Here is a 57,671-nt window from a genome sequence, read left to right as displayed (position 1 = left end):
AAGCCCTTTTCGGACGATTGTATTAATATCTTCAGCTCCACCAAAGGTATTATTCGGGTCATCGAGATATTTTAAATCAAACGAAGAGAACATCCAATGGGGTGACCATCCTGTTACAACAATTGGTTCTTTATTTTCATAGGCTTTCTTCAATTCAGCAACCATCGCTGCCGATGAACCTTCAACAAGTGTCCAATCAGTTAACTTGTAATCTTTTAAGGCGTTATTAGCCTGCTTCATGAGTCCTGCTCCAGGTTCAATCCCAATAACTTCATAATCTATTTGGGCCCCAATCCCAGTAGCATTCTCTTTTACTGTATTTTCTTTTGCAAACACTAAAACTAGTGCAGAAACGACTATAAGCGCAGCTGCAATCGAAAGGATAATCTTTCGGCTAATAAGATGCTCATACGCTGGCTTACGTATATTTTGCGTAATACGGTCAAGAATGATGGCGATGAAGACAATCGATAATCCAGCTTCAAAGCCTTGTCCCACGTTAATTTGACTGACAGCTCGGTAAACATCTGCTCCAAGTCCTGGTGCGCCAACTAATGAAGCCGTAACAACCATAGAAAGAGCAAGCATGATGCTTTGGTTTATCCCTGCCAAAATCGTTGGAGTGGCCAATGGTAATTGGACTTTGAATAATTTTTGGCTAGCCGTTGAACCGAATGCGTCTGACGCTTCAATGAGTTCTTTAGGCACTTCTTGAATTCCAAGATTAGTCATACGAATTGTTGGCGCAATCGCGAAAATAAACGAAGCAACAATCCCAGGTACGACACCAATTCCAAAAAATAAAATGGAGGGAATTAAATAAACAAATGCGGGCATTGTTTGCATAAAATCTAAAATGGGGGTAACGATTTTTTGTACGGTTTTGCTTTGAGCACACCAAATCCCAATTGGAATCCCGATTAGTATCGTGAAAAATCCTGATACTAAAACAATGGCAAGCGTTTGAATGGTTGATTCCCAATAACCAAGATTATCAATCAATAGTAAACTAAGCAATGTAAAAAAACCTAATGGCCATCTACTAGTATAGGTAACTAACAGAGCTAAAACAATGATTAGTAGAATAGGAGGTCCTATACTCAATACTTCAACAATAAAATTTAATAGCCCGTCGATTCCATTTGTAAAAAATGAAAATAATCCAGTAAATGCAACGGTAATCCAGTCAACGAAAGAATCTACCCAATTTCCTAATGGAATTTTTGACATATTCATTTAATCACTCACTCTCCAAATCGTTTAAAGAATCTTTATTCCCTGCTAAAGCACCAATTACGGCTCCGCGAATAACAATTCCTTTGATTCTGTTCTCTTCATCTATAACCGATATTGGCAGATTTGAGGTTGCGATAGCATCCATAAGATCGACAAGTAGCGCGTCCTCTGCGACAGTTGGGATATCGGTTGTCATCACTTCAGAAATCGATTGGTTTTGATCAATGGCCAGACGTGCTTGTTCAGCTGTCAGTGCCCCTAATAGTTTTTGCTTACGGTCCACCACAAATATACTGGAATATCCTTGTTTCCGCATAATTTCGAGCGCAACCCTTGGACCGCGGTCTGCACCGATTTTCTCTGGTCGTTTCATTACGTGTGATGCCGTTAATATTTTAGATAAATCGACATCTTCAACGAATTTCTCAACAAACTCGTTTGCGGGCTTCATCATAATTTGTTCCGGTGTTCCAAGTTGAATAATACTGCCATCCTTCATCAAAGCAATTCGGTCACCAATGCGCAGTGCCTCATCTAAATCATGGGTGATGAAAATAATTGTTTTCTTGAAATTTTCCTGAATTTCTAGTAATTCATCTTGCATATCTTTACGAATCAGTGGATCAAGTGCACTAAACGCTTCGTCCATTAATAGGATATCCGTGTCGCTAGCAAGTGCACGGGCGAGTCCTACCCTTTGCTGCATACCACCACTTAATTGGGAAGGCAATTGATTCTCATAACCTTTTAGACCAACGACAGCTAGTGCGCTCATTGCCTTTTCACGCCGTTCTTCAACAGAGGTTTTTTGGATTTCAAGTCCAAATTCGGTATTTTCTAAAATCGTTTTGTGGGGGAAAAGGCCAAAGTTTTGAAACACCATACTTATTTTCTTTCGCCTTACTTCTCTTAGGCGAGCGGGACTCATCTTTACAATATCTTCATTGTCAATCAAAATTTCGCCAACTGTAGGGGCGATTAGTCTGTTAAACATCCGAATTAATGTTGATTTACCGCTCCCAGACAACCCCATAATTACGAAGATTTCTCCAGGGTAGATGTTGAAGTCAACTTTATTGACACCAACTGTTTGTCCTGTTTCTTTTAAAATTTCTTTCTTAGAACGACCTTGTTCTAAAAGCTCCAGTGCCGCTTTGGGAGACTTACCAAAAATTTTTGATACGTTTCTTACTTCTACAAATGGATTCATTTAAACACCTCGTTCTTAAATTTTCTTCTGAAAAGCTGGTATAGTAGAGCAAACATTTTCAGGAATATAAGCTTCCTCAAAATGGTAAAGTGAATATTGTTCAATCATTCACTTGCTCTTTAGGTTCTTATCCCACTTACTTTAATTCTGAATGTCATAAGAAATTGGGAATTAAAAGTGAGATGTTTGCTTGTTTGACTTTGATTCTTTTATGAAGAGGATGTAGCCAAAAAGGGGAAAAACAACATCAAATATAGGGTTTTTAAAGGGCTAAATCGTGTGTTTACTTTTTAACTATATCGTTTTCTAGTATTCATATCAAATGACGTACAAGCAGAATGAATGAAATTTTAGTAGAGTTTTGACTATAATTATCGCTTTTTTAATTTGCTGAAAATGTTGATATAGCAGGGAGTTGGCAGTTTTTTTAGATTGGAATGAGTGAGTGGAATTATCGTAGATTATTTTTTTGAAAATGATTCTTTTATCCTATTGAAATTATTCGAGAAAATCAATTTAAAAAAGAGGGATGTAAAGAGAAATCAACGTGGTTGAATTCAAATTAGAAGTTGAAAATTATTTGAATTACTAAGTTAAATTTATCCTTTTTTGGATAATGTTTAACAACCATTTATGAAGGGTAAGATGTGATTCTTCTGAAGGTGAAAATTCAAATTAGAGTATGGATGAAAGTGTCAGTAGTTTTCCGTACTTTCCAATCATCCAAGAACTATATTTCAGATTTTCACAGTTTCGATTGTTATCTTTGTTTTTTTATACTATGATGATACGTAATATCATATACAGATTGTTCCAAAGGAGAAAGAGCAGTGGATTATCGGGATTGGGTCATGTTACAAGTGTTAAATGAATATAAAAACATCACAAAAACGGCGGAGAAGCTATTTATTTCCCAACCAGCTTTATCGAATCGTCTCAAACAAATAGAAAAAGAGTTTGGTACTAAGATTGTTGTTAGGGGAAGAAATGGGATTCAATTCACACCTGAAGGTGAATATTTGGCTAAAAATGCGGATAAAGTAATATCTTTGCATAAACATATCAAAGAAAACATTATGAATATGAACCAAAATGTAACGGGTACTTTAAGAATAGCTAGCTCTAATGTTTTTACAAGATACAAACTGCCTGCTGTTCTGAAGCGTTTTCAAAAAATATTTCCTAATATTGAATTTCAGATTACTACAGGATTGAGCAGGGATATCTTTCAATTAATTTATAATCATGAGGTACATATCGGCTTTGTTCGAGGGGATTATAATTGGAGTGATGAAAAGGATTTATTATTTCAAGAAACATTATGTGTAGCCTCCAAAGAAGCGTTTACACTTAAAGATCTACCGGTTCTGCCAAGAGTGGATTATACAACAGATATTCTTTTAAAAATCGCCATTGATAATTGGTGGAGAAATACATTTCATAAGCCGCCTTTAATAAAAATGGAAGTAGATCAAGTGGATATAGCGAAGGATATGGTAATAAGCGGGTTAGGTTATGCCGTGTTACCTTCCATGATTTTAAACGGAATAGATAATCTTCATAAGGCGAATATAACCGATGAGAATGGATTGCCTATTATAAGGGAAACATGGATGTATTATAGCGCGGAATCTTTAGAGTTAAATACGGTTAAAGCATTTGTGGAATTTGTAAGAGAGTTTGATTTTGAAGAAAATAATGCATAAAAGTAGGATCGCGATATATCACGATCCTGCTTTTTATGTAGAGGTAAAATGAATTTGAAAAAATAAAGAACGGTGCTTTTCTACTCTTATCACTGGATATATAAGGGATATTCAAATTATTTATATCTAGCGATTCATTTTATGTATTTTTCTTTTGATGAACTTAATCTTACAATCAATTCCATAGGTAAGCTTAATAAACTATATTTTTTAGTATTTTCTTAGTAGAAAAGGGTTCCGCTAAGAAGTGAAATATTGAAACGTGATGTAAATATGGTAGTACCAGAACTTATTTTTAGGGAGATGTCCTCATGTCAACGAAATATTGTAAGGAATCAAGAGTAATTAGAACAAGTCGTATCTTTCCGAATGATGTAAATAATCACAACACGCTGTTTGGCGGTCGAATGATGAGTGATATAGACCAAGTGGCCTCTATTTCTGCCGCACGTCATAGCCGTAGGGAATGTGTCACAGCTTCAACAGATTCTGTCGACTTCTTGCATCCTGTTCGACCAACCGATTCAGTAAGCTTCGAGTCGTATGTATCATGGACAGGTGTATCTTCTATGGAAATTTTTGTTAAAGTTATTGCGGAAGATTTAAAAAGCGGGGAGTGTAGAATAGCGGCAACGGCCCTATTAACATTCGTTGCCCTTGATAAGTTTCAACGTCCTACCGCTGTTCCGAAAGTAATTCCTGAAACAGAAGAAGAAAGGAAATTACATGAAACAGGCGAAGCACGCGCAAGAATGCGACGTGAAAGAAAGCAACAAAGTAAAGAATTGGCTGCTTATTTAACAACAAAAACAGTTATTGCCGTGTGTTAAATATTACGTTATAGGTATTAACGTACATAACTGTGTCTGAGAGGTCGATTATGGTCGGCCTCTTTTTATTTTAGGTAAAGAATTACTACAGTAACAAAATAAGAAAGACCCTTGATAAAGGGTACTTTTATAATCTGTTTCTTAAAATTTCCAATTTAGCATGACCTTTAGTAAATGATATGATAGGGAGAAACGGAGAATAAAGATGTAGTTGTCTTATTTCAGTGAATTTTTCTTTGAAAGTAGGTGTGAAAGGATTTGTTATGAGTAAAATTCATCATTCTATCAAAAGTATAATAAATAGTAATATTCCTTTTATGATTGGAAGATTTAAACAGAATTCTCCCATTGATATCTACCTTAAATATTATGGATTAGAAATTGGTGCCATTGATTATAGATACGGTTTTGTGAATTGTTGTGAAGAGAAAATCTTTGTTCAATCATTTAAACCTACAAACCCTCGTGCGATTGTTTTAGTTCTTCATGGTTATTTGGATCATACAGGTTCGATGAGTAATTTAATTAATTTTCTAGTGAAAAATAATTACCATGTGATTAGTTATGATTTGCAGGGACACGGGCTATCTAGTGGAAAAAGGGCATTTATTGAAAGTTTTGATCAGTATGCGGATGTCTTTATGGAAGTCTGTGAAACTTATATTAAACCATATGCTGCACTTCCAAAGTACTTAATTGCTCATAGTACAGGTGCAGCAATTTCAGTTGAATATTTGCGGCGGGCTTCTTCAACTTTTCATCATGTCATTTTGTTAGCTCCACTTATTCGTTCCTATGCATGGAATCTATCAAAAATTGGTTTAAATATTATGTCTCCATTTGTTAAGGAGTTACGGAGAGTATTTAAAGTAAACTCATCCAATTCAGAATATTTAAGATTTGTTAGAAGTGATCCCTTACAGCATAATAAAATTTCAATAAAATGGATAAAGGCCTTGTCTGCATGGGATAAAAAAATAATAAATTATCCAAAATTAGAAGACAGTCTTTTGGTCATTCAAGGTGATCGAGATAAAACGGTAGATTGGAAATATAATCTTAATTTTATAAGACATAAGTTCCCGAAAAGCCAAATTCGTATCATTAAACATGGTAATCATCAATTAATAAATGAAAACAATAGGTTAGTAGTTAGTGTATTGGACTGTATTTCAGAACAATTTCAACAGATAGATCATGTTCAGTCTTAGGACTGAGCTATTGTGTCGACATACTGTTTTAGGAAGTATTGTTCTTGCAATTTTGTGTAAAAAACCTCGATAATTTTTAGTTATCGAGGTTTTGATTATGCCTATTATTTTTTTGCAGCAAACTGAATGTCATGTAACGCTTGTTGCAAATCTGATCTTGTTTTGAGTTCACTGTCAATTTCAATACCGAGTTCAATCATTGTGTCAGCAATTTCCGGGCTGATTCCTGTTAAGATGGTAGAGCATCCTAATAATTTAATACCTTTGACAATTTTAAATAAATGGTTAACAACGGCTGTATCGACAAATGGAACACCTGAAATATCAATAATTAATTGTTCTGCTTTTAGCTCTTTCACACGAACGAGTGTTTTTTCACGGATTTTCCGTGCCCGGAATGTATCGACATTCCCAACAATTGGGAGTATACATACTTTATCAGCAATTGGAATAATCGGAACGGATAATTCATCAACCGTTTCGCGATGGCTTTTTAGTAATTCTTCTTTATAGCTGACGAAATATGCTGTATAAGAATCGATATATAAATCAATAATATCGTTTACACGGCGCTCTAAAGCAAAAAATTGGTCCATATCAAGCGTCTTTTCAGATTCATTATAAAAAGCTCGGATAGAGTTCCAGATGATGCCGCGAGATGATTGGAAAAGCTCCCAAGCTAAGTGCATTGGAAATTCAGTTTTAGCACTGCGGACGCCTCTTTCTTTAGCAACATCCATAATTTGTTCTGTTTTTAATTCGCTAATATTTTGAGCAACGAGCAGCATAATTGGATTACCGAATTTTTTGTAGTTTTCCGTCTCTCCATTTTCATTTAAAAGAGATATTAAATAGCTTTTAGTTGCTTGTAAGTATTGCATCCATTCACTTGTGTAAAAGTGGATATTGTTACTTAGGAATTCTGCTAAACTATGTTTTGTGTCAATGGTTTGTACCATAGAATCTCCTCCTGTAAATGGAACTGAATGTTTAAGTGTTTTTTTGAATGATAGAAAGAAAGTAGTTCCTTGTCCTTCTTCGCTTGTTACCCGTATTTTGGCATGATTATTTTGAATCGCATTAAAAACTTGTGCAAGCCCCATTCCTTTTCCATCTTGTTTCATTGTAAAGAACGGAGTACCGAGTAAACGTAATTTATCTTTTGGAATACCAACACCAGAATCTGAGATGCTAAGATGAATATTTTCATAGTCCTCAGTTTGTTCAATAACAAGTGTTCCACCTTTAGGCATTGCTTCAATAGCGTTTTTAATTAAATTGAACAAAGCCTTTTTGAGTTGATCTTTTTGGCCAATAATTCTGATATTTTCATTATCAAACTGTTTAATAACATTGATTGAATATAGTTGGTTTTGAAATAAAAGCAAAATAGATTCTATTTCAGTGCATATATTAAAATCTATTAATTCCTCTTGTGTAAATTCAGGCTTAGAGACGCTCATTAAATCATTTAAAATATGAATCGCTCGTTCTAACTCACTTAAAGCAATTTGCGAATATTCACTTTGATCCGTTTGACTAATTAATTGAAGAAATCCTTTTACGGCTGTTAAAGGATTGCGAACTTCGTGGGCAATTCCTGCTGCCATTTCCCCAATTGAGGATAATAAATGATTATTCAAATTTGTATGATCATGGTGATGTTGCAAATAGTGAAGATTAAATATATAGAGATAAATATTCTGTCCCTTTTGATCTTCCTGCGTTTTATGGAATAAAAAAAAGTAAGGTTGTGAATCGATTGTTGCCATAAATTCATTATGTTTACCCATGAAACATTCATGAAGTTTTGTTTTCACTTCTTTGTTTTTAATTTGATGAAACAAATAGTTTGTGTCACTTTCATCTGATAATAACAGCCTCTTTGCTTCATCATTAACACTTTGAATTGTACCATCAGGGTGAAGTTCAATTAGACCATATGAAATTTCATGAGCGGCGAGTGATGTGGTCAAAGTATCTAACCGTCCTTTCATTTAGCCATTTTACGGCCCTCACTTTCGTACCTACATTGACTGTGCTAGTAATATCAAATTCATCCATTAAGCGTTTCACTCCTGACAAGCCTAAGCCTAATCCTTTTTTTGAAGGAACTACATTATTTAAAGCATCATCAATATTCGCTATTCCGGGACCTCGATCAATAGCAATAATTTCAATTTCATAAGGCGGCATCGGATTAATAAAGATTTCTCCTTTATCAGCATAAAAAACAATATTGCGAGCTAATTCCATAATAGATACAACTAATTTGGTTTGATCGCTTTTATTTAGTCCGCAATTCTCTGCAACTCTTTTCCCAATTGTACTAGCCATGTACACATCATCTTCTCGATCAATAATGATTTTATACAAACTTCTATCAAATCCTTTTCTGTAATAAAAACAGGTAGATTTAGTTTAACAATATTTTAGCATATTTAGATAAGTCTTGGATAACGCTTTCGATAATACTGAAAAAAATTATGTATATCCTACATGAATGATTGGTAAATTACGAAAAGTTATATCTGCTTATTGGCGTTTTAAAAAGTCGTCTGCAAAAAATGGTTTCATGATACAATTATCAGGATGGTACATACAAATATTTTGATATAAGGGAGAGTTAGTAGTGAATTTATTATTTCCGTTGTTAGCTTTGCTTGGCGGAGCAGCTGTAGCAATTCAGAGTCAGATTAACGGAGGATTAGGGAAAAAAGTAGGTGTGTTAGAAGCTTCATTAATCTCTTTTGGAGTGGGAACAATCGCTTTATTATTTATTGTTTTATTCTGGGGGAAGGGAAATCTATTGTCTGTTACAGATGTTCCGAAGTGGCAATTAATTGGCGGCTTACTTGGAGCATTCTTTGTTGTTGTAACCGTTTTGGTTGTCCCCAAAATAGGTGTGGCTCCTGCTCTTATTGGAATTGTTGCCGGGCAAATCATTATTGGAGCAATTGTCGATCATTTTGGTCTATTTGGCGGGCAGCGTATCCCAATTAATATACAAAAAGTGGCTGCGATTGCTTTGTTGTTTGCTTCATTATACTTGTTTAATCATAAGTAGGTGTGTTCTAAATAGGTCCCTCTTTTAAATTCTTTTGAAGTCGGCACAATTCTTGCATATATAATCAATGACACAAAAGCTGAATATATATCAGTAAGTAGTGTTGTTAAATGAAGAAAGAATGGTTGCGACATGTGATTTGAAAGAATGAAAAAGAGAGAGGAGAAACATATGAGAGAAGTAGTTATTGTTGGAGCTGCAAGAACACCGATTGGTACGTTTGGAGGTAGTCTAGCCGGAGTATCAGCAGTCGAATTAGGAGTTGTGGCTGCGAAGGAAGCTATTAAACGTGCGAATATACAAGCTGATATGGTTGATGAAGTCTTGATAGGTAATATTTTATCAGCTGGTTTAGGACAAAATGTAGCACGCCAGGTGGCGATTCATGCTGGAATTCCGGAAACGACTCCTGCTTTAACTGTTAACAAACTATGCGGTTCAGGCCTTCGAACCGTGATTATGGGGGCGCAGTTTATTTCACTCGGTGATGCAGATGTGATTCTTGCGGGGGGAATCGAGAGTATGAGCAATGCCCCGTATCTTCTTCCTAATTATCGCTGGGGTCAGAGAGCAGGACATGCAGAAGCAGTTGATTCTATGATTTACGATGGCTTAACAGACGCTTTTAATCAATATCATATGGGGATAACAGCCGAGAATATTGCTGAAAAGTGGGAAATTAGCCGTGAAAGACAGGATGAATTTGCTTTACTTAGTCAACAAAAAGCGGAAAAGGCCCAGCTTGCTGGTCGATTTGATGCTGAAATTGCTGCTGTTGAAATCAAAAAGAAGGGCAAAACTATTGTGGTTAACCAAGATGAATATCCACGACATGGTTCGACAATAGAGCAGCTTGCTAAATTGCGCCCAGCTTTTAAAGAAAATGGAACTGTTACAGCAGGGAATGCATCTGGTATTAATGATGGCGGGGCGATGCTTGTGCTGATGGCAAAAGAAAAAGCTGAGCAGCTAGGGCTTAATATTTTAGCAACCATTACATCTTATGCGAATGCGGCTCTTGATCCGGCTATTATGGGGTATGCACCAGTACCGGCAGTGAAAAAAGCATTAACAAAAGCAGGATTAACAGTGAACGATATTGATGTAGTTGAATTGAATGAAGCATTTGCTGCCCAATCGCTTGCTGTACTTCAAGATCTGGAGTTAGATCCGCGTAAAGTAAATGTTAATGGTGGGGCTATTGCTTTAGGTCATCCAATCGGTGCATCTGGCGCTCGAATTTTAGTTACATTGCTGTATGAAATGAAGCGCAGTCAAGCAAAAAGAGGGCTTGCATCTTTATGTATTGGCGGCGGGCAAGGATCAGCTCTAGTGATAGAACGACATTAATTGTCTAATATGGTCAAATTTTCTTATTCCGTGTTATAATTTGTAAGGTGACATGGGGTAAGGAGAGTGAAGATGACTATTATTAAAAATCAGAAAGTTTCGGAAATTGAGTGGGAAGATATTTTAGAGTACGCCTACGACGGCTTCGTCATAGTCGATTCAGAGGGATATGTTCAAATACTAACTCAAGCGTATGCTGATTTTCTTGGTGTCAATCGGGAAAGTGCAGTAGGAAAGCATGTAACAGAAGTCATTGAAAATACCCGAATGCACATAGTGGCTAAAACAGGGAAGCCAGAGACAGCGGCGTTACAAAGAATTAAAGAAAATTATATTATTGCAACTAGATTACCAATATTGAAGAAAGGAAAAAGTGTAGGGGCTGTCGGGAAAATTTTATTTAAAAATGTAGGAGAATTCACAGCCTTGTCCAAACGAATCCAATCTCTTGAAAAGGAACTGAAAAAGTATAAAGGAGCGTTTCGTGAAGGCAATACAGCTTCTTATACATTTGATGGATTGATTGGTGAAAGCGAGGTGTTTTTGGAAGTAAAACAGCAGGCGAAACGAGTAGCAAAAAGTGATTCCAATGTATTGCTCCTAGGGGAAAGCGGTACAGGAAAGGAGCTGTTTGCCCACTCTATTCATAATGAAAGCCGGCGTTCTATGGGGGTTTTTGTGAAAGTGAATTGTGCTGCTATCCCGACAGAGCTTATAGAATCAGAGCTGTTTGGCTATGAAGACGGTTCATTTTCCGGTGCTAAAAAAGGTGGGAAAGCAGGGAAATTTGAAGCTGCAGATGGTGGGACTATTTTTCTTGATGAAATCGGTGAATTACCGATGCATATGCAGGTGAAATTATTACGGGTTTTACAAGAAAAGGAGATTGAGCGTATTGGATCTCCAAGGAGTATCTCGGTTGATGTAAGGGTCATTGCTGCGACTAATCGAAATTTAGCCGAAATGGTTGAAAAAGGTGAATTTCGACTTGATTTGTATTATCGGCTAAAGGTAATGGAACTGACCATACCTTCGTTAAAAGAGCGAAAAGAGGATATTAATATTTTAGTAAGATATTTTGTTGAAAAATATCAATGTATCATGAACAAATCTATTCAAGGTATAGATGATGAAACGCTGCGCTTCCTTTCTTCCTATTATTGGCCAGGAAACATACGGGAGTTAGAAAACGTGATTGAACGTGCGTTAAATATTGTAGAAGAGGGAGAAATGATTACAGCTGAACATTTACCCGAAGAAATAACAGGGGTTCAAGAGACCATTACGGTTCATCCGCTGGCTCAAGTGATGGAAGAAACAGAGCGAATGACGATTATAGCCTGTTTACGACTTACACAAGGAAATAAATCGGAAGCAGCCAAACAATTGGGGATTAGCCGCACAACACTGTATGAAAAAATGAATAAATATGGCTTACTACCTTAGAAAAGGTTTCCTCTTGAGTAAGAGGGAACTTTTTTATTGGTTATTTATCAAGAGAATATCACCGGTAAGGCATAGTTTATAAGTGAAAAGACAGATGTGTTAGATATTTCGTACAATGGAAGTAAAATAGCGTATTTTGTGTAGGGAAATCTGTACAGTATGGAAGAAATTTAGAGAATATTGTCTTAAAAATGAACAACTTTAGAAAATTTTTCAAGTAAACAACTAGAATTATTTGACAAAAATAGTATAAATTTTGCATAATTATATATAAGATGAAGAATATGGTAGGTTTTTGTAAAAAAATCTGTAAAAAGGCAGATAAACATATGTGTTTTTCAGAATATGCAAAAACCTCGTATAAGTTTAGAAGTTTTACATACAATTGCTTCGATGGTGTATGGCCATATCATTTTGGTTGCTGTTAGAGATTTGCTATATACACACTATTTTTAGTTTCAATTGATCCAAAGATTAATAGTATAAGAGGAGATGGAAAAATGGGGAAAGTTATATCATCATTAGACGATGCAATTAAACAGATTCAGGATGGAGCAACGATTGTTGTTGGCGGTTTTGGGTTATGTGGAATTCCGGAAAAGCTGATTCTTAGTTTACGTGATCAAGGGGTTAAAGACTTGACAATCGTTAGTAATAACTGTGGGATTGACGATTGCGGTTTAGGTTTATTATTAGAAAATAAACAAATTAAAAAAATGATGGCTTCGTATGTGGGAGAAAACAAATTGTTTGAACAGCAATTTTTAAGTGGTGAACTTGAGGTGGAGTTAATTCCCCAAGGTACACTGGCGGAGCGTTTAAGAGCAGGGGGAGCAGGGATTCCGGCTTTTTATACAGCAACAGGGGTTGGGACTGAGGTAGCAAAGGGAAAAGAGCATAAGGAGTTTGATGGAAAGACCTATATCATGGAACAAGGAATCGTAGGTGATTTCGCATTTGTTAAAGCATGGAAGGCAGATCCTTTTGGCAATCTTGTCTTTCGAAAAACAGCACGAAATTTTAATCCAGTCGTAGCGACAGCTGGAAAGATTACAATTGCTGAAGTAGAAGAGTTAGTTGAAATAGGTGAACTTGATCCAGATGAAATTCATACACCAGGCGTGTATGTTCAAAAAGTTTTTGTAGGGGAAAATTATGAAAAACGAATCGAAAAGCTTACGACAGCTAATGCATAAAGGAGAGAAGCGATAATGACAAATCGAAATGCAATTTTAAAACGTGCGGTTAAAGAAATACAAGATGGAATGTGCGTTAACCTAGGAATTGGTATGCCAACTTTAATTGCTAATATGATACCGGATGATTTCAATGTTATGCTTCAATCGGAAAATGGATTACTTGGTATCGGTGCATATCCGAAGGAGTCGGAAGTTGATCCAGATTTAATTAATGCAGGGAAAGAAACCGTAACAGCGAGATTAGGTGCTTCATTTTTTGATAGTGCTGAATCCTTTGCGATGATTCGAGGCGGACATATTGATTTAGCCATTCTTGGTGGAATGGAAGTTTCACAAAATGGTGATTTAGCAAACTGGATGATTCCAGGGAAGTTAGTAAAAGGAATGGGGGGCGCGATGGATTTAGTGCAAGGAGCTAAACGAATCGTTGTCATTATGGACCATGTTAATAAACACGGTGAATCTAAGGTTAAGAAAACGTGTACGCTTCCTTTAACAGGTCAAGGTGTTGTGCAATGTTTAATTACGGAACTTGCTGTGTTCCAATTTACTAACGGTAAAATGGAATTAGTGGAATTACAAGAAGGTGTTACGTTAGAAGAAGTACAAGAAAAAACGGAAGCTGATTTTATTGTAAGTGAGTCATTGAAGATTAACAGTTAATTTTCATTATTATAAAAGGGGAAGCCGCGGTATGTGGCTTCTCTTTTTTGTTCTTGTTAAACGAATAATAGCTACATATAAGAAACAAACTATGGATATTTGTAAATAGTAAAGTGGCGGTGATGTTTTTTGAAGCAAGTGGATTGTGTGATAATCGGTGGTGGAATTGCAGGTTTGCAGGCGGCGATTCAGTTAGGAAGGTATAAACATGATGTCCTAGTGATTGATTCGAATCAAGGCAGATCAACAATATGCAGGTGTTACCATAATATTTTAGGTTGGCCGGACGGTGTAAGTGGACAAGAAATCAGGAAGCTAGGCAAGTTGCATGCAGAGAAATATGGAGTTCAGTTTTTACATGATGTAGTAACCACGTTAAAAAAAGAAAGCGATCATTTTTATTTAGAAACAGAGCAGCATGCCACATTCGAAGCAAAAACGATTTTTTTGGCAACAGGTCTTGTCGACCACTTTCCTAAATTGGAGAATTTAGTAACCTGCCTTGGTACTGATATATATGTATGTCCCGATTGCGATGGGTATGAAGTTTCAGGTAAAAAAACGGTAGTATTAGGTGCTGGGAATACAGGAGCTGATATGGCGGTTACATTGGCTTACTGGTCAAATGATATTATTTATATTAATCATAATCAGTCGGCGATTGACATAACTAAGCTTGATGAGTTAGAAAAGCATCGTATTAAAATTATTCATGAACAAATTGAAAAAATTATATTGGATGAAAAACAGCATTTTGCTGGGGTCTTGCTAAAGAACGGTGAAGTTGTGGAGGCGGAACGTGGTTTTATCGGGTTTGGTGGAAATAAAATTAACTATGAACTGGCCGAAGCCGTAGGTATTGAGTTGACCGAAAATAAACATGTATTACTTAACCCACGTACAAAAGAAACGAATATAAAGGGTGTGTGGGCAGGCGGCGATTTAGCAGCACACTCTGAGCAAGTAACCATTGCAATGGGCGATGGCTCTCAAGCAGCAATTTGGATTCATAAAAGATTACTGGAACAGTAATGCAAGAAAAAAATCCCTAGGATGTACTTCCTTAGGGACTTTTTTCTTATCATGAATTGATTAGTATAATAAATGACTCTACTTATATTTTAAATTTATTAACGATTTCTTGTAATTCTACAGCAAGCTTAGATAAAGAATTAGCAGAATGCGTAACTTCTTGCATAGCGGCCAACTGTTCTTCCGTCGTTGCAGCTACTTGCTGAGATTGGTAAGATGCTTCTTTCATTGTATGGGTATTATTTGTAACAGTAGCTGAAACTTCTTGGGCACCAGCCGACATTTGCTGTACGGTTGCAGCCATATCGGTTAATTGCTGTTTCATCTGTTCCATCGCAGTGACAATTTCTTGGAAGCTTACTTCTGTTTTGCTGACGATTTCCAGTCCGTCTTGAACTTCAACTTTTACTTGGTTCATCGATTCTGTTGAACGAGCCATATTCAGTTGAATATCCTTAATTAGATCAGAAATTTGATGTGAAGAATTTTGCGATTGTTCAGCGAGTTTACGTACTTCCTCTGCGACAACAGCAAACCCTTTTCCGTGTTCGCCAGCACGTGCAGCTTCGATAGCAGCATTTAATGCTAATAGATTTGTTTGATCAGCAATATCAGTAATGACTTTAGAAATTTCACCGATTTCATTTGAACTTGAATCGAGCAATTGCAGCACTTGGCCGCTTTCGTTTACTTTGTTGTTAATCGAGTTGATTTGTTTTACCGTTTGTTCAACATAGACATTTCCTTGCTGTGCTTTCTCAGCAATCATTGTTCCTGCTTCCGAAATAGTCGCAGAGTTTTCAGCTAAATTTTGAATACCAATCGTTACTTCATCTAAAGATTGTGAGCTTTCTTGTAAGCTATTCGTGCTATCTTCCGCACCCGTTGCAATCAATTGAATTGCATGTGTAATTTCTTCTGTTGCTTTGCTTGTTTCTTCTGCACTCGCAGACAATTGTTCTGAAGAGGCCGCAACGTGCTCGGTAGAATTGTTAACATGGGCTAGTAGTACTTTTGTGTTCGCTCTCATTTTATTAAAATCTTCTGTTAAGGAGCCAATTTCATCTTTTGTCGTTACTTTTATATCTTCACCTGAAAAATCACCTTCAGCTGCACGATTTAATTCACCGCTAATTTGAATAATAGGTTTTGTAAAACGTACAGAGAAATAGTAAGCGACAATACTACCGAGAACAATTGCGATCGCGGCCACAATTAAGACAATGTTAGCAATTTCAGAAGCGCTGCTATTGAATTCTGAAAGATAGGCGGTTGAAGCAATCGTCCATCCCCAGTAAGGGTCGCGTTCTACATAAGAGACTTTGTCTTCCGTTTTATTTTTCGATTCGTTTAACCATTTATAGTAAAGAAAACCGCCTTCTTTCCCTATAGCAACGGTTTCTTGACCTACCATGACGCCATCTTCTGATTTCGAATCATAAATGTTTTGACCTTCTGTAAATGGGTGCATGACAAGTGTAGCTTCGTCATCGGATGCATAGATATAGCCTTCTTTTCCGAAGGTGTATTCTTCTTTCAATGTGCGTGTATTATCGGCGCCTTTTTCACCGTATAATTCCACACGAAGTTTTTCTTGCGCTTCTTCTAATGTCATATTTTTAGCCTGAACTTCTTGGTTTAATAGGCTAATCATTCCAAGGACCATTTCGGTGCTTCGCTTTAGTTGATCTTGTCCAGCTTCATTTAGCTGTTTTTTTGAACTGACATAAGTACTTATACCTAGAATGGTCGTCGGAACAATCAAAATGATTACGCATAACATAATTAATTTTGTCCGAATAGATGTGGGTTTTTTCCTCATAATACGTGCTCCTTCGTGAAGTTTTAAATAAAAAAGTTCTTTATTTAATATCGGCACTTTTGAACTATTGTTAATGGGTAATTTCGGAATTTGCCAAAAAATATTAAATAAATGTTGGTTTTGTTATGGGGCGTTTTTGATTTTTTATGTGAGGCCCTAGTCTCGCACACCTTTTAGCGAAGCCTAAATGTTAAATATGTACAGGTGATTTGGGTTCTGCTGCTTTCTTGCTAAATGCAGATTAAGGATCTCTCTAAGTAGAGTTTTGCTTTATTTTGCATGCTGGATAGCATAGGAGTGTTCGTTAATAATAAATATAAATATTAATGAAGAAAGGTGACATCATGATTTATATTTATGATGATTTTGCGGGAACACATAGTACGGCTCTAGCGGCAGCTTATCATTTGAAAAAGTTGCCTACCGACCGAAAGCTTACGAAAGAAGAGATTTTGCAGGTGGATTACTTTAATCAATTAACACCTGCTGATATGGGAAGGCTTATTTTTCATGGAATAGATGATGAGGGACATTCTGTTTATACAATAGGAAGAAAAAATTCAAAGCTTGTTGTTCCAGCTTTAAAAAATTTAAGTATAATGTTGCAAAATCATTTTCGGGAGGAAGAAAAAGTTATTTTCTCAAATACTTCTCCGACTGTTCCATTCGCTATGACAATGGGAGGGCTATTCTCTAGACGGTTAAAAATTGATTTCATTGGTGTTCCTTTATTAGTACTAGGGGCTAAACAATGCTGTCATGATATCCTTCGTCTAGTCCAATATACAAAAGAAGTAGGAGCATCTACACATACAGAGGTGACAGTATTAGAGAATAAAAGCTTTACATAGAATATCTTTTTATGAAGTGAATTGGATTCATTGTTGTATAATTTTTCATAAGGGGGAGAGAAGAATGGAGCAGTATATTCTTTCAATAGATCAAGGAACAACGAGTTCGCGAGCGCTTTTGTTTAATCGTGCTGGTGATATTGTTCATATGTCCCAAAGGGAGTTTACGCAGTATTTCCCAAAGCCAGGCTGGGTGGAACATAATGCTAGTGAAATTTTGGGGAGTGTATTAGCTGTTATTGCAAGCGCTTTAGCGGAGTCTGGCATTACCCCCGCGCAAATTGCTGGAATCGGAATTACGAACCAGCGTGAAACGACGGTCGTTTGGGATAAACAGACAGGAACGCCTATTTATCATGCGATTGTTTGGCAGTCGCGGCAAACGCAGGATATTTGTCAACAATTAAAAGATCAGGGATATGAGAAGGTCATTCGGGATAAAACAGGTTTGCTGATTGATGCGTATTTTTCCGGAACGAAAGTGAAGTGGATTTTGGATCATGTGGAGGGGGCTAGGGAAAAAGCGGAGAAGGGTGAGCTATTATTTGGAACAATTGATACATGGCTCATTTGGAAGCTATCTGGCGGGAAAGCTCATGTAACCGATTATTCAAATGCATCACGAACATTGATGTACAATATTTATGATTTGAACTGGGACGATGAATTGCTTAAGATTTTAACCATTCCGGCTTCCATGCTTCCTGAAGTGAGACCCTCTTCAGAAGTGTATGCTCATACGGTCAGCCATCATTTCTTTGGACATAATATTCCGATTGCGGGGGCGGCTGGTGACCAGCAAGCAGCTCTCTTCGGTCAGGCATGTTTTGAGGATGGAATGGCGAAAAACACGTATGGTACGGGATGCTTTATGTTAATGAATACTGGTGAGAGAGCGGTAAAATCACAACATGGTTTGTTAACGACGATTGCTTGGGGAATTAACGGGAAAGTTGAATATGCGTTAGAAGGCAGTATTTTTGTAGCTGGATCTGCTATTCAGTGGCTTCGTGACGGATTAAGGATGTTCAAAGAGGCGAAGGATAGTGAAGCGTATGCAAAGAAAGTACAATCGACTGATGGCGTATATGTTGTTCCTGCTTTTGTTGGATTAGGTACACCTTATTGGGACAGTGATGTGCGCGGTGCTGTATTCGGTTTGACCCGCGGAACGTCAAAGGAGCATTTTATTCGAGCGACTTTAGAATCTCTAGCTTATCAAACGAAAGATGTATTAAGCGCAATGGAAGCGGATTCTGGTATTTCTTTGAAAAAGCTTCGAGTAGATGGAGGAGCAGTAAAGAACGATTTCTTAATGGGTTTTCAAAGCGATTTATTAGGTGTTCCGGTTGATAGACCAGTGATTAATGAAACGACAGCATTAGGTGCAGCTTATTTAGCGGGAATGGCGATAGGGTTTTGGGAAAGTCAAGCCGATATTAGGAAGAAATGGAGACTAGACCGGGAATTTAGTGCAACTATGGATGAAGAACAGCGAAAGCAACTGTATGAAGGATGGAAAAAAGCGGTCCATGCTGCGATGATGTTTAAATGATAGGTTTATAGAATATCGTTAATTTGAAATTGAAAATTAAATAAAATCATTGGATGATTCATATTGTTTAATGAATTGATAAAACAATATTTAACATTTAATATATATAATGGTATGATAGTTCCGATTCATCATGCTGTTGAAAAGAGGGCCACATAGACACCTATTGAGTGATCTGGTGGTCTTTTTCATAATTGGAGGGGAAATAATGACCCAAACATATATGAACCGATTGCAATTGTTACAGAAAATGAGTGAAAAGCAATATGATCTATTAATCATTGGAGGGGGAATTACGGGTGCGGGCATTGCTTTGGATGCTGTGACCCGAGGGATGGAGGTTGGTCTTTTTGAGATGCAAGATTTTGCTGCCGGTACTTCTAGTCGTTCCACCAAGCTCATTCATGGCGGCTTACGTTATTTAAAGCAAGGGGAAGTTAAGCTGGTGGCGGAAGTGGGTAAAGAACGAGCAATTGTTTATGAAAATGGTCCGCACGTCACGAAACCAGAATGGATGTTGCTTCCAGTGTATAAGGATGGGGAGCTCGGACCACGTAGTATCTCCGTTGGGTTAAAGGCCTATGACTTTCTTGCTGCTGTTAAGAAACAAGAGCGAAGAAGGATGCTATCTAAGGAACAGATGGTAAAGCAAGAGCCTCTACTTAAAGAGCAAGGTTTACAAGGGGGCGGTTATTATGTTGAATATCGGACGGATGATGCACGGTTAACGATTGAAGTGATTAAACGAGCAGCTGAGTTGGGTGCAGATTTGCTAAATTATACGAAAGTCATAGATTTTCTATATGAGGATAGGAAGGTAGCAGGGGTTGTTGTTGAGGATATTCAGACAGGAAATCGTTATGATATTCGAGCTAAAAAAGTAGTCAATGCAACTGGAGCCTGGGTCGATTCATTAAGAGAAAAAGATGGATCAAACGAAGGGAAAACACTGAAATTGACAAAAGGAGTCCATGTTGTCATTGATCAGTCACGCTTTCCTTTAAAGCAAGCCATTTATTTTGATACAGAAGACGGCAGAATGGTATTTGCGATTCCGAGAGAGGGAAAAGTATATGTGGGAACAACCGATACTTTTTATGATAAAGATCCTATTCGGCCGCTCATTACTGAGGAAGATCGGATGTATATATTAAAGGCGATTCATTTCATATTTCCAAAACTAACCTTAAGTGCCCAAGATATTGAATCAAGCTGGGCCGGTATTCGCCCGCTCATTCATGAAGAAGGAAAAGGCCCTTCGGAAATTTCACGAAAAGATGAAATTTGGGTTTCGAAATCTGGCCTTATTACGATTGCTGGTGGAAAATTAACAGGATATCGCAAAATGGCAGAAATGATTGTCAATCTGCTTACGAGACAATTCAAAGATGAACAATACAAATTATTTGGCAAGTGTGTCACGAGAAAGCTTCCTATATCGGGAGGAGACGTAGGCGGCTCTCATTATTTTGAAGCCTACATTTCTAAGTATACAAAAGAAGGGATAAAGCTAGGTCTAACAGAACGTGAAGCAAGATACCTCACAAGATTATATGGGTCTAATATTTCGAAGATTTATCAAATTATTAAAGATGGCAAAAACGATATAGAAAAATATCAGTTCACTCCTGAAGTATTCGCTAGATTAGTTTACGGGATACAAGAAGAATATGTTGTAACACCTGTTGATTTCTTTGTACGACGAACAAGTGCCCTTTTATTTCAAATAGATTGGGTATATAGATGGAAGGAAGCAGTTAGTCGATATATGTGCGATGTGTTCGGTTGGAGTGAAAGAGAAATATCGAAGTATAAGGAGGAATTGGAGCAAGAGATATGGAATGCAACCCATGTAAGTGATGTATGACAGAAAGAACAAAAGTGTCAGCACTTTCATTAACCGTTGATAAGTGCTGAATCTAGAAATCGCTGTATTCCTTTTTAATTCTGTTATCTAAATTAAGATGTAATGCGAAGTTAACAATACTGACTCTGATTGGTCAGTATTGTTGATTTTTTTAAATGACTTTAGAATTAGTATCTGATTCTTTTATATCTGAATCTTCCGTTTTTTCTGTATAATCATAGGCATGTTTCACAGGGATGAAGAAGAAAGCGATAGAAGCGATGACACCAGGTATAGCAAAGGCAAGGAAATTAATTTGAATCGGTAAATTCATCGTAAGTAAGATTCCGCCAATAGTTGGTCCGAGAATGGCGCCTATTCTTCCTATGCCGGAAGCAACCCCTAAGGCAGTTGAACGTAAAAATGGTGGATAATATTGAGAAACATAGGCATTGGCGATATTTTGTGCGCCTACTGTACAAGCTCCAGTAATAGCGACAAGAAGACAAATCACCCATAGGTCGCTTTTAAAGCTCATCAGAAATAAGCAAATCGCACCGATTGTGTACATTGGAACAAGCATTTTTTTAGAACCATATCGATCAGCAAGTTTAGCTATTATAAGTGTCCCAACAATTGTTCCAGCGTGCATAATGATTAAGAACGAAAGACTTGAATTTAAGCCATAGCCTGCTTGCATCATTAATTTTGGGAGCCATGTGCTTAATCCATAAACGACTAATAAGCACATGAAGTATGCAATCCAAAACATACTTGTACTAAGAGCACGGTTATTTTTAAATAGTTGAATAACAGGAATGCCTGCTTGTTGTTTTATATCTATTTTTTCAAAGTGATCCTTTTCCGTATAGTTACCGGCAGGGTTGATTTTATTCATAATCTGGCGTAATTCTTTTGTACGTCCCTTTGCAGCTAAGAAAACAGTTGCATCAGGAAGATGCTTCCATATGAAAGGTAAAAGAATAAGAGGTGCAGCAGTAATCATATAGACGATTTCCCATCCGTAGCTTGGGATGAGATAGATTGAAAGTGCAGGAGCCAGCATTCCCCCAACGGAATAGCCGCAAAGTATAATCGATACAGTTAAACTACGCATCGATTTAGGGGAGTAGTCTGTCATTAAAGCAATTACATTTGGCATAATCCCGCCAAGCCCGAGTCCTGCAATAAATCGATAGGTAGAAAAAGTGGTAGGTGAATCAGCTGTACCGCATAGTCCAGTGAATAGACTAAATAGGACAAAACAAATAAGGATAACATTTTTCCTGCCAACTCGGTCAGCGAGAGGACCGAAGAAAAAAGCCCCAATCATAACACCAATTAATCCATAACTTCCCATGGCGCCAGCTTCAACATTCGATAATCCCCAATCTTCAATCAGAACGGGCAGTACAGCTCCATAAACGGCAAGATCATAACCATCTAAAATGATAATGAATGTCCCCCAAAAGAGTATCATGGCGTGAAAGCGGTTAAATTTGCTGTTTTCAATGATATGGTTTGTGTTTAAATTAGACAAATAATTTCCCCCTTTGTGTTGCAGTATCAATAAAGCGCTTTCAAATTTGTGAAAATAGGTTTCTAACAGAATAAAATACGCTTATAGGAAACAATGTTTCTTTATAGTGATTATATAGGCGGTTTTTAAATTTTTCAACTCGAAATTCACAAAATTGTAAAAAAATAAAAGATTGTGAAATAGGAAACTTGTAAAAAGTGTATTATAACAACATTGCTATTAAAAAGTATCATGAAAATTCACAAAAAAAGAAGCATGCCATTTTTTAAATGGATGCTTCTAAAACAAATTACTTATATCCAAATATACCAGATACTTCCTTAGAGGTATTGAGTAAATATTGACCGTATTCATCTTCAGATGTTTGAGGGACAAGCGGTGAAAATCCAACAAGTGTCAAACAGCCTAGTAAATCATTATTATAGTTAAATAATGGAACAGATGCTGAAGATATATAAGGAACGAGTGGCTCTTTAGCAAAGGAAATTTGCCTTTTTTTAATACCTTTTGTTTCTTCCTCGAATAATTGTTTGTCCTCTACAGACCAGTTTTGCATTTCAGTATTTTTCCATTCCTCAATGAGTAAAGGTTCATGAAAAGCAGCAAAAACTTTTCCTGACGACGATAGGATAGGGAGGTGCGTCCCAATTTGTGCACCGATGTTTAAGCCGTTATTAGCGCTCCAGATGTTAGCGATTACAGGACCGCTATGTGTCCATACAGCTAATAGAGCCGTTAAAGAAGTAAATCTACTTATTTCTTGTAGGAAAGGAGTCACTTTAGTAACAAGATCTTGTTGACCGATAGCAGCCATTCCATAGGAAATAATTTTAGAACCCAGTGTATAGGTACCGTGTTGTTTGTCTCTATATAGTAACTCTAAGTGTGTAAGAGTGTTCAAATATTTATATAGATTACTTTTTGTGATGTTGGATTTTTCTTGAATTTCAGTAAACTTCATAGGGTGTTCCTGGGAAGCAATGATATCAACTATTCCCAAACCTATTTGAAGCGAACCAATCATAGCTGGATTTTTTTCTTTCTCCATTTTAATTTCTCCTATTATTTTTTATTAGTATAACAGAAACACTTCTTTATTGACAAAGTGTTCTTAGAACAAACTGTGAAGCTTTGTACAAAGGTTTCTATATAGAATCCCAAAGTTTATTCTAAAGTAAGTAAATTTTCAGAAAAAAATATTATTGACATTTGCTGTGGAATGGATTAAATTTTATTTATAAATAGTGAACAAAGTTAACTTAAAGTGAAAAAGTTCAAAGGAACATCTACTTTCTTTTATAGCTCACAAGTTAGCCTGTTCACATTAATGAAAAGAAGTACAAAAATCCTGTTGCTAAGTAACTTTGAAGATATAAGTCTAAGAATGTCTATATTATTCAAGCGAAATATCTTCTAAGAAGTGATTGAAATGAATCCGCTTACAGGAATGGAAAACTCAAAATACAATTGTATAGACAAAGGAGCATATGTATGAAACTTATAACATTTAACCGTGAAGGTATTACAACAATTGGAGCTATCGTGAATGAGGAAGTTGTCGATTTACATCTTGCTTATAAAAAATCTTTAGAAGCAGAGGGGAAAATACGTGCACAAGAAATTGCAAATGCATTCGTTCCATCTGAGATGACAGAATTTTTACAAGGTGGAAAAGAAAGCATGGAGCTTGCGAAAGGAGCAATCGACTTTGCTTTAACGAATAGAGTAGTGGATGGTTCAAAACTAGTTCATGCTCTGAGCGAAGTAAAAGTGGAAGCGCCTGTTCCAAAACCAGGAAAAATCTTTGCCGTAGGTCATAACTATCGTGAACATATTCTTGAAATGGGGCGTGAAATCCCAAAATATCCTGTTGTATTCGCTAAATTTGCGAACACACTTGTTGGCCCGCAAGATGATATTCCATTTCATCCAATTTCAGAACAATTAGACTATGAAGCGGAATTTGCATTTGTCATCGGTAAACGTGCAAAAAATGTTTCAGAAGAAGAAGCGCTTGATTATGTAGCTGGTTATGCGGTAGCTAATGACGTAACGTATCGTGACTTCCAACGTCGTACCCTTCAGTGGTTACAAGGAAAAACGGTAGATGGCAGCTTACCGATGGGACCTTGGATGGTTACTTCAGATGAGCTACCAGATCCACAAACACTAGAAATGGTTTTAACTGTAAACGGTGAAGAGCGTCAACGTACCAATACTGCGAACCAAGTATTCTCTGTTAAACATCTAGTATCATTCTTATCTACAATTGCTACATTAGAGCCTGGTGATATCGTTATTACAGGAACTCCTGGTGGTGTTATTCAAGCAATGGAACCGCAAGTATGGCTGAAAGATGGAGATGTCGTTCGCGTCGAAATCGAAAAAGTGGGTGTATTAGAAAATACAGTACGTGCCGTAAAAGGAGAGTAATAGAATGACAGTGACACAAAATGCAGTTACATCTGTTAATGAATCGATTGATCGTATTATCAAAACGGTGAAAGGGTTATCGGAAGAAACGATTCGTTGGAATCCAACAGAGGAAGAATGGTCTATTATGCAAATTGTCGCTCATATCGTCGAAGCATTACCGTATTGGGTAGAAGAGATTGAACAGCTTGTTCAATCTCCTGGTCAAGAATGGGGAAGAAATCATTTACATGAAGGGCGACTGCAAGCGGTAAGTTCTACAATAGTGGATGCGATAAGTGTTGCGGAGCTGTTACAAGCGCTAGAAGGGGTTAAACAAAAAGTAGAATCAGGTATTGGGAACTTGACAGCGGAGCAGCTTGCTACTGAAGCACCAAGCAGAAATCCTAATTTTGGTACGAAACCACTCTCATTTATTATTGATCATTTAATTGATCAGCATGTGAACAAACATGAAGGTCAAATTCAACGCAATTTATCAAAATTAAATTAATAATCTAGTAGGGGGTTCGGAACATGGCAGAAGTAACTGAGTTTATGAAGAGTAAAATTGTACAAGATTTTACGACTGATATTCGTCAATATAATCTTGGACCATTATGGGAAGCAATTCCAGCATTAATGCATAAATCTCCAGAGCCTCATGCACAAGCTTATCTTTGGAAAGGCAGCCTGCTTGAGAAAAAATTACTAGAAGCTGCTCAAATTTTTACTCCGGAACGCGGTGGAGAACGACGGGCAATTTATTTGCAAAATCCAGGTCTTGATTATCGTCAACCTTGGGGATGGGCTTCTACGACACAAACGCTGTATGCAGCCGTTCAATTGTTACAACCAGGAGAAGTAGCTCCTTCTCATCGTCACTCTCAAAATGCCCTTCGCTTTATTACGAAAGGGGAAGGCGCATACAGTATCGTCCAAGGGGAAAGAATTTTCATGGAAGAAGGAGATTTCCTCATTACGCCAAAAAATTTATGGCATGGTCATGGTCATGAAGGCACAAAACCGATGATTTGGACAGATATTTTAGACATTCCAACAATTTATGCATTGGGTGGTACATTCTTTGAGAATTACCCAGAAAGAATTGAACAGCCGAAAGTACCGGATAACTTTGGTTCACAACGTTATGCAGCAGGTATGCTGCGTCCTGTTTCTGATCGTAATCCTTCGGTAGCGCCGCTAGGTTCGTATAAATGGGAGCATACGTATAAGGCGATTGAATCATTAAGTCAGTTTGAGCCGGATCCATTCGAAGGATATGCGGTAGAATTTATTAATCCTTCTACAGGTAAAACAGCGAACCCAACGATTGCTGCTTGGATTCAGAAATTTCCGAAAGGTTTCCGCACAAAAGCGCAGCGGCATACGAGTGCTTCGATTCATCAAGTGTATAAAGGTTCGGGCTACAGTATTATTAACGGCGTTCGCTTCGATTGGGAAGAAGGAGATTTCTTCTGCGTTCCAAACTGGGCTTGGGTAGAACATGTTGCAGAAGAAGATACGTATTTCTTCACAACGAATGATCTTCCAATTATGGAAAAGTTTGATATTGAAAAACAAGAAGCGTATGAACGAAACAACGGTCAGCAAGAAGTGACTTCTGAGTTTAAACCATTATTACCATAAAAGTAAAAAAGATTATCGCAGTAATAAGCAGCTTAAGAGATAGGCAGATTATATGCTTCTTAGGCTGCCCTTTGTTAATCACTTATTACTTCTTTAAAACTAAATTAAGAGAAACCGGGAGGAATTTCCATGACAAACACAGAAAACACAATCTTAATCGCTGGTGGCGGAATTGGTGGATTAGCAACAGCTCTTGCTGCAGCACAAGCTGGTCACGCTTCATCCGTTTTTGAACAAGCACCACAATTCGGGGAAGTTGGCGCGGGAATTCAAATGGCTCCGAACGCAATGGCCGTTTTAACTCGTCTTGGAGTAGCAGATCGCATTGCTGAATTTGCTGTATTTCCAAAACGACTTGTGTTAAAAGATGCTTTTACGGGAGAAGAACTAACGGCTTTAGACCTAGGAGATGAGTTTAAAGAGAGATATGGCTTCCCATATATGGTATTGCACCGTTCTGATTTACACAGATCGCTGTTAGAGGCATGTGAAAGTAATCCTTTAATCTCGCTTCATACGAATACGACAATTACTGCTGCAGAAGAAAATGAAGATGGGGTCTTCCTTATAAACCAACATGATGAGAAAATTAAGGGTAAGGCAGTTATTGGGGCAGATGGAATTAAATCGAATGTACGTAAATTATTCGCTCAAGATGATATGGTAAACTCTGCATATGTTGCTTATCGCGGTACGATTCCAATCGAAGAAATTTCTGAAGATGCTGAAATGGACGATGTAATTATGTGGATTGGTCCAAATCTTCATGTAGTTCAATACCCAGTACGCCGTGGAGAATTATATAATCAAGTCGTTGTATTTAAAAGCCCAACTTATACATCTGAATCTGTTGAGTGGGGAACTCCAGAAGAAATGGCGCAAGTATTTGAAGGCTGTCATTCAAAAGTCGAGAAAGCTCTTTCATTCATTAATAAACAAATCCGTTGGCCAATGTATGATCGTCTGCCAATTGATAACTGGACAAAAGGGAATATAACACTTATGGGAGACGCTGCTCACCCAATGTTACAATACTTGGCTCAAGGTGGCGTTCAAGCGTTAGAAGATGCTGCAAAATTAGCTGACGTATTAGCAGCTCATGGTGATAATTTTGAAGCCGCTTTCAAAGAGTTCCAAGAAGAACGTATTCCGCGCACTGCACGTGTTCAAACAACGGCACGTCAATGGGGAGAAATCATTCATGCTATAGATCCAATTACAATTGCCCTTCGTAACGATATTTTTACAAAACGTCCAGCAAATGATTTTAGCTATACAGATTGGTTATACGGTCATAAAAGAAGTCTAGTAACACAATAATAGATTTGTAGAAAAAGCCCTCACAATACATGAGGGCTTTCTCCTTGTTTTACGGAGTGAGTCCCCAATCGTTTCACCAACTAGATGGGGTGATGCCAAAAAATTAATTTGGGTTTATATATAGGCGTATAAAATATGAACTTATTTTCGGTGAAAGTGATTTCTTGGCTAGACCAATTAAGGTAAGGTATAAAATACACCATTTGTTCCTACAACGGCATAAGAAACTTGTTCGATGCTGATATTTCTAGATTGGCATTGCATGTGCAGCCATTCTTGATTGTATGTAGAAGTTAAATTTTCTTTTAATATCTTTCCGTCTATGATTAATTCGACCGGTCGTTTCATATTTAGCTGATCTATGTATTGTTTGCAGGCTTGTATTGCTCTTTTATTTGAATAGAAAGCTTACCACTTACTTCAAGATAGGCCGTGTCAATTTCTTCTATTTGGAATACTCCGTTTTCTCTTAATTGTTGGTGTAAATCGTACAGGCCATACTTTGCTTTTTTCATATTGACCTCATTTATTTTTCCCTTTTCGATAATAGCAGTGGGTTCTCCGGATAAGTATTTGTATAAGAATTTATTTTGATAGGATAAATAAGAAGAAAGATAGAAAACCAACGTTAAAATAAAAAAAGAAGTAAGTACCGGCCAAAATTTAAGATTGGTATCAAACCCCATATTAGCGATGAATGAACCGATTGTAATAGCGACAGCAAAGCTATGGTAATTTAATTGTGCATTCATTCTTTTTCCGAATAAGTAAGTAACAAAAAGCAATATTATATAGGAAATAACTGTTCTCAGCATGGGGTGTAATAATTCTTCCATTTAATCTTTCCTCCTCTTTTTTCTAGAAATTAGTTTTGGTTGTTGAAATCACTTTCATTCGCACTTTTAAATGTATTTATTTTTCTATTTTTATTTGAATAAAAATGTAGAGAGATACCTATACTGTTTAGATGTTTAACAGCTTCTACTGAAATTATGGTAAGATAGGAAAAAATCATATAAGGCAGTGAAGAATGTTGGAACAACAAAAAGGAAAGTTACTTGTTATTATTGGCCCAACGGCTGTGGGCAAGACGAAGCTAAGTATTGAATTAGCTAAACGATTTAATGGTGAGATTATAAGTGGTGATTCCATGCAAGTATACAAAGGAATGGATATTGGCACAGCGAAAATAAAGGAGGAAGAAAAAGAAGGTATTCCACATTATTTGCTCGATATTAAAGAGCCGAATGAGCCGTTTAGTGCAGCTGAGTTTCAACAAAGAGCAAATGTAATGATTGAAGATATTCAAAGTCGAGGAAAGCTTCCTATTATAGTGGGGGGAACGGGATTATACATACAGTCTGTAATTTATGATTATCAATTCTCTGAAGCTCCATCCGACCCGCTATATCGAGCGGAGTTAGAACAACGAGTGAAAGAGGCGGGAATAGAGACTGTTTTTGCGGAACTGCAGAGGATTGATCCTGAAAGTGCGGAGCGTATTCATCCGAATAATGTGAGGCGTGTGATTCGTGCGCTTGAAATTTATCATTGCACAGGGCATACAATGAGTGAGCAATTAAATGAACAGCCGATTGAGATGAAATATGACACATGTATTATCGGATTAACGATGGAGCGGGATTTATTGTATGCACGTATTAACGATCGAGTTGATATGATGGTGGAAGAAGGGCTTGTTTCGGAAGTGCAAGGCTTTTTTGAACAAGGCTTAAAAGATTGTCAATCAATTCAAGCAATTGGTTATAAAGAACTGTATGACTATTTTGAAGGGCGAATGAGTAAGGAAGAGGCAATTGGGGCGTTGAAGCAGAATTCACGCCGTTATGCGAAACGTCAACTTACATGGTTTCGCAACAAAATGGATGTTTCTTGGTTTGATATGACTAATATTGCCGAATTTCCAAAAAAAATCAATGAAATATCGGAATTTATTGCAGGAAAGCTCATGATAAAGGCGAATAAGTACAAGTAGAGAGAAAAGAGGAGGACAAAGTGATGAAACAATCGGTAAATATTCAAGACCAATTTTTAAACCAGCTGAGAAAAGACAATACGTATGTGACAGTATTTTTATTAAACGGTTTTCAAATTCGTGGGCAAATTAAAGGCTTTGACAATTTTACCGTGCTATTTGAATCTGAAGGGAAGCAACAATTAGTATTTAAACATGCGATTTCTACTTTTGCTCCACAACGAAATGTTCAAATTGAATATGAAGTGAAAGAATAAATAGATGAGAGAAAAACAGGCGATACATAAGCCTGTTTTTTTTATTATATGGGGCTCCGGTTTAGGAGGCTATTGATTTTAAGGTGCTGACCAGGGAGGACGGTAACTGCCGTGTTTTGTTTCTTTAGCACTTGTACGTTTGTTCTAAATCCTTTTCGATTTGCTAAAGAATGATTTCCCGCTTTTCTGAATATAGATGAATAATAGATAGGTGGATTATTTCTTGGGAAAGCGCAGAAACTGACATTTCCTTAAAAGAAATGATGAAAACATAGTTACTATGTTGAAACGTGGGTTTTTCAGTAAAATGATTGTCTGATTACATCGTATTTTTTGGCGGAAGGCTAGCTGAGAAAAGTGGATTTCCTAATAAATTAAAATATAGGAATAAGGGGTCGGGAATGGTGAGGTGATGATGTGGAGCAACCAATCCGAATGAAAAATAATGGGCAAATTAATATTGTCTTTAATGGAGAAAAAAGAAATGTGATACAAAAGGATGTGCCTATTAAGGAATTATATGATCGAAACCTTTCTGATCAGCATATTGCTTTGAAAGAAATCGAGGCGGAGCTTGAAACATTAGTTGGTATGGAAGAAATGAAAAAGTTAATTAAAGAAATTTATGCATGGATTTATGTTAATAAGAAGCGTGAGGAGCGTGGTTTGAAGGCTGGGCGACAAGCGTTGCATATGATGTTTAAGGGCAATCCTGGCACAGGGAAAACGACGGTTGCACGCTTAATCGGTAAATTATTTCATAAGATGAATGTGTTAACAAAAGGACATTTAATAGAAGCGGAACGTGCGGATTTAGTTGGTGAGTATATTGGTCATACAGCTCAAAAAACACGAGATTTAGTGAAGAAAGCACTTGGGGGAATTTTGTTTATTGATGAAGCGTATTCGTTAGGACGCGGGGGAGAAAAAGACTTTGGGAAAGAAGCGATTGATACGCTTGTGAAGCATATGGAAGATAAGCAGCATGAATTTATTTTGATTCTAGCGGGTTATTCACGTGAAATGGATTATTTCCTTAGCTTAAACCCTGGTTTATTGTCACGATTTCCGCTTGTTGTTGAATTTCCTGATTATACAACCGATCAATTAATGGAGATAGCGGATTTGATGCTAGAAGAGCGAGAGTATGTTATTAGCCGCGATGCAGAGCGAAAGCTGCGCGAACATTTAGTTGTACTTCGTTCATTGCAAGGTCCTGTTTCCTTTTCGAACGGTCGCTATATTCGTAATGTCATTGAAAAAGCGATTCGAGTACAAGCGATGCGCTTATTGCATGAGGATAGTTATGATAAGGTAGATTTAATGACATTGCGAAGTCAAGATTTTGTTTTTAACGAACAAAATGAATAAGAGAACAAAAAAAACGGCTTTAGGCCGTTTTTCAGAGTGTAGAGAAACCTTTTATTTTTAAATTTTCGTTTGAACTCCATCTTCTTTCTGTTGTTTCCGCACTAAATATTGTGTTATTTCCTGATTCAAAAACAATATATGGATTTCCTATGAATATAAAAATGGCTGTCGGGACTTTCCCGACAGCCTGAAAAACGGCTTTAGGCCGTTTTTACATGTTTTGAGGCAATTTTTTATTTGGCAACTCCCAGTTACGTGTGTAGGAAAGGACACGTAATGCCGTAATAATAATGAAGAGAGCATATAATTCCCATGTATCTGTGGCAAGTTCTAGGCCTAGGATTATTCCTGCTACAATTGCCCAAACTGCATAGATTTCTTTACGGAATACGAGCGGTTTACGTCCTGCGAGAACATCGCGGACAATTCCGCCTCCGCAGCCAGTTAAAACAGCTGCTACAATAACTGCGCTCACTGGAAGATTGAGCTCAATCGCATATAGTGCTCCTTGAATAGCAAAAGCGGCTAATCCGATTGCATCGGTAAAATTTCCCCATTTGTCCCAATGCTTTAATGAATTGTTTGGAAAGAAGAATACGATAGTAATCGATATTAAAGCAATTGTAAAGAACGTACCTTGGTCCCATAGTGTTGAAGGAGGGACCCCAATTAATAAATTTCGTATTGCTCCACCGCCAAATGCGGTTACGATGCCTAAAATATATACACCCAATAAATCATACTCTTCTTCCATAGCAATGATTGCCCCGCTAATAGAAAAAGCAATTGTTCCAATTATGCTCAAAAATTCCCAGGTCATATGGATTCCCTCTATAAGTGAAATTTTATTTGAAATATATAAACAGTGAGGATGTTTCATTAATCTTGTCGCAAACTAAAATTGATTCTATCATGTTCTTTTCTTTTTGGAAATGCTCTATTTCAGTTTATGAAAGTTTTAATCTTATTTATTTTTTTGGTATGATGAGTTGAATGATTTTGGATAAGGATGGTGCCCTACTTGCAAAATGCTGAAAAAGAAACGGCGATTTTAATTGGATGTCAAACAGTGGAAGATGATGCCCGCTTTCATTATTCATTAGAGGAACTTGCGTCATTAACTCATACAGCAAATGGTGAAGTGTTGCTGACGGTTACTCAAAAACGGGAGCGGATACATCCAGCTACATACATAGGAAAAGGAAAGATTGAAGAGCTGCAAAATTTAGAAGCAGAACTAGAGCCGGATTTAATTATTTTTAATGATGAATTATCTCCAAGTCAGATTCGTAACCTTTCGAATCAGTTGGAAGCGCGAATCATTGATCGAACACAATTGATTTTAGATATTTTCGCTCAGCGTGCTCGTTCAAGAGAAGGTCAGCTGCAGGTTGAGCTTGCTCAGCTGCAATATATGCTGCCCCGTCTAGTTGGCCAAGGAACGGCTTTATCTAGGCTTGGTGGTGGAATCGGAACGAGAGGACCTGGGGAAACGAAGCTTGAAAGCGATCGTCGTCATATTCGAGGTAAAATTGATGAAATTAAGAGTCAATTACGAGTAATCGCGGATCATCGTGACCGGTACAGAGAGCGGCGTAAGCGAAATAAGGCGTTTCAAATAGCGCTTGTAGGGTATACAAATGCGGGAAAGTCAACATTATTTAACCGATTAACGGAAGCTGCTGCATTTGAAGAGAATTTGCTGTTTGCTACGCTTGATCCTCTTACTCGTAAAGCTATATTGCCAAGCGGCTTTACGGTGTTAATGACAGATACGGTTGGATTTATTCAGGATTTACCTACTTCTCTTATTGCGGCTTTCCGTTCGACCTTAGAAGAAGTGAAAGAGGCCGACTTACTGTTACACGTGGTTGATTCATCGAATCCGGATTACTTTAATCATCAAACAACTGTAGAAAATTTATTGCAAGACTTAGAAGCTACTTCCATTCCGATGCTTACGTTGTATAATAAGAAGGATCGCAAGCATGCTGACTTTTTGCCAACATCAAAAGACCAATCTTTGCTGATTAGTGCCTATGATCAAGGAGATGTGGAAACAATTTTAGAGACAATTGAGCAAAGTGTGATAAGTGAGATGGCAAGCTACCACGTTTCACTGCCTTCTACGGAAGGAAGATTACTTGCGCAGTTGAAGAATGAGACAATATTACGGACGCTCGTTTTTAATGAAGAAAGTGAGTGTTATGAATGTAGGGGTTTTTGTTTAACCAATCACCCAATTAGAGGCTTACTAGAGAAATTTACAATATAAAAGGGGAAACAACATGTATCAATATTTAACAAATGGGGAAACTTTGCAACCGATTGTAAAAGAAATAGAGGCGATGATTGCTCCATTCCATAAGAAAATAGAAGAGCGAATTGAAGAAAATCAATTTCGTGTGCTTCGCAGCTTTCAAGCACATCGAGTCAGTGATTCTCATTTTATCCCGTCAACAGGGTATGGGTATGATGATGTCGGAAGAGATACGCTGGAATTAATCTATGCAGATGTATTTGGAGGAGAAGCGGGTCTTGTTCGCCCGCAAATTATTTCTGGTACACATGCTATTTCAACGGCATTGTTTGGCATTCTTCGTCCAGGTGATGAACTGCTCTATATTACGGGAAAACCGTATGATACACTTGAAGAAATTGTTGGAATTCGCGGTACAGGGATAGGTTCTTTACGAGATTTCCACATTGACTATAATACGGTTTCGTTAACTGCTGAAGGAGCTATTGATTTCGAGGCGGTTAAACAGTCCATTAAACCGAATACAAAAATGATTGGAATTCAGCGTTCAAAAGGATATGCAACGCGTCCATCTTTCACGATTGAGGAAATCGAAGCAGCTATTGCTTTTGTGAAAGAGATTAATCCGAATATCGTTGTGTTCGTTGACAATTGTTACGGTGAGTTTGTAGAAACGAAAGAGCCGTGCCACGTAGGAGCCGACCTAATGGCGGGGTCACTCATTAAAAACCCGGGCGGCGGTATAGTGAAAACAGGCGGCTATATTGTCGGTAAAAAAGAGCTGGTAGAAGCTTGTTCATATCGATTAACATCACCTGGTATTGGAGCAGAAGCAGGGGCATCTCTTTATAGCTTACAAGAAATGTACCAAGGATTTTTCCTTGCTCCGCATGTTGTAGGACAAGCGTTAAAGGGGGCAGTGTTTACCGCGGCCTTTTTAGAGAGACTTGGAATGAATACATCGCCTAAATGGAATGCTAAACGCACCGATCTTATTCAGTCGGTTCAATTTGATGATAAGGATAAGATGGTTGCTTTTTGTCAAGCAATTCAGTTTGCTTCTCCAATCAATTCACATGTGACTCCGTATCCTGCTTATATGCCAGGCTATGAGGATGATGTTATTATGGCAGCGGGAACATTTATTCAAGGAGCGAGCATTGAATTGACAGCAGACGGACCAACTCGTGCTCCTTTTGTGGCCTATGTTCAGGGGGGCTTAACATATGCTCATGTGAAGATGGCAGTGTTAACAGCCGTAGATAATTTATTATCTAAGAAGCTTATTACATTATAAATAGTATGATAGAATAACTAGAGTGGCCAACTTCCTATTGGCTCTCTATTTTGAATTAACTTGCAATTCAGCAAAGTAAAAAATATTTATGTTATAAAACATAACATTGCATTGACAAATAAAATTACATAGCATAAAATAAAACTATGATAAACAAAAGGAGGATGCTTAATGAGCGGCAACAACATTCGGCGTTCGATGCCTCTTTTTTCTATAGGAATCGTGATGCAATTGACAGAGTTGTCTGCGCGCCAGATTCGTTATTATGAAGAGCATCAATTAATTACTCCGATGAGAACGGAAGGCAACCGCCGCCTATTCTCATTAAATGATATCGATCGATTGCTCGAAATTAAAGATTTAATCGAGCAAGGAGTGAACCTAGCCGGTATTAAAAAGATTTTTACCGTGAAGAATGAGGGTGCTCTTCAAGAACAAGACAGCGAGCAAGCGGAAAAGATTAGACAAGACCTAAGTGAAGTTGAGTTGCGAAAAATCCTTCGAACGGAATTATTGCAAGGCGGTAAGTACCGTACATCTTTACGACAAGGTGATATGTCTCGCTTTTTCCATTAAAAATAATTAGTTATACATTAGGGGAGGAATAGATCATGGCAAAGTATACACGTGAAGATATTACTCGTTTAGCGAAAGAAGAAAATGTTAAATACATTCGTCTTCAATTTACAGATATTTTAGGAACTATTAAAAACGTAGAAATTCCGGTAAGTCAATTAGGGAAAGCATTAGATAATAAAATGATGTTCGACGGTTCTTCTATCGAAGGATTTGTACGTATCGAAGAATCTGATATGTATTTATATCCTGATTTAGATACTTGGGTAGTGTTCCCTTGGACAGCTGAAAAAGGAAAAGTAGCTCGTTTAATTTGCGATATTTATAACACAGATGGAACACCATTCGAAGGTGACCCACGTGCAAACTTAAAACGAGTTTTAGCTGAAGCAAGAGAAATGGGCTTCACAGACTTCAATCTTGGACCAGAACCAGAATTCTTCTTATTCAAATTAGATGAAAAAGGTGAGCCAACTCTAGAATTGAATGATAAAGGCGGATACTTTGACCTTGCACCAACAGATTTAGGGGAAAACTGCCGTCGTGATATCGTACTTGAGCTAGAAGAAATGGGCTTTGAAATCGAAGCATCTCACCATGAAGTAGCTCCTGGTCAACACGAAATTGATTTTAAATATGCAGATGCTATTACAGCATGTGATAATATTCAAACATTTAAATTAGTAGTTAAAACAATTGCTCGTAAGCATGGTCTTCACGCAACATTCATGCCAAAGCCATTGTTCGGTGTAAATGGTTCAGGTATGCACTGTAACGTTTCTTTATTCAAAGGAAATGAAAATGCATTCTACGATACAGAAGGTAAATTAGAACTGAGCAAAACAGCTGAACAATTTATTGCTGGTATCATCAAGCATGCTCCAGGATTTACAGCTATTACAAACCCAACAGTTAACTCTTACAAGCGTTTAGTACCTGGTTACGAAGCTCCTTGTTATGTTGCATGGTCTGCTAAAAACCGTAGCCCGTTAATCCGTATTCCAGCTTCACGTGGTTTAGGAACTCGTGTTGAAGTACGTAGCGTTGACCCAGCAGCTAACCCATACTTAGCTTTAGCTGTACTTCTTAAAGCAGGCTTAGATGGAATTAAAAACAACCTAACTCCACCAGCTCCAGTTGATCGTAACATCTATGTTATGACAAAAGAAGAGCGTGAAGAAGTAGGTATCGTTGACCTACCAGCTACATTAGCAGTTGCATTAGATGTATTAAAATCTGACGAAGTTATTAAAGAAGCGTTAGGTGCGCATCTTTTAGAACACTTCGTTGAAGCAAAAGAAATCGAGTGGGATATGTTCCGTACGCAAGTACACCCATGGGAACGCGATCAATACATGACAATGTATTAATCAATTAAAAGCTCCGATACTACTAGTATCGGGGCTTTTTTTTATTACCTTTGTTGGTTTTCACATCTCCAAATATTTTACTGGTATCTTGGCTGGATTCTTGAAAATCTAGTGACTTATTTAATAGTTTGTTCTTTTAATTAGTAACTAGTCTCCTTGTCTATAAGGATCAGAAGACCAGTTATGTAGTAATTACTTGAAAAAATAGTCGAATGATATGAATCCGTATATGGAAATACAAACAACAACTGAGCAGATTACCCACATAATTGCTTTATTTTGAAAAATAGCAAGTACAGTATCCAAAAGGATAGCCTCCTTATCAAGTAGGTTAGTTTCAGTATATGTTATTCATTCATATATTGATTGCCGGATAAAAAAATATTAGTATTTATGAATGCTTGGTTGAAGTTTGAAAGCGGAGAGTAGACTTAAACTACGTATCAAAGGAGCAAGATTAACCGAGTTATTTATGAATGGAAACGCCAGTACTAATTGGAACGCTAGATGATAATTCTAGAACATCATCATTAAACATTCTAATATATCCATGTGAGACATCCTTACCGATTGAAGATAGAATTATTTGTTTCATGTATACCGTAGTGGGATCTTGATAATCCCATCCAAAGCACTCCAAATGGTCCGTCGGGATTAGGTTGTTTATTGGTAATCGTGTATGTCCCAGAAGGTGTTGGGGACAATATTTTTCCAACTGCAATCGGGTAAGTTTGTATAAGCTTGTTTTCATCAAAAAGTTTTAATTAATGTCGTGATGTTGATACGTCAATCAATCTCCCCGTGAAGTTCAATCCCGTTTTTAAAATAATGTATGAAGTAACTAAGGCCTTTGTTAATGAACAGGGATTGAGTGAGTGGTTAATGAGGAAAGAAAAGTAACTTAATGAAAACAGTACGAAGAGAAGACGCAACAAAAGAGCAAGGCTCACTGGTGTTCATCTCGATGACTAAACGCCTTGCTCTGTATTACTATATGTATTTTGGATTCACTTGATACAGGGGAATTTAAGAGTTCGTAAAGCACTTTTAAAAGTGTTATCAGCTTGATTTAATTTTCTGGTATTCGTTCAATAAAATATCTAACTTTTGACTGTACTTAATTGTATCAGAATGTGTAAGTCCTTTTGATATTCCAATAGTAATCATATGAGTTCTCAAATAAGAAATGGAGGTTTCCAGATGCTTAAGAGATAAAGTTTTTGTGTTCATGACTTACCTCCTGCTGACTTGTAATTAAAGACCAAAATTAAATAAATATTTAACATTATAAACTAATTATTACAAAAATGTAATGCTACGATAAAAAATTTTTAGGCTGTTTAGCTGATGGAAGTAAATATTGATTAATAATCTTTAATTGGACTCATGACATGAGGGGGCTGTGGTAACAGAAATATTAAATTTTCCACTATAAGTCGGTGAGGAGATGTTTCCTCCAAAAATAGTGAAGAGAGACTAGTGATTGATGAACGTAAATTTCTTCAAGGGCTGCATGTACGGCACCTTATTATCCATTCCCAAGCAGGGGGATATTGTAAGAGAGAGGATTATTCCTGTTTAATTTAATATAAAATCATTAAATTAAATTTTATAAGAGATTAATGCTATCTGCATCATTCGACAAAACATCTAATTTATGCGGTTTATATCGACATATTTCGACAAAAGTTTTATAATGTATATAGAAGGCAATCGTGTTGCGATGATTGTTTTCTTTTTACTCATTGAGACAGTCAGTTCCCTTTAAAACTGGCTGTCTTTTTTACTACATTATGACCTGAGTTGCCCCAAACCAATCGGGACTATTTTTATGTAAAGCAGGTGTGCGAATGGAGACTTTTTTAAAAGTTACAATTGGTCGTTTTATTGGATAGCTAGTCGGTGGTTGGTCCGCCTTATTAACGTGCTTATTCATTGTAAATGCATTTGACTTTATAACGGAAATGGCTGCGGATTGAGGGGGAATATCAAGTAAGCGTGGATATGATGAGGTTGGATTGTTGTTGCTAATCTTACCCATCCAGTGTTAGGTCATCAAGACTTGGAACATGCTGTTCTAAATAATTGTATAAAAACTGTTCAAGTTGTTATAATAGTGAAGCTTCTTTCTAGCGACGGATGCGCTCCCTTCTCCATAATAGGAGAGGGGATTTTAGTTTTTTATAAGAAGTAACATAATAATTTTAACTCATTCGCCTTCGGAATTATGCTTGTGGGAGCGGAAGAAAAATAAATTGTGTCATTAACCTATATGGAACATAGAATAAATTAACCCATTTAAGTACCTCCTTAAAACAAATAAGGAGTGATTGTATGTCTGGCGTTCGTAAAGATGATTGTTGTGATGGATTTGACAGAGGCTGTGGATTTGGTGGTGGATTTGCCTTTTTAGTTGTATTGTTTATTCTCTTAATTATCGTAGGAGCTAGTTTCTGTGGTGGATTTGGTGGCGGATATGCAGCCCCAGCCCATGGATATGGTGCATACTGTTAAACATGAAAAGCTGCCCTTTTGGGCGGTCTTTTTATGTTTAAAGTCTTATTTTAGTTTAATAAAAAACATGGACAAAAATAGTATAAAAAGTTGCTGTCTTTTATATGAGCGATGCATAGGATAAGCAAGAATGTTTTATTAATTGTGCACTAAAGGTATGGAGATCATACTGATGCGTTTAAACTGAGTTATAGCATAGAAACAGCTATTATGAGCACGATAATGAAAGAGCATTTTAAGTAATAAATAATAATTAGTGGAGGCTTTTGTTTTATGACACAACTAAATCAACAGTTGTTATTGCCAGAAGTGGCTCAATCTGTTCAGCAAGCTGTGAAACAAGCGCAATCTAGTACAAGCGAACAGCAAATGCAACAAGCACAACAAGCTGTCCAACAAGCGCATCAACAATTACAAAGTATTCAACCTTCTACTCTTCAGGAACAACAACACTTGGAACAATTGCAGCAAGATGTCCAAAAGGCCTATCAAAAGTTACAACTAGAAAGTCAGCAATTACTTCAAGCACAGCAATTGGTACAAACTGAAAATCAGCATTTACAGCAAGCACAGCAACAACTTAAAAAAGAACAACAAGATGTTCAACAGGCACAGCAAGAATTTCAACAGGCGCAAGCTATTGCAACGGCATACCAAAATAGCCATCAACAGTAAAATGGGCGTTTTGAGGGATAAAAAGAGTGAACATTTAATGTATTAAATGCTCGCTCTTTTGTTTTGCCTACTAGGTAAAAGAGCATGAGCAGAAAATCAAACATATGATTGTCGCTGATAAGAGAGGGTGGCGAATAAGACAGATTTCGTGAAAGTGGATTTGTTAAATAATACTCGTTGACAACGGGCTAATTTGGGGATTAGTTGCTCGGCTTCATAAAATGAGAGAGAAAGCACAGGGCGAATATTAGGATTAGCTAAGAAAGAGGCGAACTTTTATACTGAGACTTACATGTGTCTTTTAAGTATTGTGAAATTATAGATATTATGACGCAATTTACTTGTCGACAAGAATCGACAAAAAATTTATACTAAGTATAGTAATAATGTTATTACTTTAATTGCTTTCTTTTTTTTCATAAACGGTCAGTTTCTTTTTAGTACTGGCCGTCTTTTTTTAGGAAATATCCTCAAGGAGTTCTTTTTTATGAAACAAATAGACATTGATAAATTATTGGAAGATACAGGTAATGCAGTCGGTGAGACTTGTTTTTTAAATCGAGAAAGAGTAGATATTGATCAACTACTTGAGCAAACAACAGATTTATAAGAAGCTTAGAAGTCTGTCAATAATTAGATTCAATGACGAAAAACACCTAAATGAGGTGTCTTTTTTTATACTTTTTTAGTTTGTATCACATCATGATAATTTTCATTACCCATTATATGTTTGCAAATATTCGTGTTATGTTAATGGGGGTTATCGATGTATTTCTACATAGAAGCCTATATTATTCGAACTGTTGAAGTTTTAAACGCTAGCGGTTTTTTTATCTTTTAGAGAATCTATTGACATATGCTTTTCAATAGATTTGGATGTAATTATGGATTATATGGAGGAGGGACACACAATGTCTGAAAAGCATCAGCATGTTTTGTATATAGTAGATTTTGTCACAACGGGATTTAACACTACTTTTGTGAAAATAAAGGGATATGATGCCATTTTAGAGAGAGAATTTGAAGGAGAAGTTAAATTTTTGGATGATAGACCTTTTGGAGATATCATTCATCCTGAAAGGTCTTTATTATCTCCCGAATGCAGGCAATATGTTCAAGAGCGCTTATTGAATAAATATCATGCAGGGGAATTTAATTAAAGCAGAATAACAATGCGCTACAGTTCAACATTATCGAGCGATAGATAAGTTTGGGCAATAAGATGTATTTAATAAGAAAGAGGTCTGTTTTAGAAAAGGCTATATTATATATGGAGAGTTTTGTTAGTTCTCTTATTTAAGGGCTTTGTTAATGAATATTGTTGATTTATACGATTTTAACAAAGCCTATTTAATATAACCTTAGCTAAAGCGGTGTTAGTAAACTATAAGTAATTAATTGTTGTTAATTCCCCGTATATAATTATAGAGGGATGATGATAAATAGGCTAAGAATTGTATCACTTTTCTTCCATAGTGTGCATAAAATAATGATGCAGAACAAGTAAGTTGATTACGTCCTTTAAAAGTGGACAAGTATGATACTATTGCTGATCTGACACTATTTATTTAAGGGGGGAATGTAGTGATTAAAGACCTCTTAACGTTACTGGCCGGTTTTTTATCAGCTCTATTATTTTTCCTAAGTACGATTGGGATTAAATTGGACTGGTTTACTGAAGACAGTATTAGTGCATTTATTTGGCTATTATCAGCGTTTATCACATTGGTTGTTAATATGTATGCGGTATATAAAAACACATATGTGTTGACGAAAAAAGCAAGAATTCAAAAGGAAGAATTAGAGAAAAAAGGGTTAAAATAAAAAAGCGCGAGTTGCGCTTTTATTGAATGTGACGATATAATCCAATGACTTTTCCAAGAATAGTTACATCGTGTAGAAGAATTGGTTCCATAGTGGAATTCTCAGGCTGCAATCGGATGTAGCTTTCCTCTTTAAAAAATCGCTTTACTGTAGCTTCATTTTCCTCTGTCATGGCTACGACAATATCCCCATTATTAGCCGTTTTTTGCTGTTTAACAATCACATAATCTCCGTCAAGAATACCTGCTTCAATCATGCTTTCACCCATAATTTCTAACATAAACACTTGTTCATCATGAGGAGCCATATTCGCTGGCAGAGGAAAATATTCTTCAATATTTTCGATTGCGGTAATAGGCAGGCCAGCTGTAACCTTTCCAAGAAGTGGAACATTAATAACGTTGCTTTGTGGGATGTGACTGTCTTTATCTAGATCAAGAATTTCAATAGCTCGTGGTTTTGTAGCATCGCGTCTAATTAATCCTTTACTTTCTAAGCGTGATAAATGTCCGTGCACGGTTGAACTAGAAGCAAGACCAACTGCTTCGCCGATTTCTCTTACAGATGGTGGATATCCCTTTTTTTGGACTTCTTCTTTTATAAAATTAAGAATATCTTGTTGACGTTTGGATAGCTTTGTCATTTGAAACACCTCTTCTCCTCATCTTTTTTCTATAGTATACCATGATGTGTTATAGGGTACAAACATAAGTTCTAGATTGAATATTGACAGGAATATTTGTTCGCTTTATAATTCGAGTTAACAGAACAAACATTCGTGGTGGAGGGGTTTTCATTGAAGGCTTTTTATAAAAAGTATTTTTATACTATCGTGGTAGCAGGTGCTGTGTTTCTTTTATCAATCTTATTCTCTCTTACAATTCAAGAAGACTCTTCAGCAAATTTCCAGTCTATTCTCATAGAGGAAGGCGATACATTATGGAGCATTGCTAGTCGGTATGAAGAAAGTCATTTGACAAAAGCGGAATTCATTGCTTGGATAGAAGAATATAATGAAGTACGTGCAGATGCTTTGCAGCCAGGTGAAACAATCGTCATCCCTGTTACTCAAGATGAGCATATTCAAAGTATGGCAAGTGCTGAATAAAGGTAGGTAAGTTATGAAAGCAGTCATTTATTGTCGAGTCAGTACGGAAAAAGAATCTCAAACAACCTCTTTAACAAGGCAAGAAGAAGAACTTATTAAGTTAGCGAACAAACTAAGTATGGAAGTTGTTCATATTGTGAAAGAGCAAGCTAGTGGATATGAGCTGAATCGTGATGGTATTTTTCAAATGCTAGAATGGTTTAAAAACCAAGAAGCAGATACTTTACTTATTCAAGATGAGACAAGATTAGGCAGAGGAAATGCAAAAATCGCTCTTTTTCATCTTATTTTAAAGGAAGGTATTAAGATTTATACGTTAACACATGATGGTGAAATGGAATTGTCAGATGCAGATGCTATGGTCATTCAAATCGTAAGCATTGTAGAAGAGTATCAAAGAAAACTACATAATTTAAAAATTAAACGTGGTATGATTCGAGCGATAGAGAATGGATATCGTCCGCAAAAAAACCTTTCCAATCGAGGGCAGGCTGGTGGAAGAGATCGTAAAGAAGTGCCAATTGAAGAGATTGTTCGATTGCGGGCTAATGGACTTACTTTTGCTGATATTGCTGCAACATTAAGAGGATTTGGCTATAACGTGTCGAAAGCAACTGTTCATCGTCGTTTTCTTGAATACGCGCAAACAAACGAGAATAATGAATCAGAGAACTTGTAATTTTGCTTCTTTTTTAATACGATGTGAGTATCTGTTATATATAGAAGGAGCGAGAGTATGTTATCGAAAGAAAAATTAGCTCGTATTAATGAGCTATCTAAAAAATCTAAAGAAGTCGGTTTAACGATGGAAGAAGCAAAGGAGCAAACGAAGCTTCGTAGCGAATATTTAGAGACATTTCGACAATCTATGTCCAATACGTTGGAGCATATGACTGTTATTGATCCAGAAGGAAAAGACGTGACTCCACAAAAAATTAAAGATATTAAAGCAAAAAGAAGGTTACATTAAGTGAAAGAGAAAAAGAATACATACTAGTTGTATTCTTTTTTTTATGTAAAGTTCTCATGATTTTAGTTGTTATATTGGGAATGTCACTATAATATAAAGAAGTACATATAAGGAAAGGAAGTTTTAAAAATGTCAGAAAACATCGATACATTAGCCATCAATACGATTCGAACATTGTCGATTGATGCAATTGAAAAAGCTAATTCAGGTCATCCCGGTATGCCAATGGGAGCAGCTCCAATGGCGTATACATTATGGACTCAATTTATGAACCATAACCCAAAAAATCCAAACTGGTTTAATAGAGACCGCTTTGTACTTTCAGCAGGTCATGGTTCTATGCTTTTATATAGCTTACTTCATTTATCTGGATATGATTTATCATTAGATGATTTAAAGAATTTCCGTCAATGGGGAAGTAAAACACCAGGACATCCGGAATACGGTCATACAGCTGGAGTAGATGCGACAACAGGTCCACTTGGACAAGGGATTGCGATGGCAGTTGGAATGGCAATGGCAGAACGTCATTTAGCTGAAACGTATAACCAAGATGGATATAATGTAGTTGACCATTTTACATATAGTATTTGTGGCGATGGTGATTTAATGGAAGGTGTTTCAGCAGAAGCGGCTTCACTAGCTGGTCACTTAAAATTAGGTCGCTTAGTCGTGTTATATGATTCAAACGATATTTCATTAGATGGTGATTTAGATAAATCATTTAGTGAAAGTGTAGCGAAGCGTTTCGATGCATATGGTTGGCAGTATTTACGTGTCGAAGATGGCAATGATTTAGGTGAAATTGCGAAAGCGATTGAAGAAGCGAAAGCGGATGAGAATCGTCCGACATTAATTGAAGTGAAAACAGTTATTGGATATGGTTCACCAAACCGTTCTGGTAAATCATCTGTTCATGGTGCTCCACTAGGTGCAGATGAATTAAAATTAACAAAAGATGCTTACAAATGGACGTTTGAAAAAGACTTCCACGTTCCTGATGAAGTGTACAGCCACTTTACAGAAGCGTGTGTACAAGCAGGAAGTCAAAAAGAGCAAGCGTGGACAGACTTATTTGCAAATTATAAAGAAGCATACCCAGAACTTGCTAGTCAATTAGAAGCTGCTATTAAAGGCGAGCTTCCTGCAGGTTGGGATCAAAATATTCCTGTATATGAGGAAGGTAAATCATTAGCAACACGTGCATCAAGTGGTGAAGTGTTGAATGCCATTGCGAAAAACGTGCCAAGCTTTATTGGTGGTTCAGCTGACTTGGCTGGTTCTAACAACACGACGATTAAAGGAGAAGCAGATCTTGTCCCAGGTGAATATAGCGGTCGTAATATTTGGTTCGGTGTTCGTGAATTCGCAATGGGTGCTGCTTTAAATGGAATGGCGTTACATGGCGGTGTAAAAGTGTTTGGAGGAACATTCTTCGTATTCTCGGATTACTTACGTCCAGCAATTCGTCTAGCTGCTTTAATGAAGCTTCCAGTCACATACGTGTTTACTCACGATAGTATTGCAGTAGGGGAAGATGGTCCTACTCATGAACCAATCGAACAATTAGCTTCTTTACGTGCGATGCCAAACCTAGGTGTAATTCGTCCAGCAGACGGAAATGAAACAGCGGCAGCATGGAAGCTAGCTCTTGAATCAGAGGATAAACCGACAGCTCTTGTATTAACTCGTCAAGGTCTGCCAACGTTGAAAAATACAGCTGAACTAGCTTTAGAAGGTGTATCTAAAGGGGCTTACATCGTGTCTCCATCGACAAAACAAGAAGCTGATGCATTATTACTTGCAACTGGTTCAGAAGTGAGCTTAGCTGTGGAAGCACAACAAGCTTTAGCATCAGAAGGTATTGATGTTGCCGTTGTCAGCATGCCATCTTGGGATCGCTTTGAAGCTCAAACGAAAGAATACAAACAAAGTGTTTTAAATCCTTCTATTAAAAAGCGTCTAGCGTTAGAAGTAGCTTCACCATTTGGTTGGGACCGCTACACAGGCGATGAAGGTGATATTTTAGCAATTAATCACTTCGGAGCATCTGCACCAGGCGGAAGAATTATGAAGGAATTTGGTTTTACAGTTGAAAATATCGTTTCTCGAGTTAAAACGTTAGTTCAACAATAATAGAAGTCAAACTGACATCGCATTTTGTGATGTCAGTTTTTTTATCGTCAAAAAGTATGAAAGTAAGTGAAGTTTTAGCACGCTTTTTGGATTAACTAGATTTCTTTCGACAAAAGTTCTAATTTTTTTTTTCAATAAACAACATATCTTTTTAGGTGAATCCTATATAATGGAAGTGAATTTTAATATGCTAAATAAATCTATTTTTAGATGGATATAAAAATATGATTTTGCTATGATGTGTTATTAAAAATTAAGTGTGAGGAGGCGTTGGCTGAATGAGAACCTATCGAGTCTATTTAATAGAAGAGGAAGTTGCTCAGCTTTATTTTGGAAGAGAAAGGTCACTTTTCAATTTATTTTTGGAATATATTCAGACAACGGGATCTTTACGAGATATTTTACACAAGCAAATTGAATATGTAACGAAAATTATTCCAAATGAGCAAGTGAAGAAAGTGATTGAACAACAAAAGAAGCAGAATTTTTGCTATCAAAATGGGGGATATTACTTAGAAAAGAATAGTGGCAGGAGTTGTGCTTCTTTATGGATTCATCGAGATTTTCTAGAGATTCAATCGAGCGGAGACTATGTAGCAGAAACGGCTTTTTTTGAATGTATTCGTAAATGTGGGCCTAGCTTCTTGGCTATTGATTTCGATCATGAGCGTTTTGGGTGGCTCAAGCCGATCAAGGAAAGAAAATTTGTCTAAATAGAGGACTTTTCGGCAGGGAATATTGTATAATAACCTTTGGTCTAGTACACTGATGTTAGACAACAAGAAGGAGGAAATAGTATGTGGTTATACATTCTAGTTGGCTTTCTAGCATTGATTGCTGGTATTGCTCTAGGATTTTTCATCGCTCGTAAGTACATGATGGACTATTTGAAGAAAAATCCGCCAATTAATGAACAAATGTTAAAAATGATGATGATGCAAATGGGACAAAAACCATCGCAAAAGAAAATTAATCAAATGATGCAAGCAATGAATAAACAACAAGGTAAATAAAACCTTGCTACATAGGTTTTTAGCATTCTTTGATTGATAAAATAGGATGATTATGGGTAAATTTTTCTCTATTTGGTTAAGTTTTCATCGCCATTATACGTACATGTTGATTAATCATTCTAATAATTGATATAAGACCACTTTTTTGTTGAAAGATTAAGCAGAAAGGTGGTCTTTTTCGTGTTGTTGGAAGATGTAATTGATGAGTATTTATATCATTGCATGGCTGAAGGGTATACAAATAAAACCATGATAAACAAACGTCAGGAATTAAAGCAGGTGAAGGTATTTTTAAAAGAGAAACGAGGTATTGCAGCGTTAGAATCAGTAACAGTACATGATTTAAAAGCGTATGTAGGAGGGAAATAAAAGTCTGGACTTAAGCCACAAAGTGTTTTACATCAATGGCAAAAATGGTTAAAGCGTTCTTTAATAGGTGTGTCAAGGAAGAGTATTTAATCGAAAGCCCAATGAATAAGGTTGAGTTACCTAGAGTGCCTAAGCTTGTGTTGAATGGATTCACGACAGAAGAAGTTACAGCCTGATCATAGTTGTAGTATGAAGATAAAGCCACGATTCCAGGTCGTGGCTTTATCTTCTTGTATTTATCTATGGTTTATTGAGTAACTTAGATTTATATAACTGCTTTATTGTTTGCTACAATAAGTTACAGTGATTGTAAAGGAATGTGCTTAAAGTAACGGTAGCGATTGTTCAATAGGATCAGTGGCTTCTTGTACGAACGGTCAGATTACTTGAAGACGAACATTTTCTTCTTGTGCGGTTGTCACAATTTGAAATGATCACTCAAATGATTCAGCAATCACAGCTGGAATAGTAATTTCCCATCCGGCTTGTGATGTATAGGTGTGACTTCCATAGATTTCTCCATAGACAGTAATCACATCTCCATCTACGTATTCTGTATATCCATCATACTCAACCCAGATGATATCATTAGGATTCCATCCGTAAGATTCTTGAGTGACTGCAAGACGTATTACGGTTGAATTATCTCCTTCTTGAATTTGAGCAATCTCTCCTGTGTATTTTACATATTCTCCAGCGTGACGATCAGGATTCTTGATGAGCTGTGCATATTCAATGGGTTGAGCGTTTGCTTTCTTTTCAGCTTCAGCCTTCTCTGCTGCAATGCGGGCCTCTTCTTCCGCTTTCTTTCTTTCCTCTTCTTTTTTCTTACGTTCTTCCGCTTCTTTCTTAGCTTTTGCTTCTTGTTCGGCTTTCTCTTTAGCAGCTTTTTCTTCCGCTTCCTTCTCAGCTCTTGCTTCAGCTTCGGCTTTTTCTTTTGCTTCTTTCTTAGCTGCTTCCTCTTCAGGTGTTAACTTCTCTTCTTTAGCAACCTCTATGCTTGCAGGTTGTGAGCTATCCTCTTCATCTATTGCTACTGCAATGCTCAAACTAATAAACATCATCGCGATGGATCCACCAGTGCAGATAAGTTGACGCTTAACCAGCCCATTCTTCTTAATCAAAGCAACCACTGTTAAAATGGCAAACACAAGAAAAGCGATAAATGCAACAAAAAATACCAATCCTAAAAAAATATCCACCTTAACTCCCCCTTTTTATTTATGTATAGCTTATTCGTACTATTTCAAAATACGAACTTACTAGGAAAATTATACCATATATTTATACAAGTATCTCTTCTTAATCTGCGTAACAAATCTTATCAACACAGTATGCTATCTTTGATTCATCAGTTACATACGGAAGGAAAGATGAACATGAATATAGCATATATCAGAGTATCAACAGTTGAACAGAACGAAGCGAGACAAGTTGAAGCTATCAAACAGTACAAAATAGATAAGGTGTATCAGGAGAAGGTCTCAGCAAAAAATACCGACAGACCAAAGCTACAAGAGATGTTAGACTTTGCTAGGGAAGGCGATACAATCTATGTTGCTGACTTTTCGAGATTAGCAGGCTCCACAAAAGACTTATTAGAACTAGTTGAACTATTGGAATCAAAAGGGGTTCAGTTAGTATCAATTAAAGAGCAGATTGATACCTCAACAGCAACAGGTAGACTAATGTTAAAGATGATTAGTGCTATTAACGATTTTGAACGTGAAAATATGCTCGAAAGACAGCGTGAAGGTATTGCAATAGCTAAATCTGAAGGAAAGTACAAAGGACGAAAAGAAGTAGCAATCCAAGAGTTCGAAAAGCATTATCAACGATATATGAATCGTGAAGTATCAAAGTCTCAGCTTGCAAAGGAATTAGGGGTATCACGACCAACACTAGACAAGTTAATCAAAAAGCATCAACAAGTGTGTTAAGGGACTCCCCCTGAGGGGTCTCTTTTCATTTTCATAGGATAGGGGGCATAGTTTCCACATTTTCACAGGGAACATTGATGGGATATCAGATAGGCAGACTCATCTACACATCACAAATTATTTCAAGTTTCCGTTGCCATTCTAAGCGAACTAGTAAAATCACAGGGTAATTCTAGAAGTATGATATACTATTTGCAACCTTACTTTATTGGCACACAAGGAGTGTTGACTTATGAAGATAACAGACTTTTATCGATTTAATACAATCTCTAAATATGGTGGAGTTTATATACTGTGGAACAAAGAAAATAAACCACTTTATGTTGGATATGCTTCCGAGTTTGGAAAACGCTTTTCACACCATTATGAATACCTTAATCCACTTGTTCATAGTTTCTCTATCTATCCAACGGACGAGCATCGTTTACTTGAATATACATTAATACAGAGAGTAGACCCTATTTATAATGTTGACCGCAGCTGGAATAGAATCACAAGAGGACAGTATGGTGAAACACCTTATTTGCTAAATGAAGACTCATATTGGGGTCACAAATTTTTTAAGAAGAGTGAATACCCTTATAAATGGAATAGTCCAGAGGAAAAGGAATACCTCGATGGATTATTTGGTCAATGAGTTAAAAAGGTTAACAATGAGAAAAAGCTAAGTTAGACCTTTTTGAGTATAGTAGTAATCTATTCCCTGTATTGGTGAATAATTGTTACATTCCTTCTCTTAATGAGAAATATTTCCTTGACCACTTTACATGTTTCCATCACTACTTTATCATTGAAAATGAAGCTTTATCATGAGAAGTGGTTAGTGCTAATTGAATATGATTATATAAGGGTTCGCTGCATCTGTAGCGGCTATGTTCTTAACAACTGAAGCAGTGGTTGAACTTCTGATATAGGTAACGTGTAAACAGAAATCCAATCTTATTTTTAGGGGATTGGATTTTTTTACTATATTAAGGAATTATAAGTTGGCTATTACTTGTTTGAGTGTAAAACTTTGGGTATAATTCAGTTAACGACATTAACAATCGTGAAGGCTTGCAATTAACAATCATGATTGCAATTCATAATCACCAAAAACAATAAAAAACCTTGATATATCAACATTGGCAAATAATCGATGATGGGCGGAGGATTTACTATTGATAATCTAAATGTCATTGCTGCTTGTGGCTGTCGTTCTTCCTTTAAAATAGCGAAGAATGTAGGTACTACCAACACTTTAGATTGAGTATTTAACTTAGGTATGGTTAGATGCTTTTTTTGTGGAGTAGAGTAGATGACGACCATTAATAATATATCGATTTTTATTAATCTACTTAACTATAATTCGGGTATAAGAAGCACTTACTATGTAAGTGTTTTTTATATTTGTGTGGTAAATATGAATTAGAAATTAAACATTCCTTTTTTATGGAAGTATAGTAGAATATTGCTAGTAAATTATTAAGGAGGATTATAGTTGTGAAAAAATTATTGAAAGTCTGTATTATCCCTATTTTGATACTATCATTTTTCTCGTTTAATTCATCGAATGCAGAAGCGTTCCATTCATCGAAAACGACTTCTACAGAAAAAGCATTTGTAAAAATCAAAAGTGGTACTTTGACTGTAAGAAGTGGAGAAGGGACAAAATACAAAAAAATTGGTTCATTAAAAAAAGGAGCAGAGGTAGCTGTTTATTCGACTGATAACTTCTCGGGTTGGTCGAAGATTAAGTATAAAGGGAAAAAAGCGTATGTTGCGACTAAATATATAAAATTTGCTGACCCATTTGCATGGTCTCCTGGAATTAAAAAAGAATTCGAGGATGCAATGGTAAAATATTATGTGGATTCGAAGGATACCCTGAGATATAAAAAAATGGCATTTATAATAATCAGGGACAATATTCAGTGTATGGTGAAGTCGATGGAGTAGAAATGTACATTGTTGGTGTTAATGTAAAATCAGGTTGGTATCATGGCTAATGAAAAAGTTATCTAAAATATTTATTACGTTTATCTTGGTATTATCATTTTGTTTAACTCCTTCACTACAGAAGCCGCTACTACTAAAATAGCATACGTAAATATCAAAAGCGGTGCGTTGAACGTACGAAGTGGTGCAGGAACAAAATACAAAAAAGTTGGATTCTTAAAGAAAGATGTTGGAGTATATGTTTATTCACAAATTAAATCAGGATAGTCGGAGATTCGTTATAAAAAAAGAAAGCTTATGTAATGACTAAATATTTAAAATTCACAAATTTTTATTTGATGGATAAAAGGAAAACATATACTTATTGGGTTGAAGGCGATTGTATAAAGGAATATATTTATTCGGGTAAAAGTAAAAATGGTGCAGACAAATGGATAGTAAACGGGGAAGATATTGAAATAAAGCGTGAAAATATAAATGGCTTGTACACTGGATATTTGAGTTTAGACGGGATAATTTATTATTTAGATTTAAAATATCCTCTTAAAATTAAGAAATCATTGCAAGATCCATTTGGAGAAGAGGATCTTGTTGTTACGTCTATGTCTAAAACAGTGAAAACACGAGCTGGTACTTTTAAAAATTGTATTGAAATACAGGGAGTTTATAGTGGATATAAACTATACTTTGCTCCGAATGTAGGATTTATCAAAAGTGGTTATGACGGACTAACTAAACATGAACTTATTAAATTAAAAAATAGATAATTATCGGAGAAAAAGAAGATACGTTAGTTAATTAAGATAAAATATTGATGAGTAAGAATTAGTATTGGTATGACAGAAGGTTAAGTTAAGATGAAGTTAAAAAGCGAAAGAGATATTAGAGATTATATTTAGAAAGGATAGAATAAAATAAATATTATAAAAAGAGAGGATGAATAATTGTGGGAGCTTCTAGATTATTAAAATGGGTATCAGGTGGATTGGAAGCGTTACTTGGCATTCCTTTACTCGGTGGATCAATTGTAGTTGGTTTATATTGGACTCCACTTTTAGTCATGTTAGCTCTACACATTGTATCACTTATCATATCGTCAAAGGAAAATAGAAAGAAAACAGGACATATTCTTGGAATTGTGACATCATGTGTTGCTTGGATTCCCTTTGTGGGAATGATTATGCATATTATATCAGCAATCTTCTTAATGATTGAAGCGGGTAAAGATGAATAAAAGGAATTTTAGTCTAGTCCTTTTTATAACAACTATGTAAAGTTGATTAAGAGTGCCAGTAAAAATAAAAAATATTATGAACTTGTCAGTTTGAAAAAGAGATAATGATGCTTAGAAGAATCGGCTATGTGCTGATTCTTTTTTTATGGATGGAAAGCAGGTTGAGTGGAGGGGGGAATAAACATATTGTTAATATTTGGCATTTATTGAATGGATCACATCAGATGTAGTTCTCCAGCATGGTTCGATATGAATCGATGTTTCATCCTAGAAAATTAATATTCAGTGACTAAGTAGTTACATTAGGGGGAATTAGCACATCCTTATATTGGTGTTGTGGTAAAATTGTACTATATACCATTGGAGGAGAATATAAAATTAAAAAGAAGTAATATGGTAGCACGAGGCGGGGAACAACACTTGTATCCCGCTTTTTGTTGTCTTAAAAGGGTTTCAACATGTTCTAGTTAGCTTCTAATAGTGTAGTAACAGATTTTTTGAATTAGCCTTCCTTGAATTATATTAGGGGTGATTTGTGAATAAATGCAGCGATACTTCCTAGGTTTATAGCTGCTTGAGTAAGAGACTGCTAAATCTTATAGAAGAGGTGAGAAGGAAGATGCTTAGGCTTAGATGATGGGATTTTAAGTCTTTGTATGGATAAAAATGGTAAAAATAGTTCTTATGTATTAGTATAAATATAGTATATAGTTCGTCATAACAAATGAGGGGGAAGAATATGCGCAATAGAGGTATTTTATCATTAGTGGCTGTAGGTGTATTAGCTGTTTCATCATTATCGGTAGGCACTGTTAAGGCAGAAGGAACTGAGTTCGAGTTGGCAAGGAAAGCTATTGAACGCCAAGTGGAAAAACCACTTCCAGAAGGTTTAGTGAATTCGGCTGTATTAAATCAGTTACAAGTAGAAATAAAAGGCTCTGCAAAAAGCTCTAATAAAATGGGTACTGTGAGTCGTGCTTCCAGTGATGATTACACTATTGAAGAAGAGTATAATGACGATTTTAATTCAGCAAATAAATTATCATATGAAAAACTGATGGTTGGTCAATTACTTCCTTTGTACGATGTAGATTTCTATAAAGTAGTAGTACCTACGAATGGAGTTTTATTAGTAGGTGGAGAAACTAATTCATACTCCATTGATCTCCTATTTAATGCTGTACAAAAAGATTATGTTGAAAATAGTAAGTTAAAATATTTAGGCTATGAGTATGAGAATGGTGTTCAAGTACAAGGCTATCAAGCTAAGGCAGGCACATACTATGTGGGTGTTTTAGATCTAGATAACGAGTATTATGATGATAATACAGAAGAGGACTTATATGCAATCGGAGCTATGTTTATAGACAATGTTAAGCCATCTAAACCAACTGTTAAAAGGGTAGATGATAACGATAAAGTAGTTAAAGGAAAGGCAGAAGCTAATTCAACCGTGACCGTAAAGGCAGGAAGTAAGAAACTTGGGTCTGCTAAGGCTAGTTCGAACGGAAATTACTCTGTTAAGATAAAAGCACAAAGAAAGGGAACTATACTTTCTATTACTGCAAAGGATAAGGCGGGGAATATTAGTTCAAAGGCAACTACTACAGTTGTAAAACATTAAATTCAAATAGGTTTTATATGTAAAAGCCTTCCTTTAGGAAACATGTTCTAAAGGAAGGCTAATTTTATTACCCGTTCTATAAATTTCATTCTTTATTGCACTGCTTACCTTCGGGTTATTGAGCAGGTATATAGGGTTTTACCTCTTCTTTTTCTTTTACTTTATCAATTTTATCTACAAACATCTGAAACACTTTTTTCTTTTCTTCGAGGTCTTTTATTTCTTCTTTCAACTGGTTAAATCTTTGTTCAAACGGTTTATGATAAAGCTCACGGATATTGCGGATAATCTCATCATTGACTGTAGATTGTACAACCTGTTTAGTAATGCTGAATTTATAGGAATAAACCTGAAGCTCACGTTTTACTTCTTCATACTCTTTATCTATTCCATGTAATAACTCACAAATTTCTGTTTTCCACTCTTCTAAAGACTTCTTTACATGCGCTTCCATGGTTCATCTCCCTTTAGTCAACTTCATTATGTATACTACAAGCTTTTCTTATAAGTCTATCAATTTATCTTTGCATTTTCCTTTCTATACAGTTACATAACAACTTATTTTTATTAAAAGAAGATAACAGGAATGCATCAAAGTATGAAAGAGAGAAAGTAAATCGTTGTTAGGGAAGTAAGAGCTTTTCATAGAGAAAGGTGGTGTTAAGAAGGGGAGATAAGCAGGGAAGTTTTATTATTCCTAAAAATGAAAATAGGTCAAGCGTGGCAGGATTCGAACCCGCAAAATACATTATTCACTATCGCATCAAGTGAACAAGTCGCTCTAGCCAGTTGAGCTACACGCTTGCAGATAACAAAGCAATCATCTAATCGTTGCTTGATGTTTCTTAGTATGTACTTAATCAGCGGTTTTATTCATACACTTTTTTATTTCTTTACTACATGATTCCCTTTAATTTGAAGAAGGTTGGAGTATTCATACAACAGATCAAAGATACGCCGAGTTTCTTCCTTATTATAAATCTATCATCATAGACAATGAGTTTCGGATTGATAAAGTAAGAGTTGCAAAAATGTTGATAAACCAATTAACGAACAAATGATGATGCAACTGGGATAAAAACCATTGTAAAAGAACCTCCATTAGGTGAGGCAACAAATAAAGTAATGAAAAGGCATTTCTAGGAGTGCTTTTATTGTGGATTCTATCATTTTTCGTAAAAGTATAATTGGAGACCAATAAATGTATTTTTATGAAATGCTTTGCTACAATGGACATATACTTTTTATCTAGGGGTGAAAGTATTGGATGATTTGAATATCTTTTTAGCTTTTGGAGCGGGGATACTGAGTTTTATTTCACCATGTTGTTTACCATTATATCCAGCTTTTCTTTCTTATATAACAGGGATGAGTGTAGGAGATATTAAAGCAGAACCGGTTATGCTCCAAAGAAGAAGTTTCTTACATACGATTTTCTTTTTATTAGGCTTTTCTCTTGTATTTATTGCCCTTGGTTTTAGTACCTCTTTTCTAGGGACTTTTTTTTATGATTATTCTGATTTGATTCGTCAAATTGGGGCCATTCTCATTATCCTTTTTGGTTTAATTATTTTAGGAGTGTTTCAGCCGCAATTTTTAATGAAAGGTAAACGGATTGAATTTAAAAATCGACCTACCGGTTATTTTGGTTCTCTGATTATTGGTCTTGCGTTTGCGGCGGGATGGACACCTTGCACAGGACCTATTCTTGGTGCCGTTATATCTATGGGGATATCTCAACCGACTTCTGCGATGTATTATATGATTGCTTATATTTTAGGCTTTGCGATTCCGTTTTTCATACTATCCTTCTTTATTGGAAAATTGTCTTGGATTAAAAAGTATAGTTCTAGCATGATGAAAGCCGGTGGATACTTAATGATTATAATGGGAGTAGTGTTATTTTTTGATTGGATGACCAAGATTATTAGTATTTTATCTAGTCTATTTGGAGGATTTACAGGGTTTTAATGGGGACTTCAAACAAATTGTAACATAATATATCTTGATTAAAGGACTTAAGTCTTATATTCTAAAGATACTTTCTGGTTTTTGTATAGATATAGAATAAGATAGTGCTTCGTTGTATGAAATGAGGAGGAATAATCATGGCAAAAATATTAGTAGTAGATGATGCAAAGTTTATGAGGATGACCCTTTCTAACATATTGAAAAAAGCTAACCATCAAGTAGTTGGTGAAGCTGAAAATGGACAGGAAGCGATTGAGCGATATCGAGACTTAAATCCAGATCTTGTAACAATGGATATTACCATGCCAGTTATGAGCGGGTTAGATGCGGTAAAAGGAATTAAACAGGAATTTCCTACAGCTAAAGTGATCATGTGTTCTGCAATGGGACAACAGAAAATGGTCGTTGAAGCGATTGAAGCAGGAGCCAAGGATTTTATTGTGAAACCTTTTGATGAGGGTCGAGTGATTGAGGCTATAAACCGTACTCTCAGTTAAGGTGTGTATTCTTGCTTATCTGAATTAGGTAATATATACTTTTATTCGTAATATTAATGTTACCTAATTTAGTTAAAGGGATGATAGATGGTGATTTATATATCCGCGGTAATTGCTATTATTATGGGGATTACTGTATATAAGTTCAGGATGACTGAAACTGAAAGACCCGTGAATGTGAAGAAGATTATTTTGCCGCCTCTATTTATGAGTACGGGGGCTTTAATGTTTATTTTTCCGATGTTTCGCATAACCAGTTATGAATTTATAGAAGCATTTACAGTAGGGCTGTTATTTTCGATTTTGTTAATTAAAACATCCAAGTTTGAAGTGAGAGACAATCAAATTTATATGCAGAGATCGAAAGCGTTTGTATTTATTTTGGTTGCTCTTTTATTAATCCGTGTAGTTGCTAAAATTATATTAGGAAGTACACTAGAATTTGGTGTATTAGCTGGCATGTTTTATATTCTCGCGTTAGGAATGATTGTTCCTTGGCGAATTGCAATGTATTTCCAATATCAAAAAGTAAAAGAGTCGCAGTTAGGTAACGGAAAAATGGCTTGATTAATCATATCGTTTAGTATAGGTAATAAAGGGGCTAAAAAACAGCTTCTTTAAATATAGTTAAACTTGCTCAATTTTATTTTTCATTGAGCAAGTTTTTTTGAATTATAGGCATTGAACTGTTGGTAAGCTTATCGTAAAACATAAATAGGATCATTTGTTCGTGTGGGAGGAGGTGAAAATAGTGAGTTTGGTATTTAATCGTAAGATTGAAATGT

Annotated in this window: 59 protein-coding genes, 1 tRNA gene and 1 pseudogene (1 of these 61 running past the window's edge); 45 read left to right on the top strand and 16 right to left on the bottom strand. The window is 36.4% G+C overall.

Annotation, left to right across the window (positions count from 1 at the left end):
* Both D1953_RS21930 and D1953_RS06480 read right to left on the bottom strand, forming a co-directional pair.
* A protein-coding gene (locus tag D1953_RS21930) for a glycine betaine ABC transporter substrate-binding protein (protein ID WP_119116355.1) crosses the window boundary here: on the bottom strand, positions 1 to 1,236 show its 5' portion. The gene continues 492 nt to the left of window position 1, outside the view; 1,236 of the gene's 1,728 nt are visible here — the first part of the coding sequence; its start codon is at positions 1,234 to 1,236; its stop codon lies beyond the left edge, outside the window.
* A gap of 4 nt (positions 1,237 to 1,240) precedes the next feature.
* Entirely contained in the window at positions 1,241 to 2,446 is a 1,206-nt protein-coding gene (locus D1953_RS06480) for a quaternary amine ABC transporter ATP-binding protein (RefSeq protein WP_119116354.1), read from the bottom strand.
* Between the two features lie 830 nt (positions 2,447 to 3,276).
* On the opposite strand from D1953_RS06480, the gene D1953_RS06475 reads away from it, so the two are divergent.
* The 3 genes from D1953_RS06475 to D1953_RS06465 all read left to right on the top strand — a co-directional run bounded on the left by D1953_RS06475 (position 3,277) and on the right by D1953_RS06465 (position 6,193).
* Entirely contained in the window at positions 3,277 to 4,152 is an 876-nt protein-coding gene (locus tag D1953_RS06475; protein WP_119116353.1) for a LysR family transcriptional regulator, read from the top strand.
* Positions 4,153 to 4,463: 311 nt separating this feature from the next.
* The gene (locus tag D1953_RS06470) at positions 4,464 to 4,982 is read left to right on the top strand and encodes an acyl-CoA thioesterase (RefSeq protein ID WP_119116352.1); all 519 of its coding nucleotides are present in this window, start codon (positions 4,464 to 4,466) and stop codon (positions 4,980 to 4,982) included.
* Positions 4,983 to 5,245: 263 nt separating this feature from the next.
* Positions 5,246 to 6,193, top strand: coding sequence for an alpha/beta fold hydrolase (locus tag D1953_RS06465; RefSeq protein ID WP_142920440.1), 948 nt, complete (start codon positions 5,246 to 5,248; stop codon positions 6,191 to 6,193).
* A gap of 104 nt (positions 6,194 to 6,297) precedes the next feature.
* On the opposite strand, the gene D1953_RS06460 is transcribed toward D1953_RS06465, so the two are convergent.
* Together D1953_RS06460 and D1953_RS06455 are read right to left on the bottom strand one after the other, a co-directional pair.
* Positions 6,298 to 8,169 (bottom strand): ATP-binding protein, encoded by a 1,872-nt coding sequence (locus tag D1953_RS06460; RefSeq protein ID WP_245979955.1) that lies wholly within the window; start codon positions 8,167 to 8,169, stop codon positions 6,298 to 6,300.
* Positions 8,144 to 8,569, bottom strand: coding sequence for an anti-sigma regulatory factor (locus D1953_RS06455; protein WP_119116349.1), 426 nt, complete (start codon positions 8,567 to 8,569; stop codon positions 8,144 to 8,146). Before D1953_RS06455 ends, D1953_RS06460 begins: the two co-directional genes overlap by 26 nt.
* A 256-nt stretch (positions 8,570 to 8,825) precedes the next feature.
* Here D1953_RS06455 and D1953_RS06450 point away from each other — a divergent pair, with 256 nt between their 5' ends.
* The 6 genes from D1953_RS06450 (at position 8,826) to D1953_RS06425 (ending at position 14,950) form a co-directional block, all read left to right on the top strand.
* Positions 8,826 to 9,260, top strand: coding sequence for a DMT family transporter (locus D1953_RS06450; protein ID WP_119116348.1), 435 nt, complete (start codon positions 8,826 to 8,828; stop codon positions 9,258 to 9,260).
* Positions 9,261 to 9,431: 171 nt separating this feature from the next.
* A complete protein-coding gene (locus D1953_RS06445) occupies positions 9,432 to 10,610 on the top strand; it encodes an acetyl-CoA C-acetyltransferase (RefSeq protein WP_119116347.1) in 1,179 nt (392 codons plus the stop codon).
* Positions 10,611 to 10,682: 72 nt separating this feature from the next.
* Positions 10,683 to 12,056 carry a sigma-54 interaction domain-containing protein gene (locus tag D1953_RS06440; RefSeq protein WP_119116346.1) on the top strand — a complete coding sequence of 458 codons (1,374 nt, stop codon included), beginning with the start codon at positions 10,683 to 10,685 and terminating at the stop codon, positions 12,054 to 12,056.
* Positions 12,057 to 12,556: 500 nt separating this feature from the next.
* Positions 12,557 to 13,252 carry a CoA transferase subunit A gene (locus tag D1953_RS06435; protein WP_119116345.1) on the top strand — a complete coding sequence of 232 codons (696 nt, stop codon included), beginning with the start codon at positions 12,557 to 12,559 and terminating at the stop codon, positions 13,250 to 13,252.
* Between the two features lie 15 nt (positions 13,253 to 13,267).
* Positions 13,268 to 13,918, top strand: coding sequence for a 3-oxoacid CoA-transferase subunit B (locus D1953_RS06430; protein ID WP_119116344.1), 651 nt, complete (start codon positions 13,268 to 13,270; stop codon positions 13,916 to 13,918).
* Positions 13,919 to 14,047: 129 nt separating this feature from the next.
* Positions 14,048 to 14,950 carry an NAD(P)/FAD-dependent oxidoreductase gene (locus tag D1953_RS06425; RefSeq protein WP_119116343.1) on the top strand — a complete coding sequence of 301 codons (903 nt, stop codon included), beginning with the start codon at positions 14,048 to 14,050 and terminating at the stop codon, positions 14,948 to 14,950.
* Between the two features lie 82 nt (positions 14,951 to 15,032).
* Here D1953_RS06425 and D1953_RS06420 read toward each other — a convergent pair whose 3' ends face one another.
* Positions 15,033 to 16,772, bottom strand: coding sequence for a methyl-accepting chemotaxis protein (locus D1953_RS06420; RefSeq protein WP_119116342.1), 1,740 nt, complete (start codon positions 16,770 to 16,772; stop codon positions 15,033 to 15,035).
* Between the two features lie 344 nt (positions 16,773 to 17,116).
* Between D1953_RS06420 and D1953_RS06415 the strand changes: the two genes are divergently transcribed.
* The 3 genes from D1953_RS06415 (at position 17,117) to D1953_RS06405 (ending at position 21,045) form a co-directional block, all read left to right on the top strand.
* Entirely contained in the window at positions 17,117 to 17,623 is a 507-nt protein-coding gene (locus tag D1953_RS06415; protein WP_119116662.1) for a DUF3189 family protein, read from the top strand.
* Positions 17,624 to 17,687: 64 nt separating this feature from the next.
* Complete coding sequence (gene glpK / locus D1953_RS06410; RefSeq protein ID WP_119116341.1) at positions 17,688 to 19,178, top strand: glycerol kinase GlpK; 1,491 nt, start codon at positions 17,688 to 17,690, stop codon at positions 19,176 to 19,178.
* 208 nt (positions 19,179 to 19,386) lie between these two features.
* Positions 19,387 to 21,045 (top strand): glycerol-3-phosphate dehydrogenase/oxidase, encoded by a 1,659-nt coding sequence (locus D1953_RS06405; RefSeq protein WP_119116340.1) that lies wholly within the window; start codon positions 19,387 to 19,389, stop codon positions 21,043 to 21,045.
* 151 nt (positions 21,046 to 21,196) lie between these two features.
* Here D1953_RS06405 and D1953_RS06400 read toward each other — a convergent pair whose 3' ends face one another.
* Positions 21,197 to 22,564 carry an MFS transporter gene (locus tag D1953_RS06400; protein ID WP_119116339.1) on the bottom strand — a complete coding sequence of 456 codons (1,368 nt, stop codon included), beginning with the start codon at positions 22,562 to 22,564 and terminating at the stop codon, positions 21,197 to 21,199.
* A 289-nt stretch (positions 22,565 to 22,853) separates the two neighbouring features.
* Complete coding sequence (locus D1953_RS06395) at positions 22,854 to 23,612, bottom strand: IclR family transcriptional regulator (protein ID WP_119116338.1); 759 nt, start codon at positions 23,610 to 23,612, stop codon at positions 22,854 to 22,856.
* A 443-nt stretch (positions 23,613 to 24,055) separates the two neighbouring features.
* Between D1953_RS06395 and D1953_RS06390 the strand changes: the two genes are divergently transcribed.
* From D1953_RS06390 to D1953_RS06375, 4 genes are all read left to right on the top strand, one after another.
* The gene (locus D1953_RS06390) at positions 24,056 to 24,997 is read left to right on the top strand and encodes a fumarylacetoacetate hydrolase family protein (protein WP_119116337.1); all 942 of its coding nucleotides are present in this window, start codon (positions 24,056 to 24,058) and stop codon (positions 24,995 to 24,997) included.
* A 4-nt stretch (positions 24,998 to 25,001) separates the two neighbouring features.
* A complete protein-coding gene (locus D1953_RS06385) occupies positions 25,002 to 25,490 on the top strand; it encodes a DinB family protein (protein WP_182480526.1) in 489 nt (162 codons plus the stop codon).
* 23 nt (positions 25,491 to 25,513) lie between these two features.
* Positions 25,514 to 26,626 (top strand): cupin domain-containing protein, encoded by a 1,113-nt coding sequence (locus D1953_RS06380; RefSeq protein ID WP_119116336.1) that lies wholly within the window; start codon positions 25,514 to 25,516, stop codon positions 26,624 to 26,626.
* A 129-nt stretch (positions 26,627 to 26,755) separates the two neighbouring features.
* Positions 26,756 to 27,946 carry an FAD-dependent monooxygenase gene (locus tag D1953_RS06375; protein WP_119116335.1) on the top strand — a complete coding sequence of 397 codons (1,191 nt, stop codon included), beginning with the start codon at positions 26,756 to 26,758 and terminating at the stop codon, positions 27,944 to 27,946.
* 177 nt (positions 27,947 to 28,123) lie between these two features.
* Here the strand turns inward: D1953_RS06375 and D1953_RS22160 are convergent, their stop codons facing one another.
* Positions 28,124 to 28,294: a YetF domain-containing protein gene (locus D1953_RS22160; RefSeq protein WP_425454253.1), complete on the bottom strand. Its 171-nt coding sequence runs from the start codon at positions 28,292 to 28,294 to the stop codon at positions 28,124 to 28,126.
* A gap of 11 nt (positions 28,295 to 28,305) precedes the next feature.
* Positions 28,306 to 28,782: a DUF421 domain-containing protein gene (locus D1953_RS06370; protein ID WP_119116334.1), complete on the bottom strand. Its 477-nt coding sequence runs from the start codon at positions 28,780 to 28,782 to the stop codon at positions 28,306 to 28,308.
* Positions 28,783 to 28,976: 194 nt separating this feature from the next.
* Between D1953_RS06370 and miaA the strand changes: the two genes are divergently transcribed.
* The 3 genes from miaA to spoVK all read left to right on the top strand — a co-directional run bounded on the left by miaA (position 28,977) and on the right by spoVK (position 31,570).
* Entirely contained in the window at positions 28,977 to 29,942 is a 966-nt protein-coding gene (gene miaA, locus D1953_RS06365; RefSeq protein WP_119116333.1) for a tRNA (adenosine(37)-N6)-dimethylallyltransferase MiaA, read from the top strand.
* Positions 29,943 to 29,965: 23 nt separating this feature from the next.
* Entirely contained in the window at positions 29,966 to 30,199 is a 234-nt protein-coding gene (gene hfq, locus D1953_RS06360; protein WP_119116332.1) for an RNA chaperone Hfq, read from the top strand.
* A 417-nt stretch (positions 30,200 to 30,616) separates the two neighbouring features.
* Positions 30,617 to 31,570 (top strand): stage V sporulation protein K, encoded by a 954-nt coding sequence (spoVK, locus tag D1953_RS06355; RefSeq protein WP_119116331.1) that lies wholly within the window; start codon positions 30,617 to 30,619, stop codon positions 31,568 to 31,570.
* Positions 31,571 to 31,781: 211 nt separating this feature from the next.
* Here spoVK and D1953_RS06350 read toward each other — a convergent pair whose 3' ends face one another.
* Positions 31,782 to 32,390 (bottom strand): trimeric intracellular cation channel family protein, encoded by a 609-nt coding sequence (locus D1953_RS06350; RefSeq protein ID WP_119116330.1) that lies wholly within the window; start codon positions 32,388 to 32,390, stop codon positions 31,782 to 31,784.
* Positions 32,391 to 32,591: 201 nt separating this feature from the next.
* On the opposite strand from D1953_RS06350, the gene hflX reads away from it, so the two are divergent.
* From hflX to glnA, 4 genes are all read left to right on the top strand, one after another.
* Positions 32,592 to 33,845, top strand: coding sequence for a GTPase HflX (hflX, locus tag D1953_RS06345; RefSeq protein WP_245979953.1), 1,254 nt, complete (start codon positions 32,592 to 32,594; stop codon positions 33,843 to 33,845).
* Between the two features lie 13 nt (positions 33,846 to 33,858).
* Positions 33,859 to 35,127, top strand: a complete 1,269-nt coding sequence (locus D1953_RS06340; protein ID WP_119116328.1) for a methionine gamma-lyase family protein — start codon at positions 33,859 to 33,861, stop codon at positions 35,125 to 35,127.
* Positions 35,128 to 35,298: 171 nt separating this feature from the next.
* Positions 35,299 to 35,703: a MerR family transcriptional regulator gene (locus tag D1953_RS06335; protein ID WP_119116327.1), complete on the top strand. Its 405-nt coding sequence runs from the start codon at positions 35,299 to 35,301 to the stop codon at positions 35,701 to 35,703.
* Between the two features lie 35 nt (positions 35,704 to 35,738).
* Positions 35,739 to 37,073 carry a type I glutamate--ammonia ligase gene (gene glnA, locus D1953_RS06330; protein WP_119116326.1) on the top strand — a complete coding sequence of 445 codons (1,335 nt, stop codon included), beginning with the start codon at positions 35,739 to 35,741 and terminating at the stop codon, positions 37,071 to 37,073.
* A 466-nt stretch (positions 37,074 to 37,539) separates the two neighbouring features.
* On the opposite strand, the pseudogene D1953_RS06325 reads toward glnA, so the two are convergent.
* Positions 37,540 to 37,885, bottom strand: a pseudogene (locus tag D1953_RS06325) (L,D-transpeptidase).
* 247 nt (positions 37,886 to 38,132) lie between these two features.
* Positions 38,133 to 38,303 (bottom strand): aspartyl-phosphate phosphatase Spo0E family protein, encoded by a 171-nt coding sequence (locus D1953_RS21925; RefSeq protein ID WP_119116325.1) that lies wholly within the window; start codon positions 38,301 to 38,303, stop codon positions 38,133 to 38,135.
* 1,104 nt (positions 38,304 to 39,407) lie between these two features.
* Here D1953_RS21925 and D1953_RS21920 point away from each other — a divergent pair.
* From D1953_RS21920 to D1953_RS06300, 5 genes are all read left to right on the top strand, one after another.
* Entirely contained in the window at positions 39,408 to 39,587 is a 180-nt protein-coding gene (locus D1953_RS21920) for a YjcZ family sporulation protein (protein WP_119116324.1), read from the top strand.
* Positions 39,588 to 39,860: 273 nt separating this feature from the next.
* Positions 39,861 to 40,262 carry a hypothetical protein gene (locus tag D1953_RS06310; protein ID WP_119116323.1) on the top strand — a complete coding sequence of 134 codons (402 nt, stop codon included), beginning with the start codon at positions 39,861 to 39,863 and terminating at the stop codon, positions 40,260 to 40,262.
* Between the two features lie 487 nt (positions 40,263 to 40,749).
* The gene (locus D1953_RS21915) at positions 40,750 to 40,872 is read left to right on the top strand and encodes a hypothetical protein (RefSeq protein WP_281271530.1); all 123 of its coding nucleotides are present in this window, start codon (positions 40,750 to 40,752) and stop codon (positions 40,870 to 40,872) included.
* 301 nt (positions 40,873 to 41,173) lie between these two features.
* A complete protein-coding gene (locus D1953_RS06305) occupies positions 41,174 to 41,422 on the top strand; it encodes a hypothetical protein (protein WP_119116322.1) in 249 nt (82 codons plus the stop codon).
* Positions 41,423 to 41,846: 424 nt separating this feature from the next.
* Positions 41,847 to 42,086, top strand: coding sequence for a phage holin (locus D1953_RS06300; RefSeq protein ID WP_119116321.1), 240 nt, complete (start codon positions 41,847 to 41,849; stop codon positions 42,084 to 42,086).
* A gap of 19 nt (positions 42,087 to 42,105) precedes the next feature.
* Here the strand turns inward: D1953_RS06300 and lexA are convergent, their stop codons facing one another.
* Positions 42,106 to 42,729, bottom strand: a complete 624-nt coding sequence (gene lexA / locus D1953_RS06295; protein WP_119116320.1) for a transcriptional repressor LexA — start codon at positions 42,727 to 42,729, stop codon at positions 42,106 to 42,108.
* Positions 42,730 to 42,882: 153 nt separating this feature from the next.
* Here lexA and yneA point away from each other — a divergent pair, with 153 nt between their 5' ends.
* The 8 genes from yneA to D1953_RS21155 all read left to right on the top strand — a co-directional run bounded on the left by yneA (position 42,883) and on the right by D1953_RS21155 (position 47,858).
* Complete coding sequence (gene yneA, locus D1953_RS06290) at positions 42,883 to 43,194, top strand: cell division suppressor protein YneA (protein WP_182480525.1); 312 nt, start codon at positions 42,883 to 42,885, stop codon at positions 43,192 to 43,194.
* 13 nt (positions 43,195 to 43,207) lie between these two features.
* Positions 43,208 to 43,873 carry a YneB family resolvase-like protein gene (locus D1953_RS06285; protein ID WP_119116318.1) on the top strand — a complete coding sequence of 222 codons (666 nt, stop codon included), beginning with the start codon at positions 43,208 to 43,210 and terminating at the stop codon, positions 43,871 to 43,873.
* Positions 43,874 to 43,930: 57 nt separating this feature from the next.
* Complete coding sequence (locus tag D1953_RS06280; RefSeq protein WP_119116317.1) at positions 43,931 to 44,164, top strand: DUF896 domain-containing protein; 234 nt, start codon at positions 43,931 to 43,933, stop codon at positions 44,162 to 44,164.
* Between the two features lie 129 nt (positions 44,165 to 44,293).
* Positions 44,294 to 46,300: a transketolase gene (tkt, locus tag D1953_RS06275; RefSeq protein ID WP_119116316.1), complete on the top strand. Its 2,007-nt coding sequence runs from the start codon at positions 44,294 to 44,296 to the stop codon at positions 46,298 to 46,300.
* 278 nt (positions 46,301 to 46,578) lie between these two features.
* Positions 46,579 to 47,013, top strand: a complete 435-nt coding sequence (sirA, locus tag D1953_RS06270) for a sporulation inhibitor of replication protein SirA (protein WP_119116315.1) — start codon at positions 46,579 to 46,581, stop codon at positions 47,011 to 47,013.
* Between the two features lie 84 nt (positions 47,014 to 47,097).
* Positions 47,098 to 47,313 (top strand): YneF family protein, encoded by a 216-nt coding sequence (locus D1953_RS06265; RefSeq protein ID WP_119116314.1) that lies wholly within the window; start codon positions 47,098 to 47,100, stop codon positions 47,311 to 47,313.
* Positions 47,314 to 47,493: 180 nt separating this feature from the next.
* Positions 47,494 to 47,682 (top strand): hypothetical protein, encoded by a 189-nt coding sequence (locus D1953_RS06260; protein ID WP_119116313.1) that lies wholly within the window; start codon positions 47,494 to 47,496, stop codon positions 47,680 to 47,682.
* Between the two features lie 35 nt (positions 47,683 to 47,717).
* Positions 47,718 to 47,858 carry a hypothetical protein gene (locus D1953_RS21155; protein WP_182480524.1) on the top strand — a complete coding sequence of 47 codons (141 nt, stop codon included), beginning with the start codon at positions 47,718 to 47,720 and terminating at the stop codon, positions 47,856 to 47,858.
* A 258-nt stretch (positions 47,859 to 48,116) separates the two neighbouring features.
* Here the strand turns inward: D1953_RS21155 and D1953_RS21150 are convergent, their stop codons facing one another.
* A complete protein-coding gene (locus tag D1953_RS21150) occupies positions 48,117 to 48,884 on the bottom strand; it encodes a hypothetical protein (protein ID WP_182480523.1) in 768 nt (255 codons plus the stop codon).
* A 177-nt stretch (positions 48,885 to 49,061) separates the two neighbouring features.
* On the opposite strand from D1953_RS21150, the gene D1953_RS06250 reads away from it, so the two are divergent.
* The 6 genes from D1953_RS06250 (at position 49,062) to D1953_RS06225 (ending at position 54,418) form a co-directional block, all read left to right on the top strand.
* Positions 49,062 to 49,622 (top strand): recombinase family protein, encoded by a 561-nt coding sequence (locus tag D1953_RS06250; RefSeq protein WP_119116312.1) that lies wholly within the window; start codon positions 49,062 to 49,064, stop codon positions 49,620 to 49,622.
* A gap of 232 nt (positions 49,623 to 49,854) precedes the next feature.
* Positions 49,855 to 50,259, top strand: coding sequence for a GIY-YIG nuclease family protein (locus D1953_RS06245; RefSeq protein ID WP_119116311.1), 405 nt, complete (start codon positions 49,855 to 49,857; stop codon positions 50,257 to 50,259).
* 845 nt (positions 50,260 to 51,104) lie between these two features.
* Positions 51,105 to 51,560, top strand: coding sequence for an SH3 domain-containing protein (locus D1953_RS06240; protein ID WP_182480522.1), 456 nt, complete (start codon positions 51,105 to 51,107; stop codon positions 51,558 to 51,560).
* A gap of 302 nt (positions 51,561 to 51,862) precedes the next feature.
* A complete protein-coding gene (locus tag D1953_RS06235) occupies positions 51,863 to 52,327 on the top strand; it encodes a hypothetical protein (RefSeq protein ID WP_119116309.1) in 465 nt (154 codons plus the stop codon).
* 179 nt (positions 52,328 to 52,506) lie between these two features.
* The gene (locus D1953_RS06230) at positions 52,507 to 52,794 is read left to right on the top strand and encodes a hypothetical protein (RefSeq protein WP_425454252.1); all 288 of its coding nucleotides are present in this window, start codon (positions 52,507 to 52,509) and stop codon (positions 52,792 to 52,794) included.
* Between the two features lie 739 nt (positions 52,795 to 53,533).
* Positions 53,534 to 54,418 carry an Ig-like domain-containing protein gene (locus D1953_RS06225; RefSeq protein ID WP_119116307.1) on the top strand — a complete coding sequence of 295 codons (885 nt, stop codon included), beginning with the start codon at positions 53,534 to 53,536 and terminating at the stop codon, positions 54,416 to 54,418.
* A gap of 115 nt (positions 54,419 to 54,533) precedes the next feature.
* On the opposite strand, the gene D1953_RS06220 is transcribed toward D1953_RS06225, so the two are convergent.
* Both D1953_RS06220 and D1953_RS06215 read right to left on the bottom strand, forming a co-directional pair.
* Entirely contained in the window at positions 54,534 to 54,872 is a 339-nt protein-coding gene (locus tag D1953_RS06220) for a hypothetical protein (RefSeq protein WP_119116306.1), read from the bottom strand.
* Between the two features lie 261 nt (positions 54,873 to 55,133).
* Positions 55,134 to 55,222: transfer RNA gene (locus D1953_RS06215), tRNA-OTHER, on the bottom strand.
* Positions 55,223 to 55,681: 459 nt separating this feature from the next.
* On the opposite strand from D1953_RS06215, the gene D1953_RS06210 reads away from it, so the two are divergent.
* The 3 genes from D1953_RS06210 (at position 55,682) to D1953_RS06200 (ending at position 57,453) form a co-directional block, all read left to right on the top strand.
* Entirely contained in the window at positions 55,682 to 56,389 is a 708-nt protein-coding gene (locus D1953_RS06210) for a cytochrome c biogenesis protein CcdA (RefSeq protein ID WP_119116305.1), read from the top strand.
* A 137-nt stretch (positions 56,390 to 56,526) separates the two neighbouring features.
* Positions 56,527 to 56,886 carry a response regulator gene (locus D1953_RS06205; RefSeq protein WP_119116304.1) on the top strand — a complete coding sequence of 120 codons (360 nt, stop codon included), beginning with the start codon at positions 56,527 to 56,529 and terminating at the stop codon, positions 56,884 to 56,886.
* A gap of 87 nt (positions 56,887 to 56,973) precedes the next feature.
* Entirely contained in the window at positions 56,974 to 57,453 is a 480-nt protein-coding gene (locus D1953_RS06200) for a CcdC family protein (RefSeq protein ID WP_119116303.1), read from the top strand.
* Positions 57,454 to 57,671: the final 218 nt, after the last annotated feature.

Source organism: Peribacillus asahii (assembly GCF_003570725.1).
In the GTDB taxonomy this organism is placed as follows: Bacteria; Bacillota; Bacilli; order Bacillales; family DSM-1321; genus Peribacillus; species Peribacillus asahii.
Note: the sequence above shows the minus strand (reverse complement) of the source record. Positions and strands in the feature narration are given on the sequence as shown.

Excerpts from the sequence above, each read along its gene's own strand:
- D1953_RS06480 (WP_119116354.1), bottom strand. The coding sequence starts at position 2,446 with ATGAATCCATTTGTAGAAGTAAGAAACGTATCAAAAATTTTTGGTAAG.
- D1953_RS06470 (WP_119116352.1), top strand. The coding sequence starts at position 4,464 with ATGTCAACGAAATATTGTAAGGAATCAAGAGTAATTAGAACAAGTCGT.
- D1953_RS06465 (WP_142920440.1), top strand. The coding sequence starts at position 5,246 with ATGAGTAAAATTCATCATTCTATCAAAAGTATAATAAATAGTAATATT.
- D1953_RS06445 (WP_119116347.1), top strand. The coding sequence starts at position 9,432 with ATGAGAGAAGTAGTTATTGTTGGAGCTGCAAGAACACCGATTGGTACG.
- D1953_RS06440 (WP_119116346.1), top strand. The coding sequence starts at position 10,683 with ATGACTATTATTAAAAATCAGAAAGTTTCGGAAATTGAGTGGGAAGAT.
- D1953_RS06435 (WP_119116345.1), top strand. The coding sequence starts at position 12,557 with ATGGGGAAAGTTATATCATCATTAGACGATGCAATTAAACAGATTCAG.
- D1953_RS06430 (WP_119116344.1), top strand. The coding sequence starts at position 13,268 with ATGACAAATCGAAATGCAATTTTAAAACGTGCGGTTAAAGAAATACAA.
- D1953_RS06420 (WP_119116342.1), bottom strand. The coding sequence starts at position 16,772 with ATGAGGAAAAAACCCACATCTATTCGGACAAAATTAATTATGTTATGC.
- D1953_RS06415 (WP_119116662.1), top strand. The coding sequence starts at position 17,117 with ATGATTTATATTTATGATGATTTTGCGGGAACACATAGTACGGCTCTA.
- glpK (WP_119116341.1), top strand. The coding sequence starts at position 17,688 with ATGGAGCAGTATATTCTTTCAATAGATCAAGGAACAACGAGTTCGCGA.
- D1953_RS06405 (WP_119116340.1), top strand. The coding sequence starts at position 19,387 with ATGACCCAAACATATATGAACCGATTGCAATTGTTACAGAAAATGAGT.
- D1953_RS06395 (WP_119116338.1), bottom strand. The coding sequence starts at position 23,612 with ATGGAGAAAGAAAAAAATCCAGCTATGATTGGTTCGCTTCAAATAGGT.
- D1953_RS06390 (WP_119116337.1), top strand. The coding sequence starts at position 24,056 with ATGAAACTTATAACATTTAACCGTGAAGGTATTACAACAATTGGAGCT.
- D1953_RS06385 (WP_182480526.1), top strand. The coding sequence starts at position 25,002 with ATGACAGTGACACAAAATGCAGTTACATCTGTTAATGAATCGATTGAT.
- D1953_RS06380 (WP_119116336.1), top strand. The coding sequence starts at position 25,514 with ATGGCAGAAGTAACTGAGTTTATGAAGAGTAAAATTGTACAAGATTTT.
- D1953_RS06375 (WP_119116335.1), top strand. The coding sequence starts at position 26,756 with ATGACAAACACAGAAAACACAATCTTAATCGCTGGTGGCGGAATTGGT.
- D1953_RS22160 (WP_425454253.1), bottom strand. The coding sequence starts at position 28,294 with ATGAAACGACCGGTCGAATTAATCATAGACGGAAAGATATTAAAAGAA.
- D1953_RS06370 (WP_119116334.1), bottom strand. The coding sequence starts at position 28,782 with ATGGAAGAATTATTACACCCCATGCTGAGAACAGTTATTTCCTATATA.
- miaA (WP_119116333.1), top strand. The coding sequence starts at position 28,977 with ATGTTGGAACAACAAAAAGGAAAGTTACTTGTTATTATTGGCCCAACG.
- hfq (WP_119116332.1), top strand. The coding sequence starts at position 29,966 with ATGAAACAATCGGTAAATATTCAAGACCAATTTTTAAACCAGCTGAGA.
- D1953_RS06350 (WP_119116330.1), bottom strand. The coding sequence starts at position 32,390 with ATGACCTGGGAATTTTTGAGCATAATTGGAACAATTGCTTTTTCTATT.
- D1953_RS06340 (WP_119116328.1), top strand. The coding sequence starts at position 33,859 with ATGTATCAATATTTAACAAATGGGGAAACTTTGCAACCGATTGTAAAA.
- D1953_RS06335 (WP_119116327.1), top strand. The coding sequence starts at position 35,299 with ATGAGCGGCAACAACATTCGGCGTTCGATGCCTCTTTTTTCTATAGGA.
- glnA (WP_119116326.1), top strand. The coding sequence starts at position 35,739 with ATGGCAAAGTATACACGTGAAGATATTACTCGTTTAGCGAAAGAAGAA.
- D1953_RS21925 (WP_119116325.1), bottom strand. The coding sequence starts at position 38,303 with ATGAACACAAAAACTTTATCTCTTAAGCATCTGGAAACCTCCATTTCT.
- D1953_RS21920 (WP_119116324.1), top strand. The coding sequence starts at position 39,408 with ATGTCTGGCGTTCGTAAAGATGATTGTTGTGATGGATTTGACAGAGGC.
- D1953_RS06310 (WP_119116323.1), top strand. The coding sequence starts at position 39,861 with ATGACACAACTAAATCAACAGTTGTTATTGCCAGAAGTGGCTCAATCT.
- D1953_RS21915 (WP_281271530.1), top strand. The coding sequence starts at position 40,750 with ATGAAACAAATAGACATTGATAAATTATTGGAAGATACAGGTAATGCA.
- D1953_RS06305 (WP_119116322.1), top strand. The coding sequence starts at position 41,174 with ATGTCTGAAAAGCATCAGCATGTTTTGTATATAGTAGATTTTGTCACA.
- lexA (WP_119116320.1), bottom strand. The coding sequence starts at position 42,729 with ATGACAAAGCTATCCAAACGTCAACAAGATATTCTTAATTTTATAAAA.
- D1953_RS06285 (WP_119116318.1), top strand. The coding sequence starts at position 43,208 with ATGAAAGCAGTCATTTATTGTCGAGTCAGTACGGAAAAAGAATCTCAA.
- D1953_RS06280 (WP_119116317.1), top strand. The coding sequence starts at position 43,931 with ATGTTATCGAAAGAAAAATTAGCTCGTATTAATGAGCTATCTAAAAAA.
- tkt (WP_119116316.1), top strand. The coding sequence starts at position 44,294 with ATGTCAGAAAACATCGATACATTAGCCATCAATACGATTCGAACATTG.
- sirA (WP_119116315.1), top strand. The coding sequence starts at position 46,579 with ATGAGAACCTATCGAGTCTATTTAATAGAAGAGGAAGTTGCTCAGCTT.
- D1953_RS06265 (WP_119116314.1), top strand. The coding sequence starts at position 47,098 with ATGTGGTTATACATTCTAGTTGGCTTTCTAGCATTGATTGCTGGTATT.
- D1953_RS21155 (WP_182480524.1), top strand. The coding sequence starts at position 47,718 with ATGGCAAAAATGGTTAAAGCGTTCTTTAATAGGTGTGTCAAGGAAGAG.
- D1953_RS06250 (WP_119116312.1), top strand. The coding sequence starts at position 49,062 with ATGAATATAGCATATATCAGAGTATCAACAGTTGAACAGAACGAAGCG.
- D1953_RS06245 (WP_119116311.1), top strand. The coding sequence starts at position 49,855 with ATGAAGATAACAGACTTTTATCGATTTAATACAATCTCTAAATATGGT.
- D1953_RS06235 (WP_119116309.1), top strand. The coding sequence starts at position 51,863 with ATGACTAAATATTTAAAATTCACAAATTTTTATTTGATGGATAAAAGG.
- D1953_RS06225 (WP_119116307.1), top strand. The coding sequence starts at position 53,534 with ATGCGCAATAGAGGTATTTTATCATTAGTGGCTGTAGGTGTATTAGCT.
- D1953_RS06220 (WP_119116306.1), bottom strand. The coding sequence starts at position 54,872 with ATGGAAGCGCATGTAAAGAAGTCTTTAGAAGAGTGGAAAACAGAAATT.
- D1953_RS06205 (WP_119116304.1), top strand. The coding sequence starts at position 56,527 with ATGGCAAAAATATTAGTAGTAGATGATGCAAAGTTTATGAGGATGACC.
- D1953_RS06200 (WP_119116303.1), top strand. The coding sequence starts at position 56,974 with ATGGTGATTTATATATCCGCGGTAATTGCTATTATTATGGGGATTACT.